We start from the raw sequence: 55,168 nt of genomic DNA, 5'->3' as shown, positions 1-55,168 counted from the left end.
GCCGGGCGGCATCGCGCTGGCCCTGCTCGTGCTGGACGCCTGGGCGCTCTGGCTGCTGGCCTCGCATCGCCGACTGCGTGCCTGTTTTGAAACACCACAGCCCTGAACGGCACTTTTTGCCGTCTTTACGCTCCAACGAGACATTGTCGACTGATAAAAGGAACCGGGATGAAGAAATTGCCTTTGCTGCTCTGTGGAACGTCGCTGTTACTGGGTGGCTGCTCAACGCTCTCTAACGTTAACTGGTCAAAGGCGGCGCCCTGGCACTGGTTTGACGGGTGGGGATCGTCGCTGGAAGTCACCGAAAAGGGCGTCGGCGATATCACTGCCGAGACGCCGCTGCAGGAAGGCGCGATAAGCGAGGCGTTGGGCGACGATTATCGCCTGCGCAGCGGCATGCGCGCTAATGGCGGCACGATTGTGCGCTACTCCGAAGCGATGAAAGAGAACCAGCTGGCGCTGGTCATTGACGGCGAAAACGGCACGGTGAGCCGCATCGACGTGCTGGATAAAGCGATTCCTGCAGACAACGGTGTGGAGATCGGCACGCCGTTTGGCGATCTCTATAAAAAAGCGCAGGGCGTCTGCCAGAAAGCCAACGCGCCGGATGATGAGGGCGTGGAGTGCAAAGCGCCTGACAGCGAGCACATCAGCTATGTGTTCAGCGGTGAATGGCGCGGCCCGCAGGAGCTGATGCCGCCGGATGACACGCTCAAAGGCTGGACGCTGAAAAAGATTATCTGGCGTCGCTGAGTCTTGCGTAAACGCAACGCCTGAACCGCGAAATCGGGTACAATACGCCCGGTTTTGCCACCCGGTGGCAGCGGTTTATCAGGAGGAGTGATGTCTGTGGTTCAAAGCGGCATTTTGCCGGAGCATTGTCGTGCGGCTATCTGGCTTGAGGCGAGCGTTGATGAAAGCCAGCGTGAGGCGCTGCGCGCGGCGAGTAAAATTTTCGCCGATAAAGTCGCGACCTTTCAGGCGCAGTTTCCCGAGGCGAATCTTGGCGTTGTCGTGGCGTTCGGCCACACCCTTTGGCGGGCGCTGACGAAGGATGACAGCGCAGCGGAGCTGAAAGACTTTGCGCCGCTTGGTAAAGGGCTCGCGCCCGCGACGCAGCATGACGTGCTGATCCACATTCTCTCTCTGCGTCACGATGTGAATTTCTCCGTGGCCCAGGCGGCGCTGGAGGCGTTCGGCGACGCGCTGAAAATCGAAGAGGAAACTCACGGTTTTCGCTGGGTGGAAGATCGCGACCTGAGCGGTTTTGTCGATGGCACCGAAAACCCGGCGGGCGAAGAGACGCGCCGCGAAGTGGCGGTGATTCAGAACGGCGTCGACGCGGGCGGCAGCTACGTGTTCGTGCAGCGCTGGGAGCATAACCTCAAACAGCTCAATCGTATGAGCGTGCCGGATCAGGAGATGATGATAGGGCGCACCAAAGTCGCTAACGAAGAGATCGACGGCGACGTGCGTCCTGTTACGTCGCATCTTTCACGCGTTGATCTGAAAGAAGACGGCAAAGGACTGAAGATTGTGCGCCAGAGCCTGCCTTACGGCACGGCCAGCGGCGTGCATGGCCTTTACTTCTGCGCCTATTGCGCGCGACTCTATAACATCGAACAGCAACTGCTGAGCATGTTCGGCGATACCGACGGCAAGCGCGACGCCATGCTGCGCTTCACGCGTCCGGTGACCGGCGGCTACTATTTCGCGCCGTCGCTGACCCGCCTGCTTGCCCTTTAATTCCCTTCGCGCGCGGCCTTACGGGCCGCGCCGTCACGCCTTTCGTCTTATATCCTTTTGCGCTTGCAAATCACTAAACGGTATATAAAAGCGGTATAGCTTTCTCACCCGTATAAATACACTGATGGCTCGATCGTTATCACATTTATAAGGTGCAAAATGGCCGTGAAATCAGTGAAAAAAGCATGGGGCGCGCTGGCGATTTCTCTGCTGATGGCGGGTTCCGCGCAGGCGACTGAACTGCTTAACAGCTCTTATGATGTTTCGCGCGAGCTGTTCGCTGCCCTGAACCCGCCGTTTGAACAGCAGTGGGCGAAGGAGAACAACGGCGACAAGCTGACGATCAAACAGTCTCACGCAGGCTCCTCAAAGCAGGCGCTCGCGATTTTACAGGGCTTAAAAGCAGACGTTGTAACTTATAACCAGGTGACCGACGTTCAGATCCTGCATGACAAAGGCAATCTGATCCCGGCCGACTGGCAGGCGCGTCTGCCGAACAATAGCTCGCCGTTCTACTCCACCATGGCGTTCCTGGTCCGTAAAGGAAACCCGAAGAACATTCACGACTGGAATGACCTGGTGCGCCCGGACGTGAAGCTGATTTTCCCGAACCCGAAAACCTCCGGCAACGCGCGCTATACCTATCTGGCGGCCTGGGGCGCGGCGGATAAAGCCGACGGCGGCGATAAAGCCAAAACCGAGCAGTTTATGACCCAGTTCCTGAAAAACGTTGAGGTGTTCGACACCGGCGGGCGCGGCGCGACCACCACGTTTGTCGAGCGCGGCCTGGGTGACGTGCTGATTAGCTTTGAATCGGAAGTGAATAACATCCGTAATCAGTACGCCAAAGAAGGCTACGAAGTGGTCGTGCCGAAAGTGAATATCCTGGCGGAGTTCCCGGTGGCGTGGGTCGATAAAAACGTGAAGGCCAACGGCACGGAAAAAGCGGCCAAAGCCTACCTGAACTGGCTCTACACGCCACAGGCGCAGCAGATTATCACCAGCTATTACTACCGCGTGAATAACCCGCAGGTGATGGAATCGCTGAAAGATAAATTCCCGCAAACCGAGCTGTTCCGCGTGGAAGACGCCTTCGGCCAATGGCCGGACGTGATGAAAACCCATTTCGCGAGCGGCGGTGAGTTCGACAAGCTGATGGCGGCGGGGCGTAAGTGATGTTTGCTGTGTCTAAACGCGTGCTGCCGGGGTTTACCTTAAGCCTCGGCACCAGTTTGTTGTTTGTCTGCCTTGTCTTGCTGCTGCCGCTGAGCGCGCTGGTGATGCAGCTCTCCCAGATGACCTGGGCGCAGTACTGGGACGTGATTTCTAATCCGCAGGTGGTGGCGGCGTACAAAGTGACGCTGCTCTCCGCGGCGGTTGCTTCGCTCTTTAACGGCGCGTTTGGCCTGCTGATGGCCTGGATTTTAACGCGCTACCGTTTTCCGGGCCGCACGCTGCTCGACGCGCTGATGGATCTGCCGTTCGCGCTGCCGACCGCCGTGGCTGGCCTGACGCTCGCCTCGCTGTTCTCGGTTAATGGTTTTTACGGCGAGTGGCTGGCGAAGTTTGATATCAAAGTGACGTATACCTGGCTTGGCATCGCGGTGGCGATGGCGTTCACCAGTATTCCTTTTGTCGTGCGTACCGTTCAGCCGGTGCTCGAAGAGCTGGGCCCGGAGTATGAAGAGGCGGCGGAAACCTTAGGTGCTACCCGTCTGCAAAGCTTTCGTAAAGTGGTGCTGCCGGAGCTTTCGCCGGCGCTGATGGCGGGCGTGGCGCTCTCCTTTACCCGCAGCCTCGGCGAGTTCGGCGCGGTGATTTTTATCGCGGGCAATATCGCCTGGAAAACCGAAGTAACCTCGCTGATGATTTTTGTTCGTTTGCAGGAGTTTGACTACCCGGCCGCGAGCGCGATTGCCTCCGTGATTCTTGCCGCGTCGCTGCTGCTGCTGTTTGCGATTAACACGCTGCAAAGCCGGTTTGGACGCAGGGTGGTGGGACACTGATGACGATGATGACACAGGCGCGCGAAGGCGCGCGCATAAACTGGGGTAAATGGCTGCTTATCGGCATCGGGATGCTGCTGTCGGCGTTTATTCTCGTGGTGCCGATGGTCTATATCTTTGCCAAAGCCTTTTCCGACGGCCTGATGCCGGTGCTGGAGAATATCGCTAACCCGGATATGCTGCACGCCATCTGGCTGACGGTGCTGATCGCGCTGATTACCGTGCCGGTTAACCTGGTCTTCGGCACGCTGCTGGCCTGGCTGGTGACGCGCTTTAATTTCCCCGGTCGTCAGCTGCTGCTGACGCTGCTGGATATTCCTTTTGCCGTCTCGCCTGTAGTAGCGGGGCTGGTGTATCTGCTGTTTTACGGTTCCAACGGCCCGCTCGGCGGCTGGCTGGACGCGCACGATATGCAGATTATGTTCGCCTGGCCCGGCATGGCGCTGGTAACGATATTTGTGACTTGTCCGTTCGTCGTGCGCGAACTGGTGCCGGTGATGTTAAGCCAGGGCAGCCATGAAGATGAGGCGGCGATTTTGCTGGGCGCTTCGGGCTGGCAGATGTTCCGCCGCGTGACGCTGCCGAATATTCGCTGGGCGCTGCTCTATGGCGTGGTGCTGACTAACGCCCGCGCCATCGGCGAATTCGGCGCGGTGTCGGTAGTGTCCGGCTCTATTCGCGGCGAGACGCTGTCGCTGCCGTTACAGATTGAACTGCTGGAGCAGGACTACAACACCGTCGGCGCGTTTACCGCCGCCGCGCTGCTGACGCTGATGGCGATTCTGACCCTGTTTTTAAAGAGTGCGTTGCAATGGCGCCTGAATAATCAGGAGAAACGCGTGCAACAGGAGGGAAATCATGAGCATTGAGATTGCCAATATTAAGAAGTCTTTTGGTCGCACCCAGGTGCTGAATGATATCTCTCTGGATATCCCTTCCGGCCAGATGGTGGCGCTGCTGGGGCCGTCCGGCTCCGGGAAAACCACGCTGCTGCGCATTATCGCCGGGCTTGAACACCAGACCAGCGGGCAGATCCGCTTTCACGGCACCGATGTGAGCCGCCTGCATGCGCGCGAGCGTAAAGTCGGGTTCGTGTTCCAGCATTACGCGCTGTTTCGCCATATGACGGTGTTTGACAACATCGCGTTCGGCCTGAGTGTTCTGCCGCGCCGCGAGCGTCCGAACGCCGCCGCGATTAAACAAAAAGTGACGCAGCTTTTAGAAATGGTGCAACTGGCGCATCTGGCCGACCGCTATCCGGCACAACTTTCTGGTGGCCAGAAACAGCGCGTGGCGCTTGCGCGTGCGCTTGCCGTTGAACCGCAAATTCTGCTGCTCGATGAGCCCTTCGGCGCGCTTGACGCCCAGGTGCGTAAAGAGCTTCGCCGCTGGCTGCGTCAGCTGCATGAAGAGCTGAAATTCACCAGCGTCTTCGTGACCCACGACCAGGAAGAGGCGATGGAAGTGGCCGACCGCGTGGTGGTGATGAGCCAGGGCGATATCGAACAGGCCGATGCGCCAGAGCAGGTGTGGCGTGAACCGGCGACCCGCTTCGTGCTTGAGTTTTTAGGCGAAGTGAACCGGCTCAAGGGCACCGTGCGCGGCGGGCAATTCCACGTCGGCGCGCATCGCTGGCCGCTCGGCTTTACGCCTGCATACCAGGGGCCGGTGGATCTGTTCTTACGCCCGTGGGAAGTGGACGTGAGCCGCCGCACGAGCCTTGATTCGCCGCTGCCGGTGCACGTGCTGGAAGTCAGCCCGAAAGGCCACTACATGCAGCTCGTGGTACAGCCACAGGGCTGGTATGACGAACCGCTCACCGTGGTGCTGCGCGAGGAATACGTGCCGCAGCGCGGCGAGCGGCTGTTTGTCGGCCTGCAGCATGCGCGCATTTACCACGGTAATGAGCGTATCGAGACGCGCGAGAATATTGCTCTGGCGAAGTCTGCCTGATAGCTTATTGCGCAGGTTTATCGCCCGGTGGCGCTACGCTTGCCGTGCCGACAGTCATCACCGCATTTTCCTGGCCGGGTAAGCGAAGCGATACCCGGCTTTTTTATTGAGTAAACATCGTGAACACACTCGAACAAACGATCGGCAATACGCCTCTGGTGAAGCTCCAGCGCCTTGCGCCGGACAACGGCAGTGAAATCTGGGTCAAACTCGAAGGCAATAACCCGGCGGGCTCCGTCAAGGACAGGGCGGCGCTGGCGATGATTAGCCGCGCCGAAGCGCGCGGTGAGATTAAGCCCGGCGATACGCTGATTGAAGCCACCAGTGGTAATACCGGCATTGCGCTGGCGATGATCGCCGCCGTCAAAGGGTATCGTATGACGCTGCTGATGCCCGATAACATGAGCATGGAGCGCAAGGCGGCGATGCAGGCCTATGGCGCGAAGCTGGTGCTGGTGAGCCGCGAACAGGGAATGGAAGGCGCGCGCGATCTCGCCTCTGAAATGGCGAAACGGGGCGAAGGGATTATTCTCGATCAGTTCAATAACCCGGATAACCCCTGGGCGCACTATACGACCACCGGGCCGGAGATCTGGCGCCAGACTGAAGGACGTCTCACGCATTTTGTCTCCAGCATGGGCACGACCGGCACCATTACCGGCGTCAGCCGCTTCTTACGTGAGCAGGCCAAACCGGTGACCATCGTTGGCTTACAGCCGGAAGAGGGCAGCAGTATTCCGGGTATTCGCCGCTGGCCCGCAGAGTATCTGCCTGGGATTTTCGACCCGTCGCTGGTGGATGAAGTGCTGGATATTCATCATCGTGATGCGGAAAGCACGATGCGTGAGCTGGCGCGTAAAGAAGGCATTTTCTGCGGCGTCAGTTCCGGCGGCGCAGTATGCGGCGCGCTGCGCGTGGCGCGCGCGAACCCGGGGGCTGTCGTGGTGGCGATTATTTGCGACCGGGGCGACCGCTATCTCTCCACAGGCATCTTTAGCGAAGAAAACAGCTACAGCCAGGGCGCGGGGATTTAACGCCATAACGGCGGGCATAAGCCAGATGGGGATTTCAGCCGCCGCGTTTTCGGTAACCCATCAATATCCAGTAGCAGGGCGGTCAGGAACGGTCAGAAGAAACGCCGGTGGCGCATGGTTTGGTGAAGCCCGCGGTTAAGTGCAGGAATAAAAAAATGGCGCCTTGCGGCGCCATTTTTGTACACGAGTCAGTCTTATTTCTTGATACGGATTACCGGCGTTTCACCGACGGTCACGCTACCAGAAAGCTTGGTCAGCTCTTTGATTTCGTCCATATTGGAAATAACAACCGGCGTCAGCGTGGATTTTGCTTTCTCTTCCAGCAGCGGCAGATCGAATTCGATAACCGGATCGCCTTTCTTCACGCGCTGGCCTTCTTCAGCGATGCGTTTGAAGCCTTCGCCTTTCAGCTCAACGGTATCAATACCGAAGTGGACGAACAGCTCAATGCCACTGTCCGATTCGATAGAGAAAGCGTGGTTAGTTTCGAAAATCTTACCGATGGTGCCATCAACCGGCGCAACCATTTTGTTACCGGTCGGTTTGATAGCGATGCCATCACCAACGATTTTCTCTGCGAACACTACATCCGGCACGTCTTCAATATTAACGATTTCACCAGACAGTGGAGCAACGATCTCAATGGTTCCGGTGTCGCTATTGCCTTTATCACCGAACAGTTTACTAAATAACCCCATTAGCCTTCTCTCCTAAGCAGTAATTTGGGCCGCATCTCGTGGATTAGCAGATTGTTTTTTCTTCAATGAACTTGTTAACCAGCGTCATTAACTCGTCCGTTGTCGGTTGAGCAAGAGCCTGCTCTGCTAAAACCTTCGCATCTTCGAAGTTCGTGTTACGGATAATCTTCTTAATGCGCGGGATAGAAATGGCACTCATACTGAATTCATCCAGACCCATCCCCAGCAACAGAAGTGTAGCACGTTCGTCGCCAGCAAGCTCACCACACATGCCGGTCCACTTACCTTCAGCATGAGATGCATCAATAACTTGCTTGATGAGGTTCAGGACAGACGGTGACATCGGCTGGTAAAGATGCGATATCATATCATTACCGCGGTCAACCGCCAGGGTGTACTGCGTCAGATCGTTGGTACCAATACTGAAGAAATCGACTTCTTTGGCGAGGTGGCGCGCGATGGTCGCGGCAGCCGGGGTTTCTACCATGACGCCGATTTCAATCGTTTCGTCGAAAGCTTTGCCTTCGTCACGCAGTTCTTGTTTGAAAATCTCGATCTCTTTTTTCAGCGCGCGCACTTCTTCAACCGAAATAATCATCGGGAACATGATGCGCAGTTTGCCGAACGCGGAGGCGCGCAGGATGGCACGCAGCTGATCGCGCAGGATCTCTTTACGATCCATCGCGATGCGGATTGCACGCCAGCCGAGGAACGGGTTTTCTTCTTTCGGGAAGTTCATGTACGGCAGCTCTTTATCGCCGCCGATGTCCATGGTACGCACGATAACGGCCTGCGAGCCGCACGCTTCAGCAACGGCTTTGTAGGCCTGGAACTGCTCTTCTTCGGTTGGCAGAGAATCGCGGTCCATGAACAGGAATTCGGTACGGTAGAGGCCTACGCCTTCTGCGCCGTTACGCTCGGCGCCTGCGACATCGCGCACGGTGCCGATGTTCGCGCAGACTTCAACCTGGTGGCCGTCAAGAGTGATAGCTGGCAGATCTTTGAGCTTCGCAAGCTCTGCTTTTTCTTCAGCAACCTGAGTCTGAATCGCGCGCAGGGATTCAATCTCTTCGTTCGTCGGGTTAACGTAAACTTTGTTGTTAACCGCATCGAGGATCAGGTAGTCGTCGTTTTTCACCTGAGTGGTGACGTTGCCGGTGCCCACAATCGCTGGCAGCTCAAGGGAGCGCGCCATGATGGAGGTGTGGGAAGTACGGCCGCCCAGATCGGTAATAAAGCCCAGCACCTTTTTCAGGTTCAGCTGTGCGGTTTCCGACGGGGTTAAATCGGCTGCCACCAGAATCACTTCGTCCTGGATGGAGCTTAAATCAATGATGGCCAGGCCCAGAATGTTGCGCAGCAGACGCTTACCAATATCGCGCACGTCAGCGGCGCGTTCTTTCAGGTATTCATCATCCAGCTCTTCCAGGGCGGTCGCCTGACCTTCGATAACTTCATGCGCTGCCGCGTCGGCAGTGATGTGCTTATCTTTAATCAGGGCTATGATTTCCTGCTCCAGCTCTTCATCTTCCAGCAACATGATGTGGCCTTCGAAGATAGCTTCCTTTTCTTCACCGAAAGTTTCGCCGGCCTTGATCTTGATAGCTTCCAGCTGAGCGGAGGCTTTGGCGCGACCACTCAGGAAACGTTCTACTTCCTGATCAACCTTATCGGCAGAAATTTTTTTCCGGTCGATGACAATTTCATCTTCTTTCAGCAGCAATGCTTTGCCGAAAGCGATACCCGGAGACGCTAAAATGCCTGAAATCATAACCCTACCTTACTTGTGACTGATTTTAATAAGAACCCGGAACTTACTCGAGTTCAGCCATCAGTTTTACCAGATGCTCTACTGCTTTCTGCTCATCTTCGCCTTCTGCGGAGATGGTCACAACGGTGCCCTGAGTCAGGCCCAGAGTCTGCAGTTTAAACAGGCTTTTTGCGCTGGCGCTTTTGCCGTTGGAAGTCACAGTGATCTCGGAGGTGAAGCCTTTCGCTTCTTTTACAAACTGAGCAGCAGGGCGGGTATGCAGACCGTTCGGAGCGGTAATAGTCACTTCTTGCTGGAACATTGTATTTCCCCAACTTATAGGTTTAGTTTGTGGAACTAAAGTCTAGCCTGGCGGCGTGACTTTAGCCTGTATTGTTAGCGTCGGCGTAACGGAACGCAGCACGGATGCCAGAACCACGAAAAACGCATGGCTTTTTGTTCCATGCGGCTCGCGTTTCGCTCGTCATTAATCATTATGACGCGATCGAAGTAGCATAACCAAATCGTTAAATCGATTCAGCACACATCAATTCGCCTCAGGATTAATTTCACGCATCGAAATAATTGCTGGTTAAATACCAGACCCGGTCGATCCAGGCAATGCCATACAAGACAAAAGTTTGATGCACGCCACAAAAAAGCACCCCTTTGGGTGCTTTTTTGCGCATATTTAACAATCTGGCATCACTGTTGCAGTTCTTTCTCAGTGAAGAGATCGGCGAACAGCGCGGTGCTTAAATAACGCTCACCCGAGGATGGCAGGATAACCACAATATTCTTATTGGTAAAGGTTTCATCTTCCTGAAGCTTGAGCGCAGCGGCAACGGCGGCACCGGAAGAGATACCGGCCAGAATCCCTTCTTCTTCCATCAGGCGGCGCGCGGTGGAGATGGCTTCTTCGTTGGTGATACCGATAACTTTATCGATCAGTTTGAGATCCAGGTTGCCTGGAATAAACCCTGCGCCGATGCCCTGAATTTTATGCGGGCCTGGTTTTAGCTCCTGACCTGCGATGGCCTGGGCGATTACCGGGGAATCGGTCGGCTCAACCGCGACGGTAATCAGCTCGGTTTTACCCTTGGTATTTTTGATATAGCGGCTCACGCCGGTCAGCGTACCGCCAGTACCGACGCCTGCGATAAATACATCAACCTGGCCGTCCGTATCTTCCCAGATTTCCGGGCCGGTGGTTTTTTCGTGAATCTCCGGGTTAGCCGGGTTGCTGAACTGCTGCAACAGCAGATATTTCGACGGATCGCTTGCGACAATCTCTTCCGCTTTCTGGATAGCGCCTTTCATGCCTTTAGCGCCTTCGGTCAGTACCAGATTTGCGCCCAGCGCTTTCAGCAGCTTACGGCGCTCAACGCTCATGGTTTCCGGCATGGTCAGCGTCAGCTTATAGCCACGGGCTGCGGCGACATACGCCAGCGCGATGCCGGTGTTACCACTGGTCGGCTCGACCAGCTCCACGCCCGGCTTCAGTACGCCGCGCTTTTCCGCATCCCAAATCATATTGGCACCGATACGGCACTTAACGCTGAAGCTTGGGTTACGTGACTCCACCTTCGCCAGAATGCGTCCGTTACCGATGCGGTTCAGTCGAACCAGCGGCGTATGGCCAATAGTCAACGAGTTGTCTTCAAAAATCTTGCTCATAGCCCGTCCTTAACTGTATGAAATTTGGGAACCGCACCAGCATACCCGCTCACCGCGTGTGAGGAAGTAAGGATTTCGTATATCGTTATACTCGTGCGAAATAATGCTTAAGAGTATGGAATAAGCCCGGCTATATGCCAGCCGGACTAGCGCCAGCTCGCATGTTTACCGCGATAACAATCCACCCACATCGCCGTTGCGCCGCAAACCGCGACGGGCATAATCGCCAGATTCAGCACCGGGACCAGCGTAAAAAGGCTGACCAGCGCGCCGAACTGCATATTTAAGCCTTTACGCTCACGCAGCGCCGCGCGCATGGTTTTAAACGGCACTTTATGGTTGTCGAACGGGTAGTCGCAGTACTGGATAGAGAGCATCCAGGCGCTAAACAGGAACCACAGCACGGGGGCGACGGTCTGGCCAATACCCGGAATAAAGTAGAGCAGCAACAGCACCAGCGCGCGGGGCAGATACCAGGCGAGCTTTTGCCATTCGCGTTTCATAATGCGCGGCAAATCTTTCATGATGCCGAGAATACCGGTATCCGGCGGCGTGGCACCGGTGAGGCGTGCTTCCAATTGTTCCGCCAGCAGACCGTTAAACGGCGCGGCTATCCAGTTCGCCACCGTCGAAAAGAAATAGCCGAAAACAAGAACAATGGAGATAACCGCGAGGGGCCAGAGCAGGTAATTAAGCCACTGCAGCCAGTCCGGTACATGAGACATGAGCTGCGGGATCCAGTTATCGAGGCGGGTAAACAGCCACCAGAACGCGCCGCCCATCAGCAGGAAGTTGACCAGCAGGGGAAGGATGACGAAGCGCCGAATGCCGGGCTGGCTTATCAGACTGAATCCTTCTGAAAGGTAGTACAGACCGCTGCGCGAACCCGCGCCTGTCGTTGAAACCATAGTTCCGCAAAGCTCCTTATTAGCCTCCCCGAACCGGGGCCCGGTTATCTTAACCGAGAGGGAAATTTGCGCCACCCGAGAAATGGTCGAAAAAACAGCAAAAAGCACGATTTCTTTCATCTTTCTGTCCGGAAAACCGAGCGCGCACTTGCACTTGCCGTAATGGGCAAATACTCTTAGTGAGTAAATGTTTGCCGTCATGGCAAGGTGTTAGAACAACAGAGAATATAATGATGCAGGATTTGCGTCTGATATTAATCATTGTTGGCGCGATCGCCATAATCGCCTTACTGGTGCACGGTCTGTGGACCAGCCGTAAGGAGCGTTCTTCTATGTTCCGCGATCGTCCGATGAAGCGCATGAAATCGAAGCGCGATGAGGATGAAGACGAAGACGACGTCGATGAGCCGGATGATGACGGCGTTGGCGAAGTTCGCGTGCGCCGCAGCGCGCCGGCGCCGGAAAGCGCGCCTGCTCGCCAGCCTCAGCATAACTATCAGCCGCCTTACGCGCCTTCGCAGCCGCGTCAGCCTGTTCGTGAGCCGGTCGAGCCGGAGCCAGAAGTGGCTTACAGAGAAGCGCCGCAAGCGCCCCTGCATCAGCCGCAAGAACCACAGCCGGTTCGCCAGACCGCGCCGCAACCGTCGCAGCCCGCACCGGCACAGCCTGCCATGCGCCAGCCTGGGCCGCAGCCGGTCGCCGAGCCCGCGCCACAGCCCGAGCCGGTTGCTGAGCCTGCCCCCGTGAGCGCCCCGGAAAAACCGCAGCCGAAAGAAACCGTTATTATCATGAATGTCGCGGCACATGCGGGCAGCCAGCTGAATGGTGATGTGTTATTCAACAGTATTCAGCAGGCCGGTTTTAAGTTTGGCGACATGAATATTTTCCATCGTCATCTGAGCCCGGACGGCAGCGGCCCGGTGCTGTTCAGCCTGGCGAATATGGTTAAACCCGGGTCGTTTGATCCGGAAACCATGACCGATTTCACCACGCCGGGTATCACCATCTTTATGCAGGTGCCAGGCTTTGGCGATGAACTGCAAAACTTTAAACTGATGCTGCAGTCGGCGCAGCATATTGCCGATGAAGTCGGCGGCGTGGTGCTGGACGATCAGCGCCGTATGATGACGCCGCAAAAGCTGCGTGAATATCAGGACAGAATTCGCGATGTGAAAGAGGCGAACGGTTAACCGCCCGCCGTTAAGTTTTCTCCCCTAACCCCCGCCTGTCGGGGGTTTTTTATCATTGATGGTGCGTTATGGAATCAATCGAAGAAAAACTGACTCAACTGCGAACCACGCTTCGCCATCATGAATTTCTCTACCACGTTATGGACGCGCCGGAAGTGCCGGACGCCGAATACGATCGCCTGATGCGCGAACTGCGCGCGCTGGAAGAAGCGCATCCGGAGCTGGTGACGCCCGATTCACCCACTCAGCGCGTGGGCGCAGCGCCGCTGACCGAGTTCAGCCAGGTGCGACATGAAGTACCGATGCTGTCGCTGGATAACGTGTTTGACGAGGCGAGTTTCCTCGCATTCAACAAGCGCGTGCAGGATCGCCTGAAAAGCACTGACGCGCTGGTGTACTGCTGCGAGCTAAAACTCGATGGTCTGGCGGTCAGCCTGTTGTATGAAAATGGTCTGCTGGTCCGCGCCGCCACTCGCGGCGACGGCACCACCGGCGAAGACATCACCCTCAACGTGCGCACCATTCGCGCCATTCCGCTGAAGCTTCGTGGTGACAACATTCCGGCGCGCCTCGAAGTGCGCGGCGAAGTGTTTCTGCCGCAGGCGGGCTTTGAAAAGATTAACGAAGAAGCCCGGCGCACCGGCGGGAAAGTTTTTGCGAACCCGCGTAACGCGGCGGCAGGTTCGCTGCGTCAGCTCGATCCACGCGTTACGGCCAAACGACCGCTGACGTTTTTCTGTTATGGCGTCGGGCTGCTGGAAGGCGGCGAACTGCCGCGCAGCCATATGGAACGTCTGCAACAGTTTAAAGCCTGGGGGCTGCCGGTGAGCGAGCGTATTCGTCTCGTGAAAACGCCGGAAGAGGTGCTGGCGTTTTACCATCAGGTTGAGGCCGACAGGCCGACGCTCGGGTTTGATATCGACGGCGTGGTGATTAAAGTCGATTCGCTCGAGCTTCAGGAGCAGCTTGGCTTCGTAGCGCGTGCGCCGCGCTGGGCCGTGGCGTTTAAATTCCCGGCGCAGGAGCAGATGACGACCGTTCGCGACGTGGAGTTTCAGGTCGGACGTACCGGCGCTATCACGCCGGTGGCGCGCCTTGAGCCGGTGCAGGTGGCAGGTGTGCTGGTGAGCAACGCGACGCTGCATAACGCCGATGAGATAGCGCGCCTTGGGTTGCGCATCGGCGATAAAGTCGTCATTCGCCGCGCGGGCGATGTGATCCCGCAGGTGGTCAATGTGGTGCTCTCAGAACGCCCGGAAGAGACGCGGCCTGTGGTCTTCCCGGCGCAGTGCCCGGTCTGCGGCTCGGATGTCGAGCGCGTTGAAGGCGAGGCCGTAACGCGCTGCACCGGCGGGCTTATCTGCGGCGCGCAGCGTAAAGAGGCGCTCAAGCATTTCGTCTCGCGCCGCGCGATGGATGTGGACGGCATGGGCGATAAAATCATCGATCAGCTGGTTGAGAAAGAATATGTCCATACGCCTGCCGATCTGTTCCGTCTGACGGCGGGCAAACTGACCGGGCTCGATCGTATGGGGCCGAAATCGGCGCAAAATCTGGTCAATGCGCTGGAAAAAGCCAAAGAAACCACCTTCGCGCGTTTCCTCTATGCCCTTGGCATCAGGGAAGTGGGGGAGGCGACCGCCGCCGGGCTTGCGGCGCATTTCGGCACGCTGGAGGCGCTGATTAACGCCTCGATTGACGATCTGCAAAAAGTACCGGATGTCGGCATCGTGGTCGCCACGCATGTGTTCAACTTCTTTGAAGAAGAGAGCAACCGCGCTGTCATTCACGATCTTACCGAAGAAGTAGGCATTCACTGGCCCGCGCCGCAGGTGGTGAAAGCCGAAGAGATAGACAGCCCGTTCGCCGGGAAAACCGTAGTGCTGACCGGGACGTTAAGCCAGATGTCGCGTGATGACGCCAAAGCGCGGCTTGCCGCGCTGGGCGCGAAGGTGAGCGGCAGCGTGTCGAAGAAAACCGATCTGCTTATTGCCGGTGAAGCGGCAGGCTCCAAGCTTGCGAAAGCGCAGGAGCTGGGCATTGAGGTCATCGATGAGGCGGAAATGCTGCGTCTGTTAGGTGAGTAATATGGAAAAAGAGCAACTCATCGCTATCGCCAATACGGAAATGCCGTTTGGAAAATACAAAGGCCGCCGGCTTATCGACCTGCCGGAGGAGTACCTGCTGTGGTTTGCCCGTAAGGATGAATTTCCCGCTGGCAAACTCGGCGAGCTGATGGCGGTGACGCTGCTTATCAAATCAGAAGGGCTGGGCCACCTGGTTCAGCCGCTGAAAAAGCCCTGAAAAAACGGCGCGAACCTTCGCGCCGTGATTTTTCCTGCCATTCCACCATGGCCCTGTTACCGGCCGGTGAGAACGTGTTCTTATACGTAGATGTCAATCTGATGGTCGCCGGAAGCCTGCTTCACGGCTTCCAGCTGCTTGCTTTCCTGTTTTTTCTGCGCCTGTTCAGCCTGCTCACGCTGCAACTGAGCCAGCTGCGCCTGCAGCATTTTGATCTGGTTTTGAATAAGCTGCTGTTGTTTCTGCTTCTCTTCCGCGCTGCCTTCGCTGGTCGCGAGATCTTTAAGCTTGGTTGTGAGCTTAGTGATCTGCTGGGTCAGGCGGGCAATCTGCGACGCGATATCATTGCCGGTGGGCGCGCTGCTGCTGTTCGTCTGTACCGATGGGGTTGAAGCAGTAATGGTCGTCGACATCATGTTCTCCTTTTTTATAAGCCTGGAGAAGGTATCGGCACCGCAACGGGAAAACTGAGTGTTCAACGGATAAATCGTGGATAAAAGCGAAGCAGGGCGGGTGAATACGAAAAGAACGTGAGCGATGAGAATAACGCGCATAGCAAAAAGGCGCCTTTAGGGCGCCTTTTTACATTGGTGGGTCGTGCAGGATTCGAACCTGCGACCAATTGATTAAAAGTCAACTGCTCTACCAACTGAGCTAACGACCCGAAGTGGTGGGTGATGACGGGATCGAACCGCCGACCCCCTCCTTGTAAGGGAGGTGCTCTCCCAGCTGAGCTAATCACCCACTTCGGTACTTCTGTTACTAATGACAAGAAATTCGCTGGCGAGAAAGTGGTGGGTGATGACGGGATCGAACCGCCGACCCCCTCCTTGTAAGGGAGGTGCTCTCCCAGCTGAGCTAATCACCCACTTCTCATTTCTTATCTACACGGCGGGAACCACTTAGAGTGGTGGGTGATGACGGGATCGAACCGCCGACCCCCTCCTTGTAAGGGAGGTGCTCTCCCAGCTGAGCTAATCACCCCCGCTGTGTGGAGTCGCATTATAGGGAGAGTTGAAAATGAGTCAACGCCTTTTCCAAAGTTTTTGTTTGTTCGTCGTAAAATTAGACAGTGCGCTGATTTTATGGTCGTTAAGGTATGATTTCTCAACAGATAACGCCGGAAAATAAGGGGTGGAAGGTATCAACATTGAGGAATCAGCGCACGGTGGTAGAATATTGCCCACTTTGTCACTCCCTGGCATGTGCCGCTTAATGGCATTGTTTAACACTAAGGCCAATCAATGAAAATCAAAACCCGCTTCGCGCCAAGCCCGACCGGCTATCTGCACGTCGGTGGCGCCCGTACCGCTCTTTATTCCTGGCTTTTCGCCCGCAATCAGGGCGGCGAATTTGTGCTGCGTATCGAAGACACCGATCTTGAGCGCTCCACGCCGGAAGCCATCGAAGCCATTATGGATGGGATGAACTGGCTGAGCCTGGAGTGGGATGAAGGCCCGTATTTCCAGACCAAACGCTTCGATCGCTACAACGCGGTCATTGATGAAATGCTGGCGGCGGGTACGGCGTATAAATGCTATTGCTCGAAAGAGCGTCTGGAAGCGCTGCGCGAAGAGCAAATGGCGAAGGGTGAAAAGCCGCGTTACGACGGCCGCTGCCGTCACAGCCATGAGCATCACGCGGACGATGAGCCCTGCGTCGTGCGTTTTGCGAACCCGCAGGATGGCTCCGTCGTGTTTGACGATCAAATCCGCGGCCCGATTGAGTTCAGCAACCTTGAGCTTGACGATCTGATTATCCGTCGTACTGACGGCTCCCCGACCTACAACTTCTGTGTGGTGGTAGACGACTGGGATATGGAAATCACGCACGTGATCCGTGGCGAAGACCATATCAACAACACGCCGCGCCAGATCAACATTCTGAAAGCGCTGGGCGCGCCGGTACCGTTGTACGCGCACGTCTCTATGATCAACGGCGATGACGGCAAAAAACTCTCTAAACGTCACGGCGCGGTGAGCGTTATGCAGTATCGCGACGACGGCTACCTGCCGGAAGCGCTGCTGAACTATCTGGTGCGTCTGGGCTGGTCCCACGGCGATCAGGAGATCTTCTCTCGTGAAGAGATGATTAAATTCTTTACGCTTGACGCGGTCAGTAAATCGGCGAGCGCGTTCAATACCGATAAACTGCTGTGGCTGAACCACCACTATATTAATACGCTGGCACCGGAATATGTGGCGACGCATCTGCAGTGGCATATCGAGCAGGAAAATATCGATACCCGCAACGGTCCGCAGCTGGCGGAGCTGGTGAAACTGCTGGGTGAGCGCTGCAAAACCCTTAAAGAGATGGCGCAAACCTGCCGCTACTTCTACGAAGATTTCAGCGAGTTCGACGCCGATGCGGCGAAAAAACACCTGCGTCCGGTCGCGCGTCAGCCGCTGGAAGTGGTGCGCGATAAACTCGCGGCCCTGACCGACTGGACTGCCGAAAACGTGCACCACGCCATTCAGGCCACGGCTGATGAGCTGGAAGTGGGCATGGGTAAAGTCGGTATGCCGCTGCGCGTCGCTGTGACCGGGGCAGGGCAGTCGCCGGGCCTGGATGTGACAGTTCACGCGATTGGCAAATCCCGAAGCGTGGAACGTATCAATAAAGCGCTGGCGTTTATCGCCGAGCGCGAAAACCAGCAGTAATAAAAAAGCCGGCGCAGCCGGCTTTTACTTTTCGTCGCGAAGGCCGAGCCTTTTCACCAGGCCCGCCGCTCCTTCTTCGCTGATGAGTTCGCTCAGGCGCGCCTGCTCCTGTGGGCTCAGCATCTCCAGCGTGCGAATAAACTGTGCCATCATCTCGTTATCCCAGGTCACGTAGGGCGCAGGGGTCTCTTCAATGCGGTTATAAAGATGCGCGGAATAGCGCAGCTTATCGGTAGCAAGGAAATAGTCATACACCTGCTGCGTGATAAGAATTAACAGCGCGCCGCCTTTACGCCCTTTAAGCGGAATGCGCTTCCAGCCATACTTTCGCGCCCAGCGGCTGATGGCCTGGGCCGTGTAGCCTGACAGCTCGCCCAGTTCTCCCGCTGTCATCCAGCGTGTAAATTGGTTCATGCGTTAATCCGTATGGCGAATATCCAGACGCTGCAACAGTCCGGCGATGCCTTCGCGCAGCAGTAACGAGGTCAGCTGTTTTTGCTCTGACTGGCTCATCTCTCGCAATGAATTTAGCAGCAGATTTTCCAGCGGCGCGTCGACCGTGGCTGTGTAAGGGGCCACGTTGTCAGAGACGCGGCGGGCGCTGCGGATAAATGACAGCACCTCTTCATCAATATGAATAACGCGCGCTTTACCGCCCTGCACGCCTGGCTTCGGCGATGTATGCCAGCCTTCTCTACGCACCCACTTATTGATCGTCTGGCGGCTATATCCGGTATAGTGCGCCAGCTCGTCCGGGGTCATTCGATCCTTGACCATGACTAATCCTTACAAAATGTAAACCTGTTAGTAGTTAATCGTACAAGAACACAGTACATGAAACTGTGACGTGAATAACTACAGCGTATCGGGAGAACCGCGTTTTTGGAACCTTTTTGCTGCCTTTTTCGGCACTTGAAAGGCAAAGATGAATTTGGCGTTGACACTGTCCGGTGGAATTCTTATTATCCCGCCCGTCAACGCGACAAGGTGTTCCGACGGGGCTATAGCTCAGCTGGGAGAGCGCTTGCATGGCATGCAAGAGGTCAGCGGTTCGATCCCGCTTAGCTCCACCAAACCTACATCCCATCAGGTTTGGTCAGTAACACTAAAATCTCGTGGGGCTATAGCTCAGCTGGGAGAGCGCTTGCATGGCATGCAAGAGGTCAGCGGTTCGATCCCGCTTAGCTCCACCAAAATTGAAACCCTCGCTTAATAGCGGGGGTTTTTGCTTTCAGGGTCTTGCGCGCGGTTCGCCACTGACGGCTCGTGCTTTGTTCTCTGCCATTTCCTTGCCAGCCCGTCGAAAGGTTTTTATTATTAAAGTCTGTACGACACGCCGCCCTGATGCCTGAGAAGCTCCCTATGAATGCTCGCTACGGTTTGCGTAAGTCAGGCATCGCGTTATTGCTCTGCGTCCTGCTGTTGCCGCTAGCGCGCCTGTTATCTCCCAAAGCCATTGTCGATGGCGCGGGAATATATTTAACGTTTTTACCGCTAAGCCTGATGCTGGCGATGATTTATCTTTTCGGTCGCTATGCATTATTCCCTCTGGTCATCACTTTTTTATTTTTTTATGGCTGGTTTTTCCCGTTAAATAGCCAACAACTGCTGGCGTTTATCGCGAGTTTTTTATTACCGGTGATTCTGACTTGCGCTATTCTTCGCGCGTTAAAAGGCCCGCGCTGGCGCTTTGCGATCTCCCGTCACAGTACCGGGCTGCGGCTATTTCTGCCCGGTCTGTTAGCCCCTTGCCTGATAAAGTTTTTAATGGTGGTTTCAGGCTACTGGCTTGATTATCCAGAGGTTATTTCATCTTACTTTGGTGAAAGCACCTCGTTTTATAGTGTTGTCACCGTGCAGGGGTTAATGGCGGCCTCGGTCATTTTTGTCGATATTTTTTATTATCCCGTTCGTATGGCGTTAAGCCCGGCTTTTGCGCGGGCTTTCTGGCATCGTTGCGTTATTCCGCTGCTGGCACCTGAAAAGAAAGTGCTGGCCGCAGGGTGGTTTGCGGGCGTCTTCATTCTGCTGATACTCTTCCTGCTGCCCTTTAAACTTTTTTTAATTTCGATCTATACCCTTCCGGTCATCTTTGTTTTATTTACCGCTGGGATTTTCCTTATTGGTCCGGTGTTAATTACGCTGTTGTGGTCTTTTTCATTGTTATTATTACTGGGCAGCAGCAGCAACTTTTTACCGGCTGAAAAAAACGGCTTTTTACTGGCGTTTATGCTGTCTGGCTTTATTGCATTTACGGTTTCAATGCGTTTCATGACGGTCATTTTTAACAAGAGTGAATGGATGAAACGGCAGTACCGTATGCTCGCCTTGACCGACCCGCTTACCCGCCTGCCGAACCTGCGTGCGCTGGAGCGGCACCTGCAAGGCATCTCCGGGGGCGCGCTCTGCTGCCTGCGCGTCGCTAATCTTGAGTTTCTGAGCCGTCACTATGGCCTCATGATGCGCATTCAGTGCAAAAAAGAGGTCACGACGCTGCTGCTGCCCTGGCTTAACACCGGTGAGAAAGTCTTTCAGTTGCCCGACAGCGACCTGCTCATTTATCTGGCAGGCCCCGAGCCGCAGAGCCGGTTGCGCCACCTGGTGGATTTGCTGAACAGCAAACGCATCCAGTGGAATGGCGCACAGCTTGAACTCGACTATAGCGCCGCCTGGGCACCCGTGCCTCGGGCACAGACACCGGAAGAGCTCTACCGCACCATTGGGCAACTCAGTTATCTGGCAGAGGTTGCTGGCCCCGGCGATCCGGTCGTGGCGCTGGAGAGTCGCAGTCAGGGGCTTTCCGGGCAAACCAGCGAGCCGGTGCTTATGCTGCAGAAAGTCAAACAGGCGCTTTCAGAAGGGGGCGTTACGCTGTTTGCACAACCGATACAAAACGCACAAGGAGAGGGGTATGCCGAGATCCTGGCGCGCCTTGAGTGCGATGGCGAACTCATCATGCCCGCCAAATTTATTCCTCTTATCACCCGATTTAATCTCAGCGCGCGTTTCGATATGCAGGTGCTTGAGAAACTCCTTATTTACCTGCATACCCACCCGCAAACGCGCCCTGGCGCGCGCTTCTCCGTTAACCTGATGCCCTTAACGCTGGAACAGCAGGGCATCGCTCAACAGGCTATCGCACTGTTTGAGCGCTACCGGGTGCCCATCAGCGCGGTGATCCTGGAGGTAACAGAAGAGCAGGCACTCTCCGGCTCGGAAAACACCGTTCAAAATATTTCGCTGTTGCAGGCGCGAGGGTTTTGCATCGCCATTGATGATTTTGGGACCGGTTACGCTAACTTCGAGCGGCTTAAAAATTTACAGGCTGACATTATTAAAATCGACGGCTGTTTTATACGTAACGTGGTGAGCAATACCTTTGACGCGCTGGTGGTGAAATCGATTTGCGATCTGGCTAAGGCGCGTTCGCTGACTGTCGTGGCAGAGTTTGTGGAAACGCCTGCGCAGCGCGATCTGCTCTTCGCGCTCGGCGTGGAATATATTCAGGGCTATCTGCCGGGGCGGCCAGAACGGCTTGAGTGCGAGGCATAAAAAAACCGGGGCTTGCCCCGGTTTTTAAGTATCGTTTTGATTACAGCACGAGTGCGGCGATGGACGCAGAGAGCACGCTCACAAGCGTAGAGCCGTACACCAGCTTCAGGCCAAAGCGGGAAACCACATTGCCTTGTTCTTCGTTCAGGCCTTTGATAGCGCCAGCGATGATGCCGATAGAGGAGAAGTTAGCGAACGACACCAGGAATACCGACAGAATGCCTTCCGCGCGCGGAGAAATTGTGCCTGCCAGTTTCTGCAAATCCATCATCGCGACGAATTCATTGGAGACCAGTTTAGTCGCCATAATACTGCCGACCTGCAGCGCTTCGTTAGCCGGCACGCCCATCACCCAGGCAACCGGGTAGAAGATGTAGCCCAGAATACCCTGGAAGGAGATGCCCAGCACTGCGGCGAACAGCGCGTTCAGACCAGAAATCAGCGCGATAAAGCCAATCAGCATCGCGGCTACGATAATCGCCACTTTGAAACCTGCCAGAATGTACTCGCCCAGCATTTCGAAGAAGCTCTGCCCTTCATGCAGGTTAGACATCTGCAAATCTTCTTCATTCTCAACGCGGTACGGGTTGATGATGGAGAGGACGATAAAGGTACTGAACATATTCAGGATCAGCGCCGCCACCACGTACTGCGGTTTCAGCATGGTCATGTACGCGCCGACGATAGACATGGACACCGTGGACATCGCAGTTGCGGCCATGGTGTACATACGGTTGCGTGACATTTTGCCGAGAATATCCTTATAGGCGATAAAGTTTTCTGATTGTCCCAGAATCAGCGAGCTTACCGCGTTAAAGGATTCCAGTTTACCCATACCGTTCACTTTAGAGAGAACCGTACCGATAGCCCGGATAACAATCGGCAGTACGCGAATGTGTTGCAGAATACCGATTAACGCAGAGATAAAAACGATAGGGCAAAGCACTTTCAGGAAGAAGAATGCCAGACCTTCATCGTTCATTTTGCCGAAGACAAAGTTTGTCCCTTCATTAGCAAAGCCGAGCAGTTTTTCAAACATATCGGCAAAGCCTTTAACAAAGCCCAGGCCAATATTTGAATTAAGGAAGAACCAGGCCAGCAGCACTTCAATCACCAGCAGCAGGCCAATATAAGGCAGACGAATTTTTTTGCGGTCATGACTGACCAGCAAAGCAAGCAGCGCTACAACGGCGAGCGCCAAAACGAAATGAAGAACGCGGGACATATTTGCTCCAAATATGAGGCAGGTTTAATTTCCGTGCACATTCTATGCAACAACCATTTAGAAAACGAGATCTGCAACACACTATAGTTACGTCATGTGACCAAACGCTAAAAGAGTGATCAAACATACAAAAATGTTATGTTGCGTAAAGCAGTGAAAGGTTATCTTTTGCTGCTACACTTTTAACATACGTGGGCGCACGGCAAAGAATTTTCCGCGTATTCCTCGATCTTAACCCACCTTTCATTGATTTCAGCTATCAGAGCCATTAAGGATTGTCCGGTTTAATGAACTTGATAATCATTCTCATTTTGGTAGCATGAAACATAGCAAAGGCTATATTTCAGAGGCAGAGCATGAACCACACTCGCGTTGAGCAAAATCGTGGCCGTACAGCGCGGAAGTTAAGGCTGGCGCTGATGGGGCCAGCTTTCATCGCTGCCATTGGCTATATCGATCCGGGTAACTTTGCGACCAATATTCAGGCAGGCGCGAGCTTTGGCTATCAGCTGTTGTGGGTCGTCGTCTGGGCGAACCTGATGGCGATGCTGATTCAGGTACTCTCGGCCAAGCTTGGCATCGCGACGGGCAAAAATCTCGCCGAGCAAATTCGCGATCACTATCCGCGCCCGGTTGTCTGGTTTTACTGGGTGCAGGCGGAGATCATCGCGATGGCGACCGATCTCGCGGAATTTATTGGCGCGGCGATAGGCTTTAAACTCATTCTTGGCGTATCGCTTCTGCAGGGCGCGGTACTGACGGGTATCGCCACGTTTCTGATCCTGATGCTGCAAAAGCGCGGGCAAAAGCCGCTTGAGAAAGTCATCGGCGGGCTGCTGCTGTTTGTGGCGGCGGCCTATATCGTCGAGCTCTTCTTCTCACAGCCGAAACTGGCGGAGCTCGGCAAAGGGATGCTGATCCCAAGCCTGCCGACGTCCGAAGCGGTGTTCCTGGCCGCAGGCGTGCTGGGGGCGACCATCATGCCGCACGTTATCTATCTGCACTCGTCGCTCACGCAAAACCTGCATGACGGCTCGCGCAAAGAGCGCTACTCGGCGACCAAATGGGACGTGGCGATCGCCATGACCATCGCCGGTTTTGTGAATCTGGCGATGATGGCGACCGCGGCGGCGGCGTTTCACTTTAGCGGCCACACCAAAGTGGCGGAGCTTGATCAGGCGTATCTGACGCTCGAACCGCTACTGAGCCACGCGGCGGCGACCATTTTTGGGTTAAGTCTGGTAGCGGCGGGTCTCTCTTCCACAGTGGTGGGCACGCTGGCAGGCCAGGTAGTGATGCAGGGGTTTGTACGCTTCAGTATTCCGCTCTGGGTGCGTCGCGCGGTCACCATGGCGCCGTCGTTTATCGTTATTCTGATGGGGCTTGATCCGACGCGTATTCTGGTGATGAGCCAGGTGCTGCTGAGCTTTGGTATCGCGCTGGCGCTGGTGCCGCTGCTGTTCTTTACCAGCAATAAAGCGCTGATGGGCGAGCTGGTCAACACGCCGTGGGTGAAACGTACCGGGTGGGCGATTGTCGTGCTGGTGGTGGCGCTGAATATCTGGCTGCTGGTGGGCACGGCGCTTGGGTTATAGCGACGTAAAAGACGTAAAAAAGGCAGGCGCTAAGCCTGCCTTTTTTGTGATGTAGCGTGTGAAATCAGTGGTGATGCCCATGTCCGCGGCCATGTTTACCCCAGCCGCGACGGTCGTCGCGATCGTTCCAGCCTTCACGATAGCCGCGTTCATACGCCCGGCGGTCATCCCAGCCGCGATGTTTATCCCATCCGCGGTGCAGGCCATTGTCATGACGCCACCAGCGGTCGCCGCGCCACTCATAATGGTTACGCCAGTAGTCGCGGTCGCGCCAGCGGCCGCCGTCCCAGTAGTTACCGTAATTGTCGCGATCGCCAATTTGTAATTTGATGGATGGCAACAGGGTGATTTCACCAGCGCTGGCGATAAGCGGCGCGGTGCCCGCCAGTAACGCTGCTGCAAGAATCAGTGACCTGAACATACTTATCTCCTTCACGATCGGGGCCGTAGTGGCCTGTTGCAGTAATATTACGGACCTGTAAATCCCTGCAGCATCGCTCCGACTCTGAAAACAGGTATGACCGCACTTTTTGCTAAAGCAGCGTTACCTGATGCACTATGCGATTATCGCCTCGATCGCCTGCCGCTCTTCGGCGGAAAAGCCCCGGTTTGCCAGCATTCCCACCGCATCGTCTATCTGGCTGGTCTTGCTGGCGCCAATCAACACTGACGTCACTTTCTCATCGCGCAGCACCCAGGCGAGCGCCATCTGTGACAGTTTCTGCCCGCGCCGTAGGGCGAGATCGTTCAGCTTGCGCACTTTATCGAGTTTCTCAGGCGTGATCTGATCCGGGTTCAGGAAACGGCTGCCGCTGGCGGCGCGCGAATCTGCCGGAATGCCGTTCAGGTAACGGTCCGTCAGTTGCCCGCCAGCCAGCGGCGAGAAGGCGATACTGCCGACGCCTTTTTCCTGCAAGAGATCCAACAGGCCATCCTCTACCCAGCGCTCAAACATCGAATATTTGGGTTGATGGATAATGCACGGCGTGCCGAGCTGCGCCAGCAGATCGATAGCCTCGCGCGCGCGGTCCGCCGGGTAGTTAGAGATGCCGACATACAGCGCTTTACCCTGACGCACGATATGGTCCAGCGCGCGCATAGTTTCTTCGAGCGGCGTCTCCGGGTCCGGGCGGTGGTGATAGAAAATATCGACATATTCAAGGCCCATGCGCTTCAGGCTCTGGTCGAGGCTCGAAATCAGGTATTTGCGCGAGCCCCAGTCGCCGTAAGGGCCGTCCCACATCGTGTAACCCGCTTTGGTGGAGATGATCAGCTCGTCACGGTACGGCAGAAAATCCTCTTTCAGGAGGCGACCAAAATGGCTTTCGGCGGAGCCCGGCGGCGGCCCGTAATTATTGGCGAGATCAAAATGGGTAATGCCGAGATCAAACGACCGGCGCAGCAACTGGCGGCTGGTCTCGACCAGCGTGGCGTCGCCAAAGTTATGCCACAGGCCGAGAGAAATGGCCGGGAGCTTCAGGCCGCTGCGTCCGCAACGGCGGTATTCCATAGTGGCGTAGCGCGCCGGATCTGCCTGATAAACCATGCTTCTTCACCTCTGTATGTGGTTACTGCACTGTGAAATTATCGAATTGAGTGACTCACCCGTACCGCAAGTGTATACGTTTACACTCAACGCGAAAGCTGACAGCCTACACGCCCGACGCGCGTAAATCTTGCTTGCCACCGCTTTTTGCTGCCGCATTCTGGACAGCGATCACACTTCATTAATACTCACTACAGGTCCCTGAAAAAGGATGGCAAAAATGCCAGTTCACTATTGTATTGCCGATTATCTGTTGGATCGTCTGGCAGGATGTGGTGTTAAGCACCTGTTTGGCGTACCTGGAGATTACAATCTGCTGTTCCTCGATAACGTCATTGCCCACCCGCGTATTACCTGGGTCGGCTGCGCGAATGAGCTTAACAGCGCTTATGCCGCCGACGGGTACGCCCGCTGTAACGGCATCGGCGCGCTGCTGACGACCTATGGCGTCGGCGAACTCAGCGCGCTCAACGCCATTGCCGGTAGTTACGCTGAGGCGGTGCCGGTGCTGCATATCGTCGGCGCGCCGTGTCAGTCGGCGCAGTGCAAGGGCGAAGTGCTGCACCACACGCTGGGCGATGGCGATTTCCATCACTTTATGCGCATCGCCCGCGAAGTGACCGCAGCCCAGGGCTGGCTCACGCCCGCGAACGCCTGTAGCGAAATCGACAGGGTAATAGCGGAAATGCTGCGTACCCGTCGACCCGGTTATCTGGTGCTGCCCACCGATGTGGCAAGCGCGCCGGCGGTTGCGCCTGTAAACGCTATCACCGTGCCACGCCCGCAGGGCGACGACGCGCAGCTGGCCGCATTTCGTGAGGCGGCGCAGGCGCGGTTCGCCAGCGCCGGACGCGTGGCGTTGCTGGCGGATTTTCTGGCCCAGCGCTTCGGCGTGCAAAACGCGCTGCATCAGTGGCTGGACGACACGCCGATGCCGCACAGTTCGTTGCTGATGGGCAAAGGTGTGCTGGATGAAACCAAACCCGGTTTCACCGGGACCTACAGCGGCGCGGCGAGCGATCCGGCGGTCTGTCAGGCCATTGAAGAGGCGGATCTCGTTATCTGCGTTGGCGTGCAGTTCGCCGATACGATCACCGCCGGGTTTACCCAGCGTCTTACGCGCGATCAGACCATCGACATCCAGCCCTGGGCGACGCGTGTAGGCGACCGCTGGTTCAGCGGGATCGCGATGGATCAGGCGGTAGCGATTCTGCATGACATCGCCAGACGCCACAGTGCGCGCCTGCCGCCGCCGGACGTTGCGCCGCCTGTAGCCAAACCCACCACCGCAGGCGCGCTTAACCAGCAAAACTTCTGGCCGCTGATTGAGACGTTTTTACAGCCGGGCGACATCATCGCCGTCGATCAGGGCACCGCCGCGTTTGGTGCCGCCGCGCTGCGTCTGCCCGCTGGCTGTGATTTTCTGGTGCAGCCGCTCTGGGGCTCAATAGGCTACGCCTTGCCTGCTGCGTTCGGTGCGCAGACGGCCTGCCCGAACCGCCGCGTGGTGCTGATCACCGGTGATGGCGCGGCGCAGCTCTCTATCCAGGAAATGGGCTCTATGCTGCGCGATGGTCAGGCGCCGGTGGTTATCGTGCTCAATAACGACGGCTACACGGTGGAGCGTGCCATCCACGGCGCGACGCAGCGTTATAACGACATCGCTCCGTGGCAGTGGACGAAACTGCCGCACGCGCTGCATGCCGACAGCCAGGCGCAAAGCTGGCGCGTCAGCGACGCGGCGCAACTCAAAGAGGTGCTGGAGCGTCTCTCGCGGCCCGAGCGGTTGTCGTTAATTGAGGTGATGCTGCCGCGCGACGATGTGCCGCCGCTGCTCGACGCCGTCAGCCGTGCGCTGGAGGCCCGCAACGGCGCGCAGGACGAATAAGCGCCTTTCGGTACAGAAGATGCTGAAACGTTCAAGGTAATCTGTGATGTAAGTCTCTAAACGCGGGGCACTTATGCTATGGTCATTGTTGTTCAGGCGCCGTGAATTTAGAGTGTGCCAAGATTATTTTGTATTTAGCGGAGCAGCAACAGAATGACCAAATATGCTTTGGTGGGAGACGTAGGCGGCACCAACGCACGCTTAGCGCTGTGCGACGTAGACAGCGGCGAGATTCTCAAGGCGAAAACCTATTCCGGCCTTGATTATCCGAGCCTGGAAGCGGTGGTGCGGGTGTATCTGGAAGAGCATAACGCCACGGTGACGGATGGCTGTATCGCCATCGCGTGCCCGATTACCGGCGACTGGGTGGCGATGACCAACCACGTCTGGGCGTTTTCTGTCGCCGAAATGAAAAAGAATCTCGGCTTCGATCATCTGGAAATTATTAACGATTTCACCGCCGTTTCTATGGCGATCCCGATGCTCAAAACCGACCATCTGATCCAGTTTGGCGGCGGCGAACCGCAGCCCAATAAACCGATCGCCGTTTATGGCGCGGGCACCGGGCTTGGCGTGGCGCACCTCGTGCATGTGGATAAACGCTGGGTCAGCCTGCCGGGCGAGGGCGGTCACGTCGATTTCGCGCCGAACAGCGAAGAAGAAGCAATTATTCTTGAACAGCTGCGCGCCGAAGTCGGGCACGTCTCCGCCGAGCGCGTGCTCTCAGGGCCGGGGCTTGTGAATCTTTACCGCGCGATTGTCAAAGCCGATGGCCGTCTGCCGGATAATTTGCGTCCGAAAGACATCACCGAACGCGCGCTGGATGACAGCTGCACCGATTGCCGTCGCGCGCTGTCGCTCTTTTGCGTCATCATGGGCCGTTTCGGCGGCAACCTGGCGCTGACGCTCGGCACTTTCGGCGGCGTCTATATCGCAGGCGGTATCGTGCCGCGCTTCCTGGATTTCTTCACCTCCAGCGGTTTCCGCGGCGGGTTTGAAGATAAAGGCCGCTTTAAATCTTATGTGCAGGATATTCCGGTCTATCTGATTGTTCACGACCAGCCGGGGCTGCTCGGCGCGGGCGCGCATCTGCGCCAGACGCTCGGACAGACCCTCTGAGAAAAAGGCGCCGCGCGGCGCCTTTTCTTTTTCCCTCACAGCCGCATCAGCTGGCGGAATGCTTTAACCCGGCTGCGGCTCACCGGCACCTGAAAATCGAGATCGCGCAGGCGCAGCACGTAAGTGTTGTTAAACCACGGCTCAATCTCACGGATTTTATTGAGGTTCACGCAGTAGGAGCGGTGGCAGCGGAAGAAATGCGCCTCCGGCAGACGGCTGCAAAACTCAGTGATATTCATCGGCATCACATACGCTTCTTTGCGCGTATAGACGAACGTCATCTTCTCGTGCGCTTCGGCATAATAGATATCGTTAATATCGGTGACGATAATCCGCTCATCCTTGATGAGATTAATGGTCGCGTTCTCTCGCCCGGCGGGAGCGGCGGCGTGCGGCGCGCTCTGCTGCGCAAAGGCGGCTTCCAGCTTTTGCAGCATGCCGATAATGCGCGACTCTTGATACGGTTTCAGAATGTAGTCAAAAGCTTCCAGTTCGAACGCTTCTACCGCGTGCTCTTTCCAGGCGGTGATAAATACGATAAACGGCTTGCGGGCGAATTTACTGATGTTCTGCGCCAGCAATACGCCGTCCAGCGACGGAATATTAATATCGAGAAAATGGCGTCCACATCGTGCTGCTGCAGATATTTCAGCACATCCAGCCCGTCTTCGAACGTGGCGACCACGTCCATCTGGCTGTGCGTTTTAATCAGCCAGTTCAGCTCCTGCTGCGCGAGGACTTCATCCTCAACGATAATGACTTTCATCGCATTCTCTCTCTACAACAGCATTGCAGCGTCAGGTCGCGGCGGTTGATTGGGCACGTAAAACGCAATCTCGGTGCCTGGCTCCAGACGGCGAATGTGCAGCCCTTCGCCATATAACAGCTTCACGCGGTGATGCACGTTAATCAGCCCGATTTTATTGACCGGCATCTCGTTGGTATCCAACTGTTCGATAATGTGTGGGGCGATGCCGTGGCCGGTGTCGCGCACCGCGATCCGCACCCGGCTGCCGCTTTGCGCAATGCTAATCGTCACCACGCCTTTGCCGCGGCACGGCTGGATGCCATGCACAATAGCGTTCTCCACCAGCGGCTGAATAAGCAGGCTGGCGACGCGGCAGTTCACTTCGTCGTCGATATCGTAAATCACGGTCAGCTTGTCGCCAAAGCGCGCCTGCTCAATCGCGATGTAATCCTTAATCTGGTACAGCTCCTTTTTGATATCAATCTGCTCGTCGTCGTTCAGTTCAATGTTGTAGCGCAGGTAGCGCGAGAGATTAAAAATCAGCTGGCGCGCGGTGTCCGGGTTCAGGCGTATGGAAGATGAGATCGCGTTCAGCGCGTTAAACAGAAAATGCGGGTTGATTTTGCTCTGCAGCGCGCGCAGCTCCGCTTTGTTCGCCATCTCGCGTAACTGCTCGGCGCGCGACACTTCAAGCTGTGTGGAGATAATCTGCGACAGGCCAATGGCCATCTCCTGTAGCGACGAGGTGATTTGATGCGCGTGGCAGTAGTAGATTTTCAGCGTTCCGGTGACGACGCCTTTCTCCCACAGCGGGATCACCAGCATGGAGTGAATCTCCGGCGTGCGGTGGGCTTCGTCATTATTTTTAATGATGATTTTACCGTAACGGAGAGCCTGCTGCGTGGTGGGGCTTAGCGCGTCGCTGTTATCCTGATAGTTATGCTCGCCGACGCCGACATAGGCCTGCACCTTTTCAGTATTGGTGATGGCGACCGCGTCGGCGTTGATATCGCGGCGGATAATGTCGCACACCTGGCGCAGGGATTCGCTGTTCACATGGCGAAACAGCGGCAGCGTTTTGTTGGCGATATCCAGCGCCAGTTTGGCCTGACGCGCGGCGCTGGCCTCTTTCTCGCCCTCGACGCTTCGCACCAGCAGCACAATTAATCCAATCGATACCGTCCCTAAAATCATCGGCACGCCAATTTTCGAGACGATATCCAGCCCGAGCGCCGTGGTCGGCGCCCAGACCACCACCAGAATCATGGTCAGCGTTTCGCACAGCATGCCGCCGAGAATACCGGCGCGCCAGTGCTGCGCTTTCGGCACCCGGCGGCTGATAAAGCCGGAGATCACACCCGCGACGATGCTGGTGATAAAACAGGGAATGGCGGTGATGCCGCCGATATCAATCAGGTAACGGTGCAGCCCGGCGATAATGCCGGTAATGATGCCGACCCACGGGCCGAAAAGAATACCGCCGGACATCACGGCGATAATGCGCACGTTCACCAGCGAGCCTTCCACCGGCACGCCGGACCACGTACTGAACAGCGCGAACATCGAAAAGATCGCGGTGACCGCCAGCAACTCTTTCGGCGTGTGGGCGCTCTTATGCAGCAGCTCGCGGAACAGCCGCAGGCGAATCAGGAAAAAGAGGCAAATCAGCATTAGCGCCGCGCGGTCGAAGACCGCCAGCAGCATGTCGAAAATCTCGTGCACGGAAAACCCGAAGTCTGGCAGGAAAGCGCACATGATAGAAAACCTGACGGCCCTTGACCAGCCGCCAGGTGTTGCCGGTTATGCGCCTTTGAGCTGTTCGCGTCCGGCAGGGGTCAGATCCGCTTCGGTGGCGCGTCCGCTGAAATCGATTTCGAAATCATCCGGCGCGAAGTCCGGCGGCGAACGGCCTTCCACAAACGCCGGCCACTGGCGCTTCAGGTAGGCGTCGTTCTTCTCACACCACGGCGCGGCGGCGATATACATCACGTTGCTGTCAAACTCGCCCTGATGCTCGTTTTCCACGGCGTGAATAACGTCGCAGTGCCAGAAGACAGTATCGCCCGGCTCCATATCGGGAATTGAGGAAATCCCGGTCAGTAAAAGGGGATGCCAGCGTTCGTTAATGGATAACGCGCGGCCAGGCTTCGCCTCGCACAGTGAATCCTCCGGCACATCGTCCTGCAACGCGCGCAGCAGGATATACGCCATCGCGTTGGCCACCGGCAGTAGCGTCAGCGTACCGCCGTGCTTGCGCTGCTCGGAGAGCGCCGTCCAGCCCTGAAAGGTGCGGAACATCGAGCAGACGGCAGGTGAGGGGATCTCCCGCGCCTCGACGCGGCCCTCGGCTTCAAACGGGTTGTAGCGCTGCCACTCGCCGCTAAAGACGTGACGGTAAACGTGACGGAAATTTTCATCAAGCCAGCGCTCCACCGAGCCGCCATCCACATGCGGCGACAGGCCAAGCGACGACGAGCGCGGCGGTCGGCGGCGGGTGCGGTCGGCGTACGTCACCACGCGATTCGGGTCGAAATGCTGTTTGCCGTGGCTCTCCGTCTGCCAGAGATTATTGAGAAACACCTGCGCGGCTTTCATACGCTCGTGCTGGCGCGCCTCCACCTGCGGCTTCGACCAGTAAATGCCGTAAATTTGCGGCTTACTGTCGGCAAGCGTGCCGAAATAGTTATCTTCCGCCGCGTTCTTAAGCTTTTCGACAAAATCGTTTCGTTCCAGGTAATCGCCAATCTCCTGGTTCCAGGCGCGCGCCTGGTTTTCCGGGAAGACGCCTTTAATCACGCAGCAGCCGCGCTCGCGGATGCGGGCTTTCTGCGCGTCGCTGATGCGGCCATTAAGGATGTCGTCGGCATGGATCTGCGGCACCGGGCTTTCGCCGCGCGCGGTTTCGCTTTTGATGGTGACAATCTGGCGCGCGATATCGGCTTCCAGTTCGGCAAACACGGCCTGATAGTTCGGCAGCGCCGCACGTAGCTGCTGTTTTATCTCGCGGATAGCGGCGGGAAGATCGGGAATGTGCAGGGTCATAGCGTGTACTCCGGCAATCGGGAACAGGGGTTATTGTTTTGTTGCGTCGAAGTTAATATAGCTACGCCTCATCAAATAAAATAGGGTTAACTTTCAAATGAAAGTTCCCGTTTTTTGTTCCGTAAATTATTTTTGCGATTGCCTCTCGACAGCAGAAAATTTTCCAGGCTATGTTCTTAAAGCCGCATCAGCGGCAGCGTCGCTCGGACGGTCCGGGCGCTTACGTCACATCGAGGAACCTATGGCTGACTTCAGTCCCAAACGCCGTTTTTCGCGTATCGAACGCCTTCCCCCTTACGTTTTTAACATCACTGCTGAGCTGAAAATGGCTGCGCGTCGGCGCGGCGAAGATATTATCGATTTCAGCATGGGCAACCCGGACGGCCCCACGCCGCCGCATATCGTTGAAAAACTCTGCACCGTGGCCCAGCGCCCGGATACGCACGGTTACTCCACCTCCCGCGGCATTCCGCGCCTGCGCCGCGCCATTTCGCGCTGGTATCAGGAGCGCTACGAGGTGGAGATCGACCCGGAAACCGAAGCCATCGTCACCATCGGGTCGAAAGAGGGGCTGGCGCACCTGATGCTCGCCACGCTCGATCACGGCGACACGGTGCTGGTGCCGAACCCAAGCTACCCGATCCACATCTACGGCGCGGTGATTGCCGGCGCGCAGGTGCGTTCGGTGCCGCTGGTGGAGGGCGTGGATTTCTTCAACGAGCTGGAGCGGGCGATCCGCGAAAGCTACCCGAAGCCGAAAATGATGATTTTAGGCTTCCCCTCGAACCCGACGGCGCAGTGCGTGGAGCTGGAGTTTTTCGAGAAAGTCGTGGCGCTGGCGAAGCGCTATGACGTGCTGGTGGTACACGATCTTGCTTACGCCGATATCGTCTATGACGGCTGGAAAGCGCCGTCCATCATGCAGGTGCCGGGCGCACGCGATGTCGCCGTGGAGTTCTTCACGCTCTCGAAAAGCTACAACATGGCGGGTTGGCGCATCGGCTTTATGGTCGGCAATCAGGAGCTCGTCAGCGCGCTGGCGCGCATCAAAAGCTACCACGACTACGGCACCTTTACGCCGCTCCAGGTGGCGGCCATCGCAGCGCTGGAAGGCGATCAGCAGTGCGTGCGCGATATCGCTGAGCAGTATAAACGCCGCCGCGACGTGCTGGTGAAAGGGCTGCACGAGGCGGGCTGGATGGTCGAATGCCCGAAAGCCTCGATGTATGTCTGGGCGAAAATCCCGGAGCCTTACGCGGCGATGGGCTCGCTGGAATTTGCCAAAAAGCTGCTGCAGGACGCGAAAGTCTGCGTGTCGCCGGGGATTGGTTTTGGCGACTACGGCGACACCCACGTGCGTTTCGCGCTGATTGAAAACCGCGATCGCATTCGCCAGGCGGTGCGCGGCATTAAAGCGATGTTTCGCGCTGACGGGCTGTTACCGGCAAGCGCGAAGAGCGCCGCGGCGCAGGACGCCGAATAAAAAAACAGGAGCCAGTGGCTCCTGTTTCTTTTTACTCAGGTGTTTTACTAAATCATCAGGGCAAACGTGCCGGCCCACAACAGTAAAATCACCGATACGCCCATAAAGAAATATTTCACGTTACATCGCTCCGCATGTCTTAAAACACGCCTGAATCAATACGCAAGGTCACAGTATACAAAGTTGACGCCGCAGCCGAATCACTTTGGGACTATTCCCCAATCCGGCTGCCACTCTCTAAAATCGTGCGCGTCAAATGACGTCAGCGGGCGCTAATGTAATCCTTTATTTCAGAGGTGACAAGCGACACGCGGGCTCGTTAAAAGAATTTTTTTCATACTGCTTTTTTCCTTAAAAAACAATTAAAAAGAAATTAATTACGGGGCGTAACTCCCGCTTCCAGGCGCTTGCCAGCAGCTTCGCTGACTGCCATTCTGGAAGGGGTAAAAAAACAGGAGCAGCAATGAAAATCAGCAAGGCAAATGCGGAACATTATCTGTGGGGCGGTGACTGCGATGGCTGGCATCTGGTCAAAAACCAAAACCTTAGCGTTATCCATGAGCGGATACCCGTCGGGCGGGCGGAACAGCGCCACTATCACGAGCAGTCGCGCCAGTGCTTTTTTGTGCTGAGCGGCGTGCTGACAATGGCGCTGAACGGCGAGCGCGTGACGCTTACGCCTGGCGAGGCGATAGAAATTCCGCCGCTGGCACCGCACCAGGCGCGTAACGACGGGCATGAGGCGGTGGAATTTCTGGTTATCTCCCAGCCGACCACGCGGGGTGACCGGGTGGATCTCACAACCAGCCCGAACGCTTAAGCTTCCAGTAAAGCAAATAACAGACGGCAATGGTGCCGCCGATGGTCACCGGATAGCCGAACGCCGAGCGTATCTCCGGCATATTTTCAAAGTTCATGCCGTACATGCTGAAGATGACCGTCGGCACCACCAGGATCGCCCCCCAGCCTGCGAGCTTTTTCACCACCTCGTTTTGCTGCACCGTCACCAGCGCCAGATTCACATGCATGGCGCTGGTCAGCATTTCACGCATATCCTCGGCATCCATCACCACGTGATGCGCGTGATCCTGCACGTCGCGCAGGTAAGGGCGCAGCGTTTTCGGCACGATATCTTCATGCAGGCGAATCAACTGGTTGCAGATTTCATCCACCGGCAGCGCGGCGTTACGGATAGCCAGCAACTGACGGCGCAGCGTATAAACCTGCTGCACGGCCTGTTTGTCAAACTCGGTGCGGAACATCGTGTTTTCCATCTCGCCGATGCGGCTGGTGAGCGACGAGGTGATTTCCAGATAGTTATCGACGATAAAATCGAGCAGGCAGTAGAGCGCGTAGCCCGGCCCGATGGCCAGCATGTCGGGCTTTTCCTCGGCGCGGGCGCGAATGGGCGCATAGCTTTCGGAGGCACCGTGGCGCACCGTTATCAGAAAGTTTTTGCCGATAAACAGATGCGTTTCGCCAAATTCAATCTGCTCCTGGCGGTTCATCCACGCGGTTTTCACCACCATAAACAGCGATTCGCCATACTGTTCGATTTTAGGGCGCTGATGGGCGGTGAGCGCATCTTCGATGGCGAGTTCGTGCAGGCCGAACTCCTGCTGGATGATATGCATAAACGGCGCGTCGGGCTGCCACAACCCCAGCCAGATAAAGGCGTCAGGATCTTCAATCGCTTCGCTGATATCTTCGAGGTTAATCACTTCCGGCTTTTTGTCGCGCCGGTACACCATACTGTTAACAATCATTTTCTCATCCCTGGCGGTACGCTTATCGGGTAACTATAAACACCGCGCGTGCCGTCTTCCTCTTTTTCGCGTCAATTCAGGCGATTCTGGCGCTCAGAACATCTCCACCAGGCGGCGCACCGACGGCGAGCGCTCAAACTTACGCCAGGCCAGCGCGATATCGGTTTTTAGCATCTGATCGCTTAACCGGTGAAACGTCACCTCCGGGTGCCCGATGCACTGCATCGACACAGGCACCAGCGCGAAGCCAAACCCGGCCGCCACCATGCTGAGTGAGGAAGAGAGCTGCGACGCCTGCTGGCTGTCGGCAGGCGCAAGCCCCGCGCGCAGGCAGGCGTTAAACACCAGTTCATAGAGCCCCGGCGCCACTTCATGCGGGAAGAGAACCAGCGGTGTGCCGACCAGCTCGCTCAGCGCCACTTCATCGCGCTCGCTCAGAGGATGACTGCGGTGCAGCGCGGCCACCATTGGCTCCACGTCAATCAGACGCAGGTTAAACGCTTTGCTGCTCTCGCACGGCAGGCGGACAAACGCGGCGTCCAGCAATCCTTCCTGCAAATCGTGCATCAGCGAGGCCATATTGGCCTCCTGTTGCAGCAACGTAATCGCCGGATAGCGGTGCTGAAATTCATGCAGCAGGGAGAAAATACGCGGATGAAAAGCATTAGAACTGCTGATACCGACCGACAGCGTGCCGTTGACGCCGCGCGCGATGCCGCGGGTTTTCTCCAGCGCCGCGTCGCTAAGCGCCAGTATCTGGCACGCGTCCTGATAAAAGGCCTCGCCGGCCTCGGTAAGTTCCACGCCGCGCGTCAGGCGACGCAGCAGCGGCGTGCCCACTTCGCGCTCAAGGCGCTGGATCTGCTGACTGAGCGGCGGCTGAGATATACCCAGTAATTCAGCGGCACGGGTGAAGTGTCGCGTCTGGGCTACCGCCACGAAATAACGCAAATATCGAAGTTCCATATCAAATACGACTCAAACCGGGATGCTTTCTATATTGGAACCCTGCGCTGAATCGCGTCAACATTTGATTAATCTTTCTTACGAAATATGAGTGAGGATCAGTGCGATGAGCCATGCAACCGATTGTTCTTGCGAGGAAAGCTTGCTGGAAACCGTGCGGGCGCTGCGGGAAAAAGATACAGAATGTGTGATATATCAAACATCCATGATGAGCGCATTGCTCAGTGGGGTTTACGAAGGAAATACCACCGTTGCTGATCTCCTGACCAAAGGCGATTTTGGCCTTGGCACCTTTAACGAACTGGACGGCGAATTAATTGCCTTCAGCCATGAGGTTCACCAGCTGCGCGCCGACGGCAGCGCCCGTAAAGCGCAGCCCGACCAGAAAACACCGTTCGCGGTAATGACCTGGTTTAAACCGCATTACCGCCAGCGCTTTGACCGGCCGATGAGCCGCCAGCAAATCCACGACGTGATCGACCGACAGGTGCCGTCCGACAACGTTTTCTGCGCGCTGCGCATCGACGGCCACTTTCGCCATGCCCACACCCGCACCGTACCGCGCCAGAAGCCGCCGTACCGCGCGATGACCGACGTGCTGGACGACCAGCCGGTATTCCGCTTCGACGGCCGCGACGGCGTGTTAGTCGGGTTCCGCACGCCGCAGCACATGCAGGGCATTAACGTCGCGGGCTACCACGAACATTTCATCACCGACGATCGTCAGGGCGGCGGGCACCTGCTCGACTACCAGTTAGAGCACGGCGTTCTCACCTTCGGGGAGATCCACAAACTGATGATCGATCTGCCGTCGGACCCGGCGTTCCTCAACGCCAACCTGCATCCCGACAATCTTGATGCGGCCATCCGCTCGGTTGAAAACTAACAGTCAGAAAGGGGAAATATCATGGATAACGAAAACCGGATGCGCCAGTGGGCGCACGGCGCTGACATGGTGGTCGGCCAGCTTGAGGCCCAGGGCGTAAAACAGGTCTTCGGCATTCCCGGCGCGAAAATCGATAAAGTTTTCGACTCCCTGCTGGATTCCAGCATCCAGATTATTCCGGTGCGCCACGAGGCGAACGCGGCGTTTATGGCTGCCGCCGTCGGGCGTATCACCGGCAAAGCCGGGGTCGCGCTGGTCACCTCCGGGCCGGGGTGCAGCAATCTCATCACCGGCATGGCGACCGCCAACAGCGAAGGCGACCCGGTGGTCGCGCTCGGCGGGGCGGTGAAGCGCGCGGATAAAGCGCGCCAGGTGCACCAGAGCATGGATACCGTGGCGATGTTCAGCCCGGTCACCAAATATTCGGTTGAAGTCTCGTCCTCGGACGCTATCGCCGAAGTGGTTTCCAACGCCTTTCGCGTGGCGGAGCACGGCAGACCGGGCAGCGCCTTTGTCAGCCTGCCGCAGGACATCGTCGATCAACCGGCGCAGGGCAACATTCTGCCTGCGGGCAACGCGCCGAAACTGGGCCCAGCGCCGGATGCGTGTATCGACCACGTCGCCGGGCTGATTCGCAATGCCAAAAACCCGGTCATCCTGCTGGGCCTGATGGCGAGCCAGCCGGAGAACAGCCGCGCGCTGCATCGCCTGCTGGAGAAAAGCCATATTCCCGTTACCAGCACTTATCAGGCGGCGGGCGCGGTCAATCAGGAGCACTTCACGCGCTTTGCGGGCCGCGTCGGGCTTTTCAACAACCAGGCGGGCGACCGCTTGCTGCATCTGGCGGATCTCATTATCTGCATCGGCTACAGCCCGGTGGAATATGAGCCTGCCATGTGGAACTGCGGTAACGCGACGCTGGTGCATATCGACGTGCTGCCAGCGTATGAAGAGAGCCACTACGCGCCGGAAATCGAGCTGGTGGGGGATATCGCGGGCACGCTGGAAAAACTGGCCGGGCGCATCGAGCAGCCGCTGGTGTTAAGCGACCGCGCCTCTGAAATCCTGATCGACCGTCAGAACCAGCGCGAGCTGCTGGCGCGCCGGGGCGCGCAGTTAAACCAGTTCGCCCTGCATCCGCTGCGTATCGTGCGCGCCATGCAGGACATCATTAACAACGACGTGACGCTGACCGTAGACATGGGCAGTTTCCATATCTGGATCGCCCGCTATCTCTACAGCTTCCGCGCCCGCCAGGTAATGATTTCGAACGGTCAGCAGACCATGGGCGTGGCGCTGCCGTGGGCCATCGGCGCATGGCTGGTGGATCCGTCGCGCAAAGTGGTTTCTGTTTCCGGCGACGGCGGTTTTCTGCAATCGAGCATGGAGCTCGAAACCGCGGTGCGCCTCAAAGCCAACGTGTTGCACATCATCTGGGTGGATAACGCCTACAACATGGTGGCGATTCAGGAAGAGAAAAAATACCAGCGGCTTTCAGGGGTGAGCTTCGGGCCGGTGGATTTCAAAGTTTACGCCGAAGCATTCGGCGCGGCCGGGTTCGCGGTGGAAAGCGCGGAAGCGCTGGAGCCGACGCTGCGCGCCGCGATGGATGTCGACGGGCCGGCGGTGGTCGCCATTCCGGTGGACTACAGCGATAACCCGCTGCTGATGGGCCAGCTCCATCTCAGCCAGATTCTCTGACTTACCAAAAGGAACGGATTATGAAAAAAGTAGCACTGGTTACCGGCGCAGGGCAGGGGATTGGTAAAGCCATCGCCCTGCGACTGGTCAAAGACGGTTTTGCGGTCGCGATTGCCGATTACAACGCTGAAACGGCCAATGCCGTGGCGCAGGAAATTAACGAGCAGGGCGGCAGCGCCGTGGCGGTGACCGTGGATGTGTCGAAACGCGACCAGGTGTTCGCCGCAGTAGAGCAGACCCGTAAAGCGCTCGGCGGCTTCGATGTTATCGTCAACAACGCCGGCATCGCGCCGTCAACGCCGATTGAGACCATCACCGAAGAGGTGATCGACAGGGTCTACAACATTAACGTCAAAGGCGTTATCTGGGGCATGCAGGCGGCGATTGAAGCGTTCAAAGCCGAAGGCCACGGCGGGAAAATCATCAACGCCTGTTCGCAGGCGGGCCACGTCGGCAACCCGGAGCTCGCGGTTTACAGCTCCAGTAAATTCGCGGTGCGCGGCCTGACCCAGACCGCCGCGCGCGATTTAGCGCCGCTCGGCATCACCGTCAACGGCTTCTGCCCGGGCATTGTAAAAACCCCGATGTGGGCGGAAATCGACCGTCAGATCTCAGAAGCCGCCGGCAAACCGCTCGGCTACGGCACTGAAGAGTTCGCCAAACGCATCACGCTTGGTCGCCTCTCTGAGCCGGAAGATGTCGCCGCCTGCGTTTCGTTCCTGGCAGGCCCGGATTCCGACTACATGACCGGTCAGTCCTTGCTGATCGATGGCGGTATGGTATTCAGTTAATTCTTATCATCTATCTTTTCGGACATGCCGAAAGCCCACCGTTACTGCGGTGGGTTTTTTTATGGCGAGGTAAAGCGGGTTTTTTAGGGGGATTATGGTGTTATCGTGGCGATATTCCCCGTAAACGAGAACGCATTATTGAAGTAAGATTTTCGACGCCATAAATTCACCACAGCAAAGATTTCCGAACAATAAAAAGCCCCTTTCGGGGCTTTTAAATAAAGACGTGTAGCGTTTATACCAGGCGCTCAATAATACCGATTTGCCCGCAGCAAATGACAGTATTTAGTCTTTGCTCTGCAACAGGAAGCGATACATCAGGCCGCCCACTACGCCGCCCACAATCGGTACGAGCCAGAAAACCCACAGTTGCTGTAAAGCCCAGCCGCCCTGGAAAATAGCGACAGCGGTGCTTCGCGCTGGGTTCACCGACGTGTTGGTGACAGGAATGCTGATGAGATGAATCAGCGTCAGGGCGAGACCAATCGCCAGTGGCGCAAATTTCGCCGGCGCGTTTTTATCCGTTGCGCCATGGATAATTAGCAGGAAAAACGCCGTCAGTACCAGCTCAGTCAGGATGGCAGCCGAAAGGCTATAGCCATCCGGCGAGTGTTCGCCATAGCCGTTGGCGGCAAAGCCGCTCGCGACGGCGTCAAAGCCCGGTTTACCGCTGGCAATCGCATACAGCACGCCCGCCGCGGCAATACCGCCAATGACCTGGGAAATGATGTAAGGAATGACATCCTGAAAGGTAATACGTCCACCCGCCCATAAACCCAGCGTGACGGCCGGGTTAAAATGACCGCCGGAAATATGCCCTACGGCATACGCCATGGTCAGGACGGTCAGACCAAACGCCAGCGCAACCCCCGTAAAACCAATGCCCAGCTCAGGATACGCGGCGGCAAGCACCGCGCTCCCGCAGCCTCCAAACACCAGCCAGAATGTGCCGAAAAATTCAGCCGCACTTTTTCTCAACATATTATTTGTCCTTATTTACGCTATGACCGTTACGTATTTATTTAACGGCGGAATATCATAGCGTTTAAAATAAATAACGGAACCAGGCGCTATTCTTAATCAGGGGTGAAATGTTGTCAGTTGTGAAAATATGATGATTTTTTGTGAATTAAATAAAAGCATATTGATGTTGTGTTAGGGAGGTGTTGAGTTTGCGTGTGATTTAAAAGGAAATATTGAAGGGCGCGCAATATACAGCCTGCTCCATGAGTGAGTGGTAAAAGTATAATTGCTTAAACTTTTAGGCGTGAAGGCTTAAATATATGTTCTGATGTGGGTCTTAATAATATTAAGATCTCCTCTAAAAAATGACTGCTATGGCCAGGCTTTACAGAAAGCCTCATATTCGGTGTTAAGCTCAAATATTTCAAAATCTGAAAATATCTCACAGGCTGACAACTCCTGATAGCGCGGTACTTTGTTCTCTTCTATAATTTTGTTATAACGGTTTTTCAGGCCTGAGACGAGTTCGGCAGGCATATCGTTAGGATTAGAAAAATCATTTTTAGTGCAAATCAAATGAAACATTGCAGCTCTTAATGGGTGTAACGATAAACGTGTATGGTTTTCAGCTAAGTAATCCATTGCATAGGAATTATGATTATCTGACAGAAGCAGTCTATCCAGGCAAAAGGATTTGAAAAGTCCATTCTTTATAAACGTCGATTCTACTATTTTCTTTCTGAAATACATTGATGCTTCTATATCGATCATATCAAGCTTACTCAGATAACGATCAGCCTCTTCTGAACCTTCATCTTCGCAGTCAGGGTTGAAATAATATGGATCTATATAGCCCTTTGTAAGGTAAAAAGCTAAGCCATCAATAAGTGTGTTTTTTAATTTCTGAAGTGAGTCATTTGTATCTAATCTGGCAGGATAACAAATCGCTAAACGGGCGTGGCGATAAAAATGGAATGAATAAGGATATCTTGTCTTATACATTTAACATTATCCATAAAACAGTAATACAATAAATGACATTATTAATGATGAATTTTGTGCCTTTTGACGTTGTGTGTCAATTAAGTCACTTTTAGTGGTGTTAAGTAGTAACGAAAGTAATAATTTTAGCGCCTACAGTGTGCATGTTGAGACAGATTATCTTTCTTCATCCGAAATTTCCCATGCATAAAGCTGGTATACGGCAAGTAGAAATGGGAACGAAAAACCAGTGCCATGTCTGATTGTAAGCGAAAGGTGTCGGAAGTGGGCGAACTATGAAATGGCGTCCCCTGCAGGAATCGAACCTGCAACTAGCCCTTAGGAGGGGCTCGTTATATCCATTTAACTAAGGGGACGAGGCGGCGTCAGTATACCGATTTTTACACCGCCGTTAAGGGCTTAGCCGCCTGTTCGGTTAAACAATCGCCACCGTCAGCGTTTTTGTGAACCGCGCCCGGTTTCGTTTTCACGCGCTGCCTTTTCCTTTTTCAGGCGCGCTTTTTCTTCCGATTTCTTCTTATTGCTCATGTCGTTACGGATCTGCGCATGGCTTAACAGCGCGAAGATAAACGTACCGCCGATAATGTTGCCCGCAAGCGTCGGCAGGGCGAACGGCCAGAAGAATTCGCTCCAGTGAATGGTGCCGTTAAACACGAGATAGAGGATCTCGACGGTGCCGACCACGATATGCGTTGTGTTGCCGAGCGCGATAAGCCAGGTCATAAGGATAATCACCACGATCTTCGCAGCACCCGCAGACGGGAACATCCACACCATCGTCGCGATGATCCAGCCGGAGATAATCGCGTTCGCGAACATTTCCCCTGGCGTGTTGTGCATGACTTCCATGCCGATGGTCACAAACGCGTCGCGCGTTGCCTCGTCAAAAATCGGCATAAACTCAAACGCCAGCGCCGCGAGGCCGGTGCCGATGATATTACCGAGCAGCACCACGCCCCAGAGCCGCAGCAACAGCCGCATATTGGTGCCGGTCGGGTTCTGCATCACCGGCAGCACCGCCGTGACGGTATTCTCGGTAAAGAGCTGCTGGCGCGCCATGATGACGATGATAAAGCCAAAGGTGTAGCCGAGGCTTTCCAGCAAAAATCCGCCAGGAATGCCTTCCAGGTGGACGTGGAAAATACCTTTGGCCAGCAGCGACGCGCCCATCGACAGCCCGGCGGCGATGGCCGACCAGAACAGCGCCATCGCGTCGCGCTCCATCTCTTTCTCGCCGTCCTGGCGGATGTGCTCGTGGATGGCCATCGCGCGCGACGGCAGTTCCTCTTCATCCACTTCTATTTCTTCTCCGCTCTCTTTTTCTTCACTTTCGACTTCCAGCTCATCCGCCTCGCCGATTTTTTCCTCGCCAGGTTTGCTCATTATGTACTCCAGTCAAATAAGGGAATGCATTAAGCGTAGCGCGTCGGCGGGTATTATCAGGAAAAACAGATAATTCCCCTGCGTGATGAATATTTTGCGAGGCATCGCGCAGGGTTTCGCCGCCTGCACAGTCCGCGGGGTGGCCGCGCCATTGCCCTGTGGTACTATTCCCGACTCGCCTGAAAGGAGCTGTCCCATGTTAGAAGCCCGGAATCTTGCCTGCCTGCGCGACGAGCGGTTGCTATTTCGCGCGCTCTCGTTTCGCGTGTCGCGGGGCGAGATTGTGCACCTGACCGGCGCGAATGGGGCCGGGAAAACCTCGCTGTTGCGCCTGCTGATCGGGCTGGCGCGCCCGGAAGAGGGCGAGGTGTACTGGCGCGGCGAACCGCTGGCGCATCAGCGCTCTGCCTTTCATCAGGAATTGCTGTGGCTCGGCCATCTGCCGGGTATCAAAGCGGCGCTTACCGCCGATGAAAATCTCGCGTTTTATCACCCACTGACCCGGCGCGAGGCGCGCTGGCAGGCGCTTGCCGCCATCGGGCTTGGCGGGTATGAAGATCTTCCGGTTGAACAACTCTCAGCAGGCCAGCAGCGCCGCGTGGCGCTGGCAAGATTGTGGCTTAGCGAAGCATCACTGTGGGTGCTGGATGAACCGTTGACGGCGCTTGATGCCGCAGGCGTGGCGACGCTAATGGCGCGTCTTGAGGCGCACACGAAACGCGGCGGGGCGGTGATAGTCACCACTCACCAGCCGCTGGCGCTTACTGGTGCCCACCGCACATTACCCCTGACGCCGGAGCCCGCCGCATGATGGGCCGTATTATCCGCCGCGAGCTGCGTCTCGCCGCGCGTCACCAGGCTGAGCTCCTCAACCCGCTGTGGTTTTTTCTGGTGGTGATTGTGTTGTTCGCGCTTGGCGCAGGCCCGGAGCCGCAGCTGCTCGCGCGCATCGCGCCAGGCGTGGTGTGGGTGGCGGCGCTGCTCGCCTCGCTGCTGGCGATGGACCGGCTGTTTCGCGACGACGCGCGCGACGGCGCGCTCGAACAGCTCATGCTGTTGCCAACGCCGCTGCCGGTGGTGGTTATCGCGAAAGTGACCGCTCACTGGGTGGCGACCGGGCTGCCGCTGGTCGTGCTCTCGCCGCTGGCGGCGCTGCTGATGGGACTGAACGGCTATGCGACGCTGACGCTGATGCTGACGCTGTTGCTTGGCACGCCGACGCTGAGCTTTTTCGGCGCGCTGGGCGCGGCGCTGACGGCCGGGCTGCGCCGCGGCGGCATCCTGTTGAGCCTGATTATTCTGCCGCTCGCGATCCCGCTGCTGATTTTCTCCACCGCCGCGGTGGATGCCGCCGTGATGCAGTTGCCGGTCGGCGGGTTTTTCGCGCTCTGCGGCGCGTTTTTAACAGCAAGCGTCACGCTAATGCCGTTCGCGACGGCGGCGGCGCTGCGTATCACTATTCAGTAAGCCCGGTTTCGCGGGCGATAATTTTATGTGAGCAATAGCATGTGGAAATTCTTACACCCCTGGGCGCGGCCTGAACGGCTTTACGGCCTCTGCCAGCGGCTCACGCCGTGGTTCGCGTGGCCGGGCGCCATGATGCTCGCGACGGGCTGTATCTGGGGTTTTGTTTTTGCGCCGCCCGATTACCAGCAGGGCGACAGCTACCGCATCATGTATCTGCACGTTCCGGCGGCGATGGGATCGATGGGCATTTACGCCTCAATGGCGGTCGCGGCGTTTATCGGGCTGGTGTGGCAGAACCGGGCGGCCGACCTGGCCGTGATGGCGATGGCCCCGGTGGGCGCGGTCTATACCTTTATCGCGCTTGCGACTGGTTCCGCCTGGGGGAAACCGATGTGGGGCACATGGTGGATCTGGGATGCGCGGCTCACTTCCGAGCTGGTGCTGCTGTTTTTATACGCGGGCGTCATCGCGCTCTGGCACGCCTTTGACGACCGCCGCCTCGCGGGCCGCGCCGCGGGCGTACTGGTGCTGGTGGGCGTGGTGAATCTGCCCATCATCCACTACTCGGTGGAGTGGTGGAATACGCTGCATCAGGGCTCCACCAATATGCAGCAGAGCATCGACCCGAGCATGCGCGCGCCGCTGCGCTGGAATATCGCCGGTTTTCTGTGCCTGTTTGTGACGCTCACGGTGATGCGCCTCGGCAACCTGTTGTTGCTTCAGGAGCGCCATCGCCCGTGGGTGGCCGCGGTGCTGGAGAAAAAATCATGACCGCCGCGTTAACCACATTTTTCCTGATGGGCGGCTACGCCTTTTACGTCTGGCTGGCGGTGGCGATGACGGTGCTTCCGCTGGCGCTACTGATAGCGCATACGCGTCTGGCGCGCCGTGCGCTGCGCCGGGATATCGCGAAACGTCAGGCGCGCGAGCGCCGACGTCAGGGCGCGGAGGTGTCGCGATGAACCCGCGTCGTAAAATGCGCCTGTGGGTCGCGCTTGCGGTGCTGGCAGGCCTCGGGCTGACGATGGCGCTGGTGCTCTACGCGCTGCGCGCCAATATCGATCTCTTCTATACGCCGGGTGAAATTCTCTACGGCAAAGGTGCCTCGCAGGAGAAACCGGAGCCGGGCCAGCGGCTGCGCGTCGGCGGCATGGTGATGCCAGGGAGCGTGAAGCGCGACAGCCGGAGCCTGAAGGTGAGCTTTCGTCTCTATGACGCACGCGGCGTGGTCGATGTGGATTACGACGGCATTCTGCCCGATCTGTTTCGTGAAGGGCAGGGCGTGGTGGCGCAGGGCGTGCTGGGTGACGATCATCGTATTCACGCCCGCGAAGTGCTGGCGAAGCATGACGAAAACTACACGCCACCGGAGGTGAAAGCGGCGATGGATGCCAACCACACGCGTCCGCCGCAGGCGTATAAGGACAACCGCCCATGATGCCGGAAATCGGTAATTTCTTGCTGTGCCTCGCCGCAGGCCTCGCGCTGCTGCTCACACTCTGGCCGCAATGGGGCGCGATGCGTCAGGCACCGCGGCTGATGGCGCTGGCGCGCCCGCTCGCCTGCGCGCTTTTCGCCTGCCTGCTGGGCGCGTTTCTCATCCTCGTGCATGCCTTTGTGGTGAACGATTTCACGGTGCTCTATGTGGCGAGCAACTCCAACACCGAGCTGCCGGTCTGGTATCGCGTGGCCGCGACCTGGGGCGCGCACGAAGGCTCACTGCTGCTGTGGGTGCTGCTGATGGGCGCGTGGACGTTTGCCGTTGCGATGTTCAGCCGCGCCATGCCGCAGGAGGCGATCGCCCGCGTGCTGTCGGTGATGGGCGGGATTAATTTCTGCTTCCTGCTGTTTATTCTGCTGACCTCAAACCCCTTCACGCGCACACTGCCGGAATACCCGATTGAAGGGCGCGATCTCAATCCGCTGCTGCAGGATATCGGGCTGATTTTCCATCCGCCGTTACTGTATATGGGCTATGTCGGGTTTTCGGTCGCGTTCGCCTTTGCCGTGGCGTCGCTCTTAACCGGGCGGCTCGACACCGCCTGGGCGCGCTGGTCGCGCCCCTGGACGCAGGCGGCGTGGGTGTTTCTGACCATCGGCATTGTGCTTGGCTCCGCCTGGGCCTATTACGAACTCGGCTGGGGCGGCTGGTGGTTCTGGGACCCGGTCGAAAACGCCTCGCTGATGCCGTGGCTCGCAGGCACCGCGCTGATGCACTCGCTGGCGGTGACGGAAAAGCGCGGCAGCTTCCGCGCCTGGACGGTGCTGCTCGCCATCACCGCGTTTTCGCTCTGTCTGCTCGGCACATTCCTGGTGCGCTCCGGCGTGCTGGTCTCTGTGCACGCGTTCGCCTCCGATCCGGCGCGCGGCATGTTTATTCTGGCGCTGCTGGTGATTGTTATCGGCGGCTCGCTGCTGCTCTATGCCTTGAAAGGCGGTAGCGTCAGGGCGCGGGTGGGCAATGCGCTCTGGTCGCGCGAGAGCTTTCTGCTTGGCAACAATATTCTGCTTATCACCGCCATGCTGGTAGTGCTGCTCGGCACGCTGCTACCGCTGGTGCATAAGGCGCTGGGGCTGGGGTCGATTTCCGTCGGCGCGCCGTTTTTCAATGTGCTGTTCAGCGCGCTGATGGTGCCGTTCGCGTTACTGCTCGGCGTCGGGCCATTGGTGCGCTGGCGGCGCGATGAGCCGCAAAAGCTGTGCCGTCGCCTGCTGGTGGCGCTGGTCGTTACGCTCGCGGCCTCGCTGATGCTGCCCTGGCTTTTGCAGGACAGCATTAACGCGATGACGGTCGCCGGGCTGATGATGGCGGTCTGGGTGCTGGTGTTAACGCTGATGGAGCTGCTTGAGCGCGCCACGCACCGTCATAGCCTGTGGCACGGGCTGGGGAAATTAAGCCGCAGCCAGTGGGGGATGACGCTCGGGCACGTGGGGCTTGCGGTAACGGTTATCGGGATCGCGTTCAGCCAGAACTACAGCGTGGAGCGCGATGTGCGCATGACGGCGGGCGACAGCGTTGATATTCATCATTACCGCTTTGTGTTTCGCGAAGTGCGCGACGCGCAGGGGCCGAACTGGCGCGGCGCGGTCGGGATTATCGATGTGCTGCGCGACGGTAAACCCGAGGCGACGCTGCGCGCCGAAAAGCGCGCCTATAACAGCAACCGCGTGGTGATGACTGAAGCCGCCATTGACGGCGGGCTGACGCGCGATCTCTACGCGGCGCTCGGTGAAGAACTCAATGACGGCAGCTGGGCGGTGCGGCTTTACTACAAACCGTTTGTCCGCTGGATCTGGTACGGCGGGCTGCTGATGGCGTTCGGCGGGCTGCTTTGTCTGCTGGATCCGCGTTACCGACTGAAAAAAATCCAGGAGGCCGCATGAGACGCCGCATTTTACTAATCCCGCTGGCGCTGTTTCTGCTGCTCGCCGCCGTGCTGTTCTGGCAACTGAAGCGCAACGCGGCGGGGGACGATCCGTCTCAGCTCGAATCCACGCTGGTGGGCAAACCGCTGCCCGCGTTCCGGCTCGCCGCGCTTGATGACCCAAGCGTGACCTACGATCGCGCCGCTCTCCTGAACGGCAAACCGCTGCTGCTTAACGTCTGGGCGACCTGGTGCCCGACGTGCCGCGCCGAACATCAGTTTCTCAACGGCCTGGCCGCAAAGGGCGTGCGGATCGTCGGGCTTAACTATAAAGACGATCGCGCTAAAGCCGTGGCCTGGCTCAATACGCTCGGCAACCCTTACGCGCTGAGCCTGTTTGACGGCAGCGGGATGCTGGGGCTGGATCTGGGCGTTTATGGCGCGCCGGAGACGTTTGTTATCGACGGGCGCGGCGTGATTCGCTATCGCCACGCGGGCGATCTGAATGACCAGGTGTGGCGTCAGGACGTAAAACCACTGTGGGATGCGCTGAATCAGGAGGTCGAGCCGTGAAACGTTTGTTAAGCCTGCTGGCTGGCCTGCTGCTGGCGTGTCATGTTTCTGCCGCCATCGAGGCGTACCCTTTTCAGAACGAGGCGCAGGAGCAGCAGTTCCGCGAGCTGACCAGCGCGCTGCGCTGCCCGAAATGCCAGAACAACAGCATCGCTGATTCCGGTTCGATGATCGCGGCCGATATGCGCCAGAAAGTCTATGAGCTGATGCAGCAGGGTCAGAGCCGCGAGCAGATTGTGGCGTATATGGTGGCGCGCTACGGGAATTTCGTGACCTACGATCCGCCCGTCACGCCCGGCACGATCCTGCTCTGGCTGCTGCCCGCGCTCTTTGCGGCTGGCGGCGTAGCCGTACTGGTGGCGCGCGCGCGCCGTACGCGCCGGGAGCTGCCCGCGCTTGACGAAGACGAACAGGAGCGGCTGCGCGCGCTACTGAATGAAGAAGGAAAACGCCCGTGAGCGCGTTAATTATGGTTATCGTGGTCCTGCTGGTGGGCGTTGCGGCGCTGGTCTTCTGGCCGTGGCGCGAGCGCGGCGCGCTCAGCCGCGATGCGCTGAACCGCACACTCTATTACTCGCGCCTGCGGGAGCTTGACGAGGAGCCGCACGAGGCCCGTCAGGCGCTGGTGGTGGAGTTACAGCACAGCCTGCTGGCGGATATTCCCGAGCCGCGCGGGCAGAAAACGAGTCATACGGGTAATGGTGCGTTGCTGGCAGGCGTGCTGCTGGTCGTGGCGGTGAGCGGCGGGCTGTTCATGGCGACGCATAGCCTTAAACAGGTGAATGACTGGCAAGCGGCGGTGAGCGAGACGCCTTCACTGGTGGCGCGCGTGATGGATCCGCACGCAACACCGCTCACGGTGGAGGAGCTGACGCGCCTCGGGCTTGGGCTGCGCACGCGTTTGCAGGAAGAGCCCGGCAACGGCGCGGGCTGGGCGATGCTAGGGCGCATCGGTATGGTGCTCAATAACGCCGATACCGCCACAGAAGCGTTTAAACGCGCCTGGCAGCTCAATTCGCAAAGCATCGAAGCGCGGCTCGACTATGCTGAAGTGCTGGCGCGCTCGCCGCAGCCGGACGATAACCGCCTCGGCGAGCAAATGCTAAAAGACGTCGCGGCGCAGGCACCTGATAATCTGCGCGCGCAGGGGCTGCTTGCCTTCAGCGCGTTTCGCCAGCAGCGCTATACGGAGGCGATTGCCATCTGGCAGTCGATGCTGACGCGCCTGCCGCCGGACGATGCGCGCCGTGCGGCGGTCGTGCGCGGCATTGCGCAGGCGCGCGTGGACAGCGGCATGGACAACGCGAGACTGGCTGTTAAAATCACGCTCTCACCCGTTTCGAAAAAAGCCTTGCCAGATAAAGGGATACTCTTTATCAGCGTGACGGATGGCGCATCAAACGTACCGGTGTTGGTGAAAAAATTGCCGCTGGGTCATTTTCCGCTGACAATTACGCTTGATGACGCTGACGCGATGCTCCCGGACAGGGGGCTTGAACACGTCACGCAGGGCATTGTGAAGGTGCATATTTCCCGGGACGGCAACGCGGCCGTACAACCCGGAGACTGGACAGGCGAGCGCCGCTTCACCACGCTCAACCCGGCAGCGCCGGTGGACGTCCTGGTCGCACCTTCGCCATCAGGAGCGGGTTAGTTACCATTTACAGGGAGACTGCTATGAACTTTCGCCTTACCGGGCTTGCGCTGGCGGCCACGCTTTTAGTGGGCTGCGCCAGTTCATCAGAGCCGCAGCAAGGGCGTTCCGACCCCTTTGAAGGGTTCAACCGCACCATGTTTACTTTTAACTATGACGTGGTGGACCCTTATGTGCTGCGCCCGGTGGCTGTTGCCTGGCGCGACTACGTGCCACAACCGGCGCGCAACGGGCTGGGCAACTTCACCAGCAACCTTGAAGAACCCGCCTCAATGCTTAATAAATTTCTGCAGGGCGACCCCTACCAGGGGATGGTGCACTTTACCCGTTTCTTCCTGAACACCCTGCTGGGGATGGGCGGTTTCATCGACGTGGCCGGTATGGCGAACCCGAAACTGCAGCGCGAAGAGCCGCACCGTTTCGGCAGCACGCTTGGCACCTATGGCGTCGGTTACGGGCCGTATGTGCAGTTGCCGTTCTACGGCAGCTTTACGCTGCGTGAAGATGTCGGCGATATGGCGGACACCACTTATCCGGTTCTCTCCTGGCTGACCTGGCCGCTGTCGCTCGGCAAATGGGCGGTGGAAGGCGTTGAGACCCGCGCGCAACTGCTCGATTCCGACGGCCTGCTGCGCCAGTCTTCCGATCCTTACATTCTGGTGCGTGAGGCCTATTTCCAGCGTCACGACTTTATCGCCAACGGCGGTAAGCTTAAGCCAAATGAAAACCCGAACGCGCAGGCGATCGAAGGCGATCTCAAGGATATCGATTCGGAATAAGACGCCGGATGCGATCATTCTTAAGGTAAATAAAAAAAGCGGGCCGAGGCTCGCTTTTTTATTTCCGAACGATAAGGCGCAATAAAAAAGGCGAGCCGCAGCTCGCCTTTGTCGTGACAGAGCAATCAGAAACGGTAGTTAAAGTTCACGCCATACAGCCACGCTTTACCTTCAGATTTGAAGGTGTACGGGCCTTCGGTGAATTCCACGTGCTGGCCGTGCATGTAAGAAACACCGGCATCGACAGAGGCGTCTTCATTGAAGGCGTAAGTGGTACCGGCGCTCAGCCACAGACGGTCCTGGTCAGGAATGGAAATAGAGCGCTGCTGCTCTGGCACCGGGCTGTCATCAAAGGCGATACCGGTACGGAAGGTCCAGTTGTCGTCCATATAATAGGTGGTGCCGAGAGCGATGCGGTACGCGTCTTTATATTTCTCTTCTTTCTTAAACAGGGTGTCGCCGTTGCTGTTGGTCGCTTTCAGCTCCTGGAACTGGCTCCAGCTGGTGTAGGTCAGGCTGTAGTGAATCGCCCACTGCGGCGCGATACGGTTATAACCAGACACTTCCCACATTTCAGGCAGGTTCAGGGTCAGCGAGCCGCCGGTGGTTCTGCCACCCGTGCCGTAAGGCAGGCCGAGGCCCAGCGCGGCGTTAACAGGGTTAAGGGCTGCCGGCAGGCTGCTCTTATAGTCGCCGTCGAAGTCGATTTTCACTTCAGAGCGGTAGGTCAGGGAGTAGCGGTTGTTCTTATCCAGTTCATACAGGATACCGGCATTCCAGCCAAAGCCCCACTCGTCGCCCTTCAGGTGCGCAATCTGGGTGTCGCTGTTAATACCGCCTGCAGCCGCGCCAAGCTGTGCCGCTGTCTGTGGATCGATCTTGCCGGACTGCACGAGTCCCGGTAAGCCGCCTGCGATGATTTGCGGCAGATCGCCCGCGTAACGCTCGATCTTGGCGCGCGCATACACGGCGTCGAAGCCCAGGCCGAAGCTCCAGTGGTTATCGAGACGATACGCGCCGCTGAGGTTCAGGTTGAGCGTTTCGAGATCGGTTTTACCGCCGACAGAACCTGCGGCATAGCTGTTGCTATATTCGGTGGCGAGGCCGTAGTTGGAGGTGACGGACGCCCCCCAGCCAAACTGCTCGTTGATCGGCGCGACAAAGTGCAGGTTCGGCACCCAGGCGGTCGGCGCGATGTTATCGGCGTTAAGGCTACGTCCCGTCGGGGAACGGCCAGACACATTCACATCCGGGTCGACGAAAATCGCGCCGCCGGAGAATGTCGGGCGATCGAACATGGTAATCAGCGCCGGGTTACGGCTGACGTTGCCCGCGTCATCCGCAATAGCGCCTTCCCCGGAATAGGCGCGGCCCAGACCGGAGGCAGAGAATTCGTTTAACTGGAAACCTGCGGACCAGGCCTGAGAAGACACGATTGCCACTGCGACTGCTAAAGCAGATTTGGTAAACAGGGTTTTCTGGCGCATGACCATAACCTCATCCATTTATTTTTATTCAAATAATGTTACGTGACGTAACAGGAGCGCGGAGTGTAGGGTCTGAGGTACGGCATGGAAATCAGACCAGTGGCGAGAGTATAGGTCCGACCAGCAGAGATGTTGCAAGTATGTTTATAAGTTTTTTCAATTGTGATCTAAGAAACGCGATCCGTTTAGCAAAATTTTGGGGTTCAGAAATTCATCAATCTGGTGATTATTGTTTTAGATCATTTTTAAGTGTGATTTCGGTCACTTATAAGCGTAAACGGGAAGAACAGGTAGAGCGGTGGCGGCGCGGGGCGTAAAATAGCCTTATCCCTTTTCAGGAAATACAGAGGAAATCACCATGACCAAATGCAGTGCTGATGAAACCCCGGTTTGCTGCTGTATTGATGTAGGCACCATTATTGATAATACCGACTGCGTCGCCTCTTACAGCCGCGTGTTTGAAAACCGCGCCGACGCCGAAGCCACGCTCGCGGCCCTCACCGCCAAAGCGCGTGAAGTCGAATCTGAGCCGTGCCAGATCACACCGCGCTTTACGGAAGAAGCCGACGGCGTGCGTCTGGATATCGATTTTGTTTTCGCCTGCCAGGCGGAAACCGTTATTTTCCAGTTAGGTCTGCGTTAATCCCTCCGCTTACGCCCCGGCACTCCGGGGCGCATTTCTTGTTACGTAATTCGTGTTTTGCCTCGCAATTTTTCCTTTATGTGATTGGCTGAATGTAAAATTCTGGTTAAAACTGTTATCAGGTCAGACCACTTAATTCATCTTTAGCCTTTTCACAGGGGAACGTTATGAGTCAGGCACTACCGCTGGTCACCCGGCAGGGGGATCGCATTGCCATTGTCAGTGGATTGCGCACGCCTTTCGCCCGTCAGGCAACGGCGTACCACGGCGTTCCGGCGGTCGATCTCGGTAAAATGGTGGTCGGCGAACTGCTGGCCCGCAGCGAAATCCCGCCTGAAGTCATTGAACAGCTTGTTTTCGGCCAGGTGGTGCAGATGCCGGAAGCGCCCAACATCGCGCGCGAAATTGTGCTCGGCACCGGCATGAGCGTCCATACCGACGCCTACAGCGTTAGCCGTGCCTGCGCCACCAGTTTCCAGGCGGTGGCGAACGTCGCCGAAAGCCTGATGGCGGGCACTATCCGCGCCGGGATCGCCGGCGGGGCCGATTCCTCCTCCGTGCTGCCGATTGGCGTCAGTAAAAAACTGGCGCGCACGCTGGTGGACGCGAATAAAGCCCGCACCGCCGGACAGCGACTGAAGCTCTTCTCGCGCCTGCGTCTGCGTGACCTGCTGCCGGTGCCGCCCGCCGTGGCGGAATATTCCACCGGGCTTCGCATGGGCGACACCGCCGAGCAGATGGCGAAAACGCACGGCATCACCCGCGAACAGCAGGACGCGCTGGCGCATCGTTCGCACCAGCTGGCGGCGCAGGCGTGGGCGGAAGGCAAATTGCGTGAAGAAGTGATGACCGCTTACACGCCGCCGTACCGCGAGCCGCTCAGCGAAGACAACAACATCCGCAAAACTTCGTCGCTGGCCGATTACGCGAAACTGCGCCCGGCATTTGACCGTAAACACGGCACCGTGACCGCCGCGAACAGCACGCCGCTCACCGACGGCGCGGCGGCGGTCATTCTGATGACGGAATCCCGCGCCCGCGAGCTTGGCCTGACGCCGCTCGGCTATCTGCGCAGCTACGCTTTTACCGCGGTCGATGTCTGGCAGGACATGCTGCTGGGCCCGGCCTGGTCGACCCCGCTGGCGCTCGAGCGCGCCGGACTGACGATGGCCGATCTCACGCTTATTGATATGCATGAGGCGTTCGCCTCGCAAACGCTCACCAACCTGAAGCTGATGGCGAGCGACCGCTTCGCCCGCGAGGTGCTGGGCCGCAGCCAGGCTACCGGTGAGGTGGATGAGAGCAAATTTAACGTGCTCGGCGGCTCTATCGCTTACGGGCACCCGTTCGCGGCCACCGGCGCGCGAATGATCACCCAGACGCTCAATGAACTGCGCCGCCGCGGCGGCGGTTTCGGGCTGGTCACCGCCTGCGCGGCGGGCGGGCTCGGCGCGGCAATGGTACTGGAGGCCGAATAATGGAATCGACATCCGCATTTAATTTACAGATGCGCCCGGACAATGTTGCGGTGGTCACCATCGACGTGCCGGGCGAGAAAATGAACACGCTGAAGGCGGAGTTTGCCCGCGACGTCCGCGCGATTGTCAAAACGCTGCGG

General features: G+C 57.2%; 55 protein-coding genes, 7 tRNA genes and 1 pseudogene (2 of these 63 only partly in view). 36 read left to right on the top strand and 27 right to left on the bottom strand.

Features of this window, described 5'->3' with window-relative positions; genetic code table 11:
* From ACUW6V_RS14785 to cysM, 8 genes are all read left to right on the top strand, one after another.
* Positions 1-106 carry the 3' end of a DUF2919 domain-containing protein gene (locus ACUW6V_RS14785; RefSeq protein ID WP_012124094.1) on the top strand. Its footprint begins 329 nt before the window's first position, so 106 of the gene's 435 nt are visible here — the last part of the coding sequence; its start codon lies beyond the left edge, outside the window; its stop codon occupies positions 104-106.
* Positions 107-168: 62 nt separating this feature from the next.
* Positions 169-753 carry an RpoE-regulated lipoprotein gene (locus ACUW6V_RS14780; RefSeq protein WP_454038535.1) on the top strand — a complete coding sequence of 195 codons (585 nt, stop codon included), beginning with the start codon at positions 169-171 and terminating at the stop codon, positions 751-753.
* 90 nt (positions 754-843) lie between these two features.
* The gene (locus ACUW6V_RS14775) at positions 844-1,746 is read left to right on the top strand and encodes a Dyp-type peroxidase (RefSeq protein WP_012124096.1); all 903 of its coding nucleotides are present in this window, start codon (positions 844-846) and stop codon (positions 1,744-1,746) included.
* Positions 1,747-1,905: 159 nt separating this feature from the next.
* Positions 1,906-2,922, top strand: a complete 1,017-nt coding sequence (locus ACUW6V_RS14770) for a sulfate ABC transporter substrate-binding protein (protein ID WP_454038534.1) — start codon at positions 1,906-1,908, stop codon at positions 2,920-2,922.
* Positions 2,922-3,752 carry a sulfate/thiosulfate ABC transporter permease CysT gene (gene cysT / locus ACUW6V_RS14765; protein WP_004388574.1) on the top strand — a complete coding sequence of 277 codons (831 nt, stop codon included), beginning with the start codon at positions 2,922-2,924 and terminating at the stop codon, positions 3,750-3,752. Before ACUW6V_RS14770 ends, cysT begins: the two co-directional genes overlap by 1 nt.
* Positions 3,752-4,621 carry a sulfate/thiosulfate ABC transporter permease CysW gene (gene cysW / locus ACUW6V_RS14760; protein WP_004388575.1) on the top strand — a complete coding sequence of 290 codons (870 nt, stop codon included), beginning with the start codon at positions 3,752-3,754 and terminating at the stop codon, positions 4,619-4,621. The genes cysT and cysW overlap by 1 nt, the downstream gene beginning before the upstream one ends.
* The gene (gene cysA, locus ACUW6V_RS14755; RefSeq protein WP_142969942.1) at positions 4,611-5,705 is read left to right on the top strand and encodes a sulfate/thiosulfate ABC transporter ATP-binding protein CysA; all 1,095 of its coding nucleotides are present in this window, start codon (positions 4,611-4,613) and stop codon (positions 5,703-5,705) included. Before cysW ends, cysA begins: the two co-directional genes overlap by 11 nt.
* Positions 5,706-5,824: 119 nt before the next feature.
* Complete coding sequence (cysM, locus tag ACUW6V_RS14750) at positions 5,825-6,739, top strand: cysteine synthase CysM (protein ID WP_142969943.1); 915 nt, start codon at positions 5,825-5,827, stop codon at positions 6,737-6,739.
* Between the two features lie 194 nt (positions 6,740-6,933).
* On the opposite strand, the gene crr is transcribed toward cysM, so the two are convergent.
* From crr to cysZ, 5 genes are all read right to left on the bottom strand, one after another.
* Positions 6,934-7,437, bottom strand: a complete 504-nt coding sequence (crr, locus tag ACUW6V_RS14745; RefSeq protein ID WP_004385842.1) for a PTS glucose transporter subunit IIA — start codon at positions 7,435-7,437, stop codon at positions 6,934-6,936.
* 43 nt (positions 7,438-7,480) lie between these two features.
* Positions 7,481-9,208 carry a phosphoenolpyruvate-protein phosphotransferase PtsI gene (gene ptsI / locus ACUW6V_RS14740; RefSeq protein WP_007795342.1) on the bottom strand — a complete coding sequence of 576 codons (1,728 nt, stop codon included), beginning with the start codon at positions 9,206-9,208 and terminating at the stop codon, positions 7,481-7,483.
* Positions 9,209-9,251: 43 nt separating this feature from the next.
* Positions 9,252-9,509 carry a phosphocarrier protein Hpr gene (ptsH, locus tag ACUW6V_RS14735; RefSeq protein ID WP_000487600.1) on the bottom strand — a complete coding sequence of 86 codons (258 nt, stop codon included), beginning with the start codon at positions 9,507-9,509 and terminating at the stop codon, positions 9,252-9,254.
* A gap of 383 nt (positions 9,510-9,892) precedes the next feature.
* A complete protein-coding gene (gene cysK / locus ACUW6V_RS14730; protein ID WP_004385844.1) occupies positions 9,893-10,864 on the bottom strand; it encodes a cysteine synthase A in 972 nt (323 codons plus the stop codon).
* A gap of 146 nt (positions 10,865-11,010) precedes the next feature.
* On the bottom strand, positions 11,011-11,772 hold the full coding sequence (gene cysZ, locus ACUW6V_RS14725) for a sulfate transporter CysZ (protein WP_454038533.1): 762 nt from the start codon (positions 11,770-11,772) through the stop codon (positions 11,011-11,013).
* A 230-nt stretch (positions 11,773-12,002) separates the two neighbouring features.
* Here cysZ and zipA point away from each other — a divergent pair, with 230 nt between their 5' ends.
* The 3 genes from zipA to ACUW6V_RS14710 all read left to right on the top strand — a co-directional run bounded on the left by zipA (position 12,003) and on the right by ACUW6V_RS14710 (position 15,266).
* Positions 12,003-12,962, top strand: a complete 960-nt coding sequence (zipA, locus tag ACUW6V_RS14720; RefSeq protein WP_454038532.1) for a cell division protein ZipA — start codon at positions 12,003-12,005, stop codon at positions 12,960-12,962.
* 68 nt (positions 12,963-13,030) lie between these two features.
* Positions 13,031-15,049, top strand: a complete 2,019-nt coding sequence (gene ligA / locus ACUW6V_RS14715) for an NAD-dependent DNA ligase LigA (protein WP_161582151.1) — start codon at positions 13,031-13,033, stop codon at positions 15,047-15,049.
* Position 15,050: 1 nt separating this feature from the next.
* Positions 15,051-15,266, top strand: a complete 216-nt coding sequence (locus ACUW6V_RS14710) for a DUF3820 family protein (protein WP_007700262.1) — start codon at positions 15,051-15,053, stop codon at positions 15,264-15,266.
* Positions 15,267-15,346: 80 nt separating this feature from the next.
* Here ACUW6V_RS14710 and ACUW6V_RS14705 read toward each other — a convergent pair whose 3' ends face one another.
* The 5 genes from ACUW6V_RS14705 to ACUW6V_RS14685 all read right to left on the bottom strand — a co-directional run bounded on the left by ACUW6V_RS14705 (position 15,347) and on the right by ACUW6V_RS14685 (position 16,250).
* Positions 15,347-15,679 carry a FlxA-like family protein gene (locus ACUW6V_RS14705; protein WP_014728353.1) on the bottom strand — a complete coding sequence of 111 codons (333 nt, stop codon included), beginning with the start codon at positions 15,677-15,679 and terminating at the stop codon, positions 15,347-15,349.
* Positions 15,680-15,854: 175 nt separating this feature from the next.
* Positions 15,855-15,930: transfer RNA gene (locus ACUW6V_RS14700), tRNA-Lys, on the bottom strand.
* 4 nt (positions 15,931-15,934) lie between these two features.
* Positions 15,935-16,010, bottom strand: a tRNA-Val gene (locus ACUW6V_RS14695).
* A 48-nt stretch (positions 16,011-16,058) separates the two neighbouring features.
* Positions 16,059-16,134 (bottom strand) — tRNA-Val (locus ACUW6V_RS14690).
* Between the two features lie 40 nt (positions 16,135-16,174).
* A tRNA-Val gene (locus ACUW6V_RS14685) sits at positions 16,175-16,250 on the bottom strand.
* A gap of 260 nt (positions 16,251-16,510) precedes the next feature.
* Here ACUW6V_RS14685 and gltX point away from each other — a divergent pair.
* Positions 16,511-17,926 (top strand): glutamate--tRNA ligase, encoded by a 1,416-nt coding sequence (gltX, locus tag ACUW6V_RS14680; RefSeq protein WP_014728354.1) that lies wholly within the window; start codon positions 16,511-16,513, stop codon positions 17,924-17,926.
* A gap of 24 nt (positions 17,927-17,950) precedes the next feature.
* On the opposite strand, the gene ACUW6V_RS14675 is transcribed toward gltX, so the two are convergent.
* The gene (locus ACUW6V_RS14675; RefSeq protein WP_004388523.1) at positions 17,951-18,340 is read right to left on the bottom strand and encodes a YfeC-like transcriptional regulator; all 390 of its coding nucleotides are present in this window, start codon (positions 18,338-18,340) and stop codon (positions 17,951-17,953) included.
* Positions 18,341-18,343: 3 nt separating this feature from the next.
* Positions 18,344-18,703, bottom strand: a complete 360-nt coding sequence (locus ACUW6V_RS14670) for a YfeC-like transcriptional regulator (protein WP_004388524.1) — start codon at positions 18,701-18,703, stop codon at positions 18,344-18,346.
* Positions 18,704-18,923: 220 nt separating this feature from the next.
* Between ACUW6V_RS14670 and ACUW6V_RS14665 the strand changes: the two genes are divergently transcribed.
* The 3 genes from ACUW6V_RS14665 to ACUW6V_RS14655 all read left to right on the top strand — a co-directional run bounded on the left by ACUW6V_RS14665 (position 18,924) and on the right by ACUW6V_RS14655 (position 21,478).
* A tRNA-Ala gene (locus tag ACUW6V_RS14665) sits at positions 18,924-18,999 on the top strand.
* Positions 19,000-19,043: 44 nt separating this feature from the next.
* Positions 19,044-19,119: transfer RNA gene (locus ACUW6V_RS14660), tRNA-Ala, on the top strand.
* A 169-nt stretch (positions 19,120-19,288) separates the two neighbouring features.
* Positions 19,289-21,478 carry a sensor domain-containing phosphodiesterase gene (locus ACUW6V_RS14655; RefSeq protein WP_104671279.1) on the top strand — a complete coding sequence of 730 codons (2,190 nt, stop codon included), beginning with the start codon at positions 19,289-19,291 and terminating at the stop codon, positions 21,476-21,478.
* Positions 21,479-21,518: 40 nt separating this feature from the next.
* Here the strand turns inward: ACUW6V_RS14655 and ACUW6V_RS14650 are convergent, their stop codons facing one another.
* The gene (locus ACUW6V_RS14650) at positions 21,519-22,703 is read right to left on the bottom strand and encodes a NupC/NupG family nucleoside CNT transporter (RefSeq protein WP_012124105.1); all 1,185 of its coding nucleotides are present in this window, start codon (positions 22,701-22,703) and stop codon (positions 21,519-21,521) included.
* A gap of 356 nt (positions 22,704-23,059) precedes the next feature.
* On the opposite strand from ACUW6V_RS14650, the gene ACUW6V_RS14645 reads away from it, so the two are divergent.
* A complete protein-coding gene (locus tag ACUW6V_RS14645) occupies positions 23,060-24,298 on the top strand; it encodes an Nramp family divalent metal transporter (protein ID WP_004388527.1) in 1,239 nt (412 codons plus the stop codon).
* Positions 24,299-24,362: 64 nt separating this feature from the next.
* Here the strand turns inward: ACUW6V_RS14645 and ACUW6V_RS14640 are convergent, their stop codons facing one another.
* Both ACUW6V_RS14640 and mgrA read right to left on the bottom strand, forming a co-directional pair.
* Positions 24,363-24,719, bottom strand: coding sequence for a DUF2502 domain-containing protein (locus ACUW6V_RS14640; protein WP_004388528.1), 357 nt, complete (start codon positions 24,717-24,719; stop codon positions 24,363-24,365).
* Between the two features lie 135 nt (positions 24,720-24,854).
* Positions 24,855-25,844, bottom strand: a complete 990-nt coding sequence (mgrA, locus tag ACUW6V_RS14635) for an L-glyceraldehyde 3-phosphate reductase (protein WP_087599434.1) — start codon at positions 25,842-25,844, stop codon at positions 24,855-24,857.
* 220 nt (positions 25,845-26,064) lie between these two features.
* On the opposite strand from mgrA, the gene ACUW6V_RS14630 reads away from it, so the two are divergent.
* Positions 26,065-27,732: an alpha-keto acid decarboxylase family protein gene (locus tag ACUW6V_RS14630; RefSeq protein WP_454038531.1), complete on the top strand. Its 1,668-nt coding sequence runs from the start codon at positions 26,065-26,067 to the stop codon at positions 27,730-27,732.
* Positions 27,733-27,885: 153 nt separating this feature from the next.
* Complete coding sequence (gene glk, locus ACUW6V_RS14625) at positions 27,886-28,851, top strand: glucokinase (protein ID WP_454038530.1); 966 nt, start codon at positions 27,886-27,888, stop codon at positions 28,849-28,851.
* Positions 28,852-28,886: 35 nt separating this feature from the next.
* Here glk and ACUW6V_RS14620 read toward each other — a convergent pair whose 3' ends face one another.
* The 4 genes and pseudogenes from ACUW6V_RS14620 to ACUW6V_RS14605 all read right to left on the bottom strand — a co-directional run bounded on the left by ACUW6V_RS14620 (position 28,887) and on the right by ACUW6V_RS14605 (position 32,641).
* A complete protein-coding gene (locus ACUW6V_RS14620; RefSeq protein WP_454038572.1) occupies positions 28,887-29,132 on the bottom strand; it encodes a LytTR family DNA-binding domain-containing protein in 246 nt (81 codons plus the stop codon).
* 210 nt (positions 29,133-29,342) lie between these two features.
* Positions 29,343-29,617 (bottom strand): annotated as a pseudogene (locus ACUW6V_RS14615) (response regulator); the annotation flags it as partial.
* A 12-nt stretch (positions 29,618-29,629) separates the two neighbouring features.
* Entirely contained in the window at positions 29,630-31,321 is a 1,692-nt protein-coding gene (locus tag ACUW6V_RS14610; protein ID WP_454038571.1) for a LytS/YhcK type 5TM receptor domain-containing protein, read from the bottom strand.
* 78 nt (positions 31,322-31,399) lie between these two features.
* Positions 31,400-32,641: a DUF1479 domain-containing protein gene (locus ACUW6V_RS14605; protein WP_454038529.1), complete on the bottom strand. Its 1,242-nt coding sequence runs from the start codon at positions 32,639-32,641 to the stop codon at positions 31,400-31,402.
* Between the two features lie 241 nt (positions 32,642-32,882).
* Between ACUW6V_RS14605 and alaC the strand changes: the two genes are divergently transcribed.
* Entirely contained in the window at positions 32,883-34,124 is a 1,242-nt protein-coding gene (gene alaC / locus ACUW6V_RS14600; RefSeq protein ID WP_004388535.1) for an alanine transaminase, read from the top strand.
* Positions 34,125-34,171: 47 nt separating this feature from the next.
* Here alaC and ypdK read toward each other — a convergent pair whose 3' ends face one another.
* Positions 34,172-34,228 (bottom strand): membrane protein YpdK, encoded by a 57-nt coding sequence (gene ypdK, locus ACUW6V_RS14595; protein ID WP_097566156.1) that lies wholly within the window; start codon positions 34,226-34,228, stop codon positions 34,172-34,174.
* A gap of 359 nt (positions 34,229-34,587) precedes the next feature.
* Here ypdK and ACUW6V_RS14590 point away from each other — a divergent pair, with 359 nt between their 5' ends.
* A complete protein-coding gene (locus ACUW6V_RS14590; RefSeq protein ID WP_454038528.1) occupies positions 34,588-34,944 on the top strand; it encodes a cupin domain-containing protein in 357 nt (118 codons plus the stop codon).
* On the opposite strand, the gene ACUW6V_RS14585 is transcribed toward ACUW6V_RS14590, so the two are convergent.
* Both ACUW6V_RS14585 and ACUW6V_RS14580 read right to left on the bottom strand, forming a co-directional pair.
* Complete coding sequence (locus ACUW6V_RS14585) at positions 34,922-35,890, bottom strand: magnesium and cobalt transport protein CorA (protein WP_004388537.1); 969 nt, start codon at positions 35,888-35,890, stop codon at positions 34,922-34,924. The two genes, ACUW6V_RS14590 and ACUW6V_RS14585, sit on opposite strands and share 23 nt — an antisense overlap.
* 93 nt (positions 35,891-35,983) lie before the next feature.
* Positions 35,984-36,856, bottom strand: a complete 873-nt coding sequence (locus ACUW6V_RS14580) for a LysR family transcriptional regulator (protein ID WP_069682872.1) — start codon at positions 36,854-36,856, stop codon at positions 35,984-35,986.
* Between the two features lie 106 nt (positions 36,857-36,962).
* Here ACUW6V_RS14580 and budA point away from each other — a divergent pair, with 106 nt between their 5' ends.
* From budA to ACUW6V_RS14565, 3 genes are read left to right on the top strand one after another with little or no spacing between them, the layout of a single operon-like run.
* Positions 36,963-37,742: an acetolactate decarboxylase gene (gene budA / locus ACUW6V_RS14575; RefSeq protein WP_454038527.1), complete on the top strand. Its 780-nt coding sequence runs from the start codon at positions 36,963-36,965 to the stop codon at positions 37,740-37,742.
* Positions 37,743-37,763: 21 nt separating this feature from the next.
* Positions 37,764-39,443, top strand: a complete 1,680-nt coding sequence (alsS, locus tag ACUW6V_RS14570) for an acetolactate synthase AlsS (protein ID WP_007847733.1) — start codon at positions 37,764-37,766, stop codon at positions 39,441-39,443.
* A gap of 20 nt (positions 39,444-39,463) precedes the next feature.
* Positions 39,464-40,234 (top strand): (S)-acetoin forming diacetyl reductase, encoded by a 771-nt coding sequence (locus ACUW6V_RS14565; protein WP_007700187.1) that lies wholly within the window; start codon positions 39,464-39,466, stop codon positions 40,232-40,234.
* A gap of 285 nt (positions 40,235-40,519) precedes the next feature.
* On the opposite strand, the gene aqpZ is transcribed toward ACUW6V_RS14565, so the two are convergent.
* The 4 genes from aqpZ to ACUW6V_RS14545 all read right to left on the bottom strand — a co-directional run bounded on the left by aqpZ (position 40,520) and on the right by ACUW6V_RS14545 (position 43,582).
* A complete protein-coding gene (gene aqpZ / locus ACUW6V_RS14560) occupies positions 40,520-41,215 on the bottom strand; it encodes an aquaporin Z (protein ID WP_012124117.1) in 696 nt (231 codons plus the stop codon).
* 354 nt (positions 41,216-41,569) lie between these two features.
* The gene (locus ACUW6V_RS14555) at positions 41,570-42,199 is read right to left on the bottom strand and encodes a hypothetical protein (RefSeq protein ID WP_454038526.1); all 630 of its coding nucleotides are present in this window, start codon (positions 42,197-42,199) and stop codon (positions 41,570-41,572) included.
* 281 nt (positions 42,200-42,480) lie between these two features.
* Positions 42,481-42,555, bottom strand: a tRNA-Arg gene (locus ACUW6V_RS14550).
* 76 nt (positions 42,556-42,631) lie between these two features.
* Entirely contained in the window at positions 42,632-43,582 is a 951-nt protein-coding gene (locus ACUW6V_RS14545) for a formate/nitrite transporter family protein (protein WP_012124120.1), read from the bottom strand.
* 196 nt (positions 43,583-43,778) lie between these two features.
* On the opposite strand from ACUW6V_RS14545, the gene ccmA reads away from it, so the two are divergent.
* Genes ccmA through mlaA form a run of 10 tightly spaced genes read left to right on the top strand, consistent with a single transcriptional unit; the run spans position 43,779 to position 51,420 of the window.
* Complete coding sequence (gene ccmA, locus ACUW6V_RS14540; RefSeq protein WP_109995868.1) at positions 43,779-44,393, top strand: cytochrome c biogenesis heme-transporting ATPase CcmA; 615 nt, start codon at positions 43,779-43,781, stop codon at positions 44,391-44,393.
* Positions 44,390-45,049: a heme exporter protein CcmB gene (ccmB, locus tag ACUW6V_RS14535; protein ID WP_109995869.1), complete on the top strand. Its 660-nt coding sequence runs from the start codon at positions 44,390-44,392 to the stop codon at positions 45,047-45,049. Before ccmA ends, ccmB begins: the two co-directional genes overlap by 4 nt.
* A 39-nt stretch (positions 45,050-45,088) precedes the next feature.
* Entirely contained in the window at positions 45,089-45,820 is a 732-nt protein-coding gene (locus tag ACUW6V_RS14530; RefSeq protein ID WP_109995870.1) for a heme ABC transporter permease, read from the top strand.
* Positions 45,817-46,011, top strand: a complete 195-nt coding sequence (gene ccmD, locus ACUW6V_RS14525; protein ID WP_004386011.1) for a heme exporter protein CcmD — start codon at positions 45,817-45,819, stop codon at positions 46,009-46,011. Before ACUW6V_RS14530 ends, ccmD begins: the two co-directional genes overlap by 4 nt.
* Complete coding sequence (ccmE, locus tag ACUW6V_RS14520) at positions 46,008-46,487, top strand: cytochrome c maturation protein CcmE (RefSeq protein WP_087599440.1); 480 nt, start codon at positions 46,008-46,010, stop codon at positions 46,485-46,487. Before ccmD ends, ccmE begins: the two co-directional genes overlap by 4 nt.
* A complete protein-coding gene (locus ACUW6V_RS14515) occupies positions 46,484-48,433 on the top strand; it encodes a heme lyase CcmF/NrfE family subunit (protein ID WP_454038525.1) in 1,950 nt (649 codons plus the stop codon). The genes ccmE and ACUW6V_RS14515 overlap by 4 nt, the downstream gene beginning before the upstream one ends.
* Positions 48,430-48,987, top strand: a complete 558-nt coding sequence (locus ACUW6V_RS14510) for a DsbE family thiol:disulfide interchange protein (RefSeq protein WP_171965860.1) — start codon at positions 48,430-48,432, stop codon at positions 48,985-48,987. Before ACUW6V_RS14515 ends, ACUW6V_RS14510 begins: the two co-directional genes overlap by 4 nt.
* Entirely contained in the window at positions 48,984-49,445 is a 462-nt protein-coding gene (locus ACUW6V_RS14505) for a cytochrome c-type biogenesis protein (RefSeq protein ID WP_105622412.1), read from the top strand. The genes ACUW6V_RS14510 and ACUW6V_RS14505 overlap by 4 nt, the downstream gene beginning before the upstream one ends.
* A complete protein-coding gene (ccmI, locus tag ACUW6V_RS14500) occupies positions 49,442-50,641 on the top strand; it encodes a c-type cytochrome biogenesis protein CcmI (RefSeq protein ID WP_014728372.1) in 1,200 nt (399 codons plus the stop codon). The genes ACUW6V_RS14505 and ccmI overlap by 4 nt, the downstream gene beginning before the upstream one ends.
* A 23-nt stretch (positions 50,642-50,664) precedes the next feature.
* Entirely contained in the window at positions 50,665-51,420 is a 756-nt protein-coding gene (gene mlaA, locus ACUW6V_RS14495) for a phospholipid-binding lipoprotein MlaA (protein WP_004387036.1), read from the top strand.
* Positions 51,421-51,545: 125 nt separating this feature from the next.
* Here the strand turns inward: mlaA and fadL are convergent, their stop codons facing one another.
* Positions 51,546-52,907: a long-chain fatty acid transporter FadL gene (fadL, locus tag ACUW6V_RS14490; protein ID WP_032976169.1), complete on the bottom strand. Its 1,362-nt coding sequence runs from the start codon at positions 52,905-52,907 to the stop codon at positions 51,546-51,548.
* A gap of 358 nt (positions 52,908-53,265) precedes the next feature.
* Here fadL and ACUW6V_RS14485 point away from each other — a divergent pair, with 358 nt between their 5' ends.
* The 3 genes from ACUW6V_RS14485 to fadJ form a co-directional block, all read left to right on the top strand.
* The gene (locus tag ACUW6V_RS14485; protein ID WP_004387038.1) at positions 53,266-53,550 is read left to right on the top strand and encodes a YfcZ/YiiS family protein; all 285 of its coding nucleotides are present in this window, start codon (positions 53,266-53,268) and stop codon (positions 53,548-53,550) included.
* Between the two features lie 167 nt (positions 53,551-53,717).
* A complete protein-coding gene (gene fadI / locus ACUW6V_RS14480; RefSeq protein ID WP_012124132.1) occupies positions 53,718-55,028 on the top strand; it encodes an acetyl-CoA C-acyltransferase FadI in 1,311 nt (436 codons plus the stop codon).
* On the top strand, positions 55,028-55,168 hold the 5' portion of the coding sequence (gene fadJ, locus ACUW6V_RS14475; RefSeq protein WP_454038524.1) for a fatty acid oxidation complex subunit alpha FadJ. The gene runs 2,013 nt beyond the window's last position; the window shows 141 of its 2,154 coding nt (coding positions 1-141); its start codon is at positions 55,028-55,030; the stop codon falls past the right edge of the window. The genes fadI and fadJ overlap by 1 nt, the downstream gene beginning before the upstream one ends.

This window comes from Cronobacter sp. 153480017-3 (genome assembly GCF_053627815.1).
The sequence above is the reverse complement of the archived record's forward strand: the minus strand, read 5'-3'. Positions and strand labels throughout refer to the sequence as shown.

Coding starts and splice junctions, on each gene's coding strand:
- ACUW6V_RS14780 (WP_454038535.1), top strand. CDS start 169: ATGAAGAAATTGCCTTTGCTGCTCTGTGGAACGTCGCTGTTACTGGGT.
- ACUW6V_RS14775 (WP_012124096.1), top strand. CDS start 844: ATGTCTGTGGTTCAAAGCGGCATTTTGCCGGAGCATTGTCGTGCGGCT.
- ACUW6V_RS14770 (WP_454038534.1), top strand. CDS start 1,906: ATGGCCGTGAAATCAGTGAAAAAAGCATGGGGCGCGCTGGCGATTTCT.
- cysT (WP_004388574.1), top strand. CDS start 2,922: ATGTTTGCTGTGTCTAAACGCGTGCTGCCGGGGTTTACCTTAAGCCTC.
- cysW (WP_004388575.1), top strand. CDS start 3,752: ATGACGATGATGACACAGGCGCGCGAAGGCGCGCGCATAAACTGGGGT.
- cysA (WP_142969942.1), top strand. CDS start 4,611: ATGAGCATTGAGATTGCCAATATTAAGAAGTCTTTTGGTCGCACCCAG.
- crr (WP_004385842.1), bottom strand. CDS start 7,437: ATGGGGTTATTTAGTAAACTGTTCGGTGATAAAGGCAATAGCGACACC.
- ptsI (WP_007795342.1), bottom strand. CDS start 9,208: ATGATTTCAGGCATTTTAGCGTCTCCGGGTATCGCTTTCGGCAAAGCA.
- ptsH (WP_000487600.1), bottom strand. CDS start 9,509: ATGTTCCAGCAAGAAGTGACTATTACCGCTCCGAACGGTCTGCATACC.
- cysK (WP_004385844.1), bottom strand. CDS start 10,864: ATGAGCAAGATTTTTGAAGACAACTCGTTGACTATTGGCCATACGCCG.
- cysZ (WP_454038533.1), bottom strand. CDS start 11,772: ATGGTTTCAACGACAGGCGCGGGTTCGCGCAGCGGTCTGTACTACCTT.
- zipA (WP_454038532.1), top strand. CDS start 12,003: ATGATGCAGGATTTGCGTCTGATATTAATCATTGTTGGCGCGATCGCC.
- ligA (WP_161582151.1), top strand. CDS start 13,031: ATGGAATCAATCGAAGAAAAACTGACTCAACTGCGAACCACGCTTCGC.
- ACUW6V_RS14710 (WP_007700262.1), top strand. CDS start 15,051: ATGGAAAAAGAGCAACTCATCGCTATCGCCAATACGGAAATGCCGTTT.
- ACUW6V_RS14705 (WP_014728353.1), bottom strand. CDS start 15,679: ATGTCGACGACCATTACTGCTTCAACCCCATCGGTACAGACGAACAGC.
- gltX (WP_014728354.1), top strand. CDS start 16,511: ATGAAAATCAAAACCCGCTTCGCGCCAAGCCCGACCGGCTATCTGCAC.
- ACUW6V_RS14675 (WP_004388523.1), bottom strand. CDS start 18,340: ATGAACCAATTTACACGCTGGATGACAGCGGGAGAACTGGGCGAGCTG.
- ACUW6V_RS14670 (WP_004388524.1), bottom strand. CDS start 18,703: ATGGTCAAGGATCGAATGACCCCGGACGAGCTGGCGCACTATACCGGA.
- ACUW6V_RS14655 (WP_104671279.1), top strand. CDS start 19,289: ATGAATGCTCGCTACGGTTTGCGTAAGTCAGGCATCGCGTTATTGCTC.
- ACUW6V_RS14650 (WP_012124105.1), bottom strand. CDS start 22,703: ATGTCCCGCGTTCTTCATTTCGTTTTGGCGCTCGCCGTTGTAGCGCTG.
- ACUW6V_RS14645 (WP_004388527.1), top strand. CDS start 23,060: ATGAACCACACTCGCGTTGAGCAAAATCGTGGCCGTACAGCGCGGAAG.
- ACUW6V_RS14640 (WP_004388528.1), bottom strand. CDS start 24,719: ATGTTCAGGTCACTGATTCTTGCAGCAGCGTTACTGGCGGGCACCGCG.
- mgrA (WP_087599434.1), bottom strand. CDS start 25,844: ATGGTTTATCAGGCAGATCCGGCGCGCTACGCCACTATGGAATACCGC.
- ACUW6V_RS14630 (WP_454038531.1), top strand. CDS start 26,065: ATGCCAGTTCACTATTGTATTGCCGATTATCTGTTGGATCGTCTGGCA.
- glk (WP_454038530.1), top strand. CDS start 27,886: ATGACCAAATATGCTTTGGTGGGAGACGTAGGCGGCACCAACGCACGC.
- ACUW6V_RS14620 (WP_454038572.1), bottom strand. CDS start 29,132: ATGACGTTCGTCTATACGCGCAAAGAAGCGTATGTGATGCCGATGAAT.
- ACUW6V_RS14605 (WP_454038529.1), bottom strand. CDS start 32,641: ATGACCCTGCACATTCCCGATCTTCCCGCCGCTATCCGCGAGATAAAA.
- alaC (WP_004388535.1), top strand. CDS start 32,883: ATGGCTGACTTCAGTCCCAAACGCCGTTTTTCGCGTATCGAACGCCTT.
- ACUW6V_RS14590 (WP_454038528.1), top strand. CDS start 34,588: ATGAAAATCAGCAAGGCAAATGCGGAACATTATCTGTGGGGCGGTGAC.
- ACUW6V_RS14585 (WP_004388537.1), bottom strand. CDS start 35,890: ATGATTGTTAACAGTATGGTGTACCGGCGCGACAAAAAGCCGGAAGTG.
- ACUW6V_RS14580 (WP_069682872.1), bottom strand. CDS start 36,856: ATGGAACTTCGATATTTGCGTTATTTCGTGGCGGTAGCCCAGACGCGA.
- budA (WP_454038527.1), top strand. CDS start 36,963: ATGAGCCATGCAACCGATTGTTCTTGCGAGGAAAGCTTGCTGGAAACC.
- alsS (WP_007847733.1), top strand. CDS start 37,764: ATGGATAACGAAAACCGGATGCGCCAGTGGGCGCACGGCGCTGACATG.
- ACUW6V_RS14565 (WP_007700187.1), top strand. CDS start 39,464: ATGAAAAAAGTAGCACTGGTTACCGGCGCAGGGCAGGGGATTGGTAAA.
- aqpZ (WP_012124117.1), bottom strand. CDS start 41,215: ATGTTGAGAAAAAGTGCGGCTGAATTTTTCGGCACATTCTGGCTGGTG.
- ACUW6V_RS14555 (WP_454038526.1), bottom strand. CDS start 42,199: ATGTATAAGACAAGATATCCTTATTCATTCCATTTTTATCGCCACGCC.
- ACUW6V_RS14545 (WP_012124120.1), bottom strand. CDS start 43,582: ATGAGCAAACCTGGCGAGGAAAAAATCGGCGAGGCGGATGAGCTGGAA.
- ccmA (WP_109995868.1), top strand. CDS start 43,779: ATGTTAGAAGCCCGGAATCTTGCCTGCCTGCGCGACGAGCGGTTGCTA.
- ccmB (WP_109995869.1), top strand. CDS start 44,390: ATGATGGGCCGTATTATCCGCCGCGAGCTGCGTCTCGCCGCGCGTCAC.
- ACUW6V_RS14530 (WP_109995870.1), top strand. CDS start 45,089: ATGTGGAAATTCTTACACCCCTGGGCGCGGCCTGAACGGCTTTACGGC.
- ccmD (WP_004386011.1), top strand. CDS start 45,817: ATGACCGCCGCGTTAACCACATTTTTCCTGATGGGCGGCTACGCCTTT.
- ccmE (WP_087599440.1), top strand. CDS start 46,008: ATGAACCCGCGTCGTAAAATGCGCCTGTGGGTCGCGCTTGCGGTGCTG.
- ACUW6V_RS14515 (WP_454038525.1), top strand. CDS start 46,484: ATGATGCCGGAAATCGGTAATTTCTTGCTGTGCCTCGCCGCAGGCCTC.
- ACUW6V_RS14510 (WP_171965860.1), top strand. CDS start 48,430: ATGAGACGCCGCATTTTACTAATCCCGCTGGCGCTGTTTCTGCTGCTC.
- mlaA (WP_004387036.1), top strand. CDS start 50,665: ATGAACTTTCGCCTTACCGGGCTTGCGCTGGCGGCCACGCTTTTAGTG.
- fadL (WP_032976169.1), bottom strand. CDS start 52,907: ATGCGCCAGAAAACCCTGTTTACCAAATCTGCTTTAGCAGTCGCAGTG.
- ACUW6V_RS14485 (WP_004387038.1), top strand. CDS start 53,266: ATGACCAAATGCAGTGCTGATGAAACCCCGGTTTGCTGCTGTATTGAT.
- fadI (WP_012124132.1), top strand. CDS start 53,718: ATGAGTCAGGCACTACCGCTGGTCACCCGGCAGGGGGATCGCATTGCC.